At 64.4% G+C, this 57,671-nt stretch carries 49 protein-coding genes, 3 pseudogenes and 1 riboswitch; of the genes and pseudogenes, 31 read left to right on the forward strand and 21 right to left on the reverse strand.

Annotated elements, in window-relative coordinates:
* Positions 1 to 517 precede the first annotated feature (517 nt).
* From minE to ACJJVR_RS01600, 5 genes are all read right to left on the reverse strand, one after another.
* Positions 518 to 787: a cell division topological specificity factor MinE gene (minE, locus tag ACJJVR_RS01580; RefSeq protein ID WP_405401697.1), complete on the reverse strand. Its 270-nt coding sequence runs from the start codon at positions 785 to 787 to the stop codon at positions 518 to 520.
* Entirely contained in the window at positions 784 to 1,632 is an 849-nt protein-coding gene (minD, locus tag ACJJVR_RS01585) for a septum site-determining protein MinD (RefSeq protein ID WP_405401699.1), read from the reverse strand. Before minD ends, minE begins: the two co-directional genes overlap by 4 nt.
* Positions 1,629 to 2,354 (reverse strand): septum site-determining protein MinC, encoded by a 726-nt coding sequence (gene minC / locus ACJJVR_RS01590; RefSeq protein WP_405401701.1) that lies wholly within the window; start codon positions 2,352 to 2,354, stop codon positions 1,629 to 1,631. The genes minD and minC overlap by 4 nt, the downstream gene beginning before the upstream one ends.
* Before the next feature lie 271 nt (positions 2,355 to 2,625).
* The gene (locus tag ACJJVR_RS01595; protein ID WP_405401903.1) at positions 2,626 to 3,621 is read right to left on the reverse strand and encodes a peptidoglycan-binding protein; all 996 of its coding nucleotides are present in this window, start codon (positions 3,619 to 3,621) and stop codon (positions 2,626 to 2,628) included.
* Positions 3,622 to 3,860: 239 nt separating this feature from the next.
* Positions 3,861 to 4,811: a DMT family transporter gene (locus tag ACJJVR_RS01600; protein ID WP_405401905.1), complete on the reverse strand. Its 951-nt coding sequence runs from the start codon at positions 4,809 to 4,811 to the stop codon at positions 3,861 to 3,863.
* Between the two features lie 215 nt (positions 4,812 to 5,026).
* Here ACJJVR_RS01600 and ACJJVR_RS01605 point away from each other — a divergent pair, with 215 nt between their 5' ends.
* The 5 genes from ACJJVR_RS01605 (at position 5,027) to ACJJVR_RS01625 (ending at position 9,941) form a co-directional block, all read left to right on the forward strand.
* Positions 5,027 to 5,245, forward strand: coding sequence for a DUF3072 domain-containing protein (locus ACJJVR_RS01605; RefSeq protein WP_405401703.1), 219 nt, complete (start codon positions 5,027 to 5,029; stop codon positions 5,243 to 5,245).
* A 121-nt stretch (positions 5,246 to 5,366) separates the two neighbouring features.
* On the forward strand, positions 5,367 to 6,251 hold the full coding sequence (locus ACJJVR_RS01610; protein ID WP_405401705.1) for a glutamine amidotransferase-related protein: 885 nt from the start codon (positions 5,367 to 5,369) through the stop codon (positions 6,249 to 6,251).
* Positions 6,252 to 6,343: 92 nt separating this feature from the next.
* Positions 6,344 to 7,123 carry an SDR family oxidoreductase gene (locus ACJJVR_RS01615; protein ID WP_405401707.1) on the forward strand — a complete coding sequence of 260 codons (780 nt, stop codon included), beginning with the start codon at positions 6,344 to 6,346 and terminating at the stop codon, positions 7,121 to 7,123.
* Complete coding sequence (locus ACJJVR_RS01620; RefSeq protein ID WP_405401708.1) at positions 7,123 to 8,931, forward strand: glycoside hydrolase family 15 protein; 1,809 nt, start codon at positions 7,123 to 7,125, stop codon at positions 8,929 to 8,931. The genes ACJJVR_RS01615 and ACJJVR_RS01620 overlap by 1 nt, the downstream gene beginning before the upstream one ends.
* Before the next feature lie 878 nt (positions 8,932 to 9,809).
* A complete protein-coding gene (locus tag ACJJVR_RS01625; RefSeq protein ID WP_405401906.1) occupies positions 9,810 to 9,941 on the forward strand; it encodes a hypothetical protein in 132 nt (43 codons plus the stop codon).
* A gap of 153 nt (positions 9,942 to 10,094) precedes the next feature.
* On the opposite strand, the pseudogene ACJJVR_RS01630 reads toward ACJJVR_RS01625, so the two are convergent.
* The 9 genes and pseudogenes from ACJJVR_RS01630 to ACJJVR_RS01670 all read right to left on the reverse strand — a co-directional run.
* Positions 10,095 to 11,158, reverse strand: a pseudogene (locus ACJJVR_RS01630) (IS3 family transposase); the annotation flags it as partial.
* Positions 11,159 to 11,174: 16 nt separating this feature from the next.
* A pseudogene (locus tag ACJJVR_RS01635) lies at positions 11,175 to 11,932 on the reverse strand (IS5 family transposase).
* 440 nt (positions 11,933 to 12,372) lie between these two features.
* Positions 12,373 to 14,148 carry an allophanate hydrolase gene (atzF, locus tag ACJJVR_RS01640; RefSeq protein ID WP_405401710.1) on the reverse strand — a complete coding sequence of 592 codons (1,776 nt, stop codon included), beginning with the start codon at positions 14,146 to 14,148 and terminating at the stop codon, positions 12,373 to 12,375.
* Positions 14,148 to 17,654: a 5-oxoprolinase/urea amidolyase family protein gene (locus tag ACJJVR_RS01645; protein ID WP_405401712.1), complete on the reverse strand. Its 3,507-nt coding sequence runs from the start codon at positions 17,652 to 17,654 to the stop codon at positions 14,148 to 14,150. Before ACJJVR_RS01645 ends, atzF begins: the two co-directional genes overlap by 1 nt.
* Positions 17,655 to 17,657: 3 nt before the next feature.
* Positions 17,658 to 18,257 carry an urea amidolyase associated protein UAAP2 gene (locus ACJJVR_RS01650; RefSeq protein ID WP_405401714.1) on the reverse strand — a complete coding sequence of 200 codons (600 nt, stop codon included), beginning with the start codon at positions 18,255 to 18,257 and terminating at the stop codon, positions 17,658 to 17,660.
* On the reverse strand, positions 18,254 to 19,063 hold the full coding sequence (locus ACJJVR_RS01655) for an urea amidolyase associated protein UAAP1 (RefSeq protein ID WP_405401716.1): 810 nt from the start codon (positions 19,061 to 19,063) through the stop codon (positions 18,254 to 18,256). Before ACJJVR_RS01655 ends, ACJJVR_RS01650 begins: the two co-directional genes overlap by 4 nt.
* The gene (locus ACJJVR_RS01660; RefSeq protein WP_405401718.1) at positions 19,064 to 19,888 is read right to left on the reverse strand and encodes an ABC transporter ATP-binding protein; all 825 of its coding nucleotides are present in this window, start codon (positions 19,886 to 19,888) and stop codon (positions 19,064 to 19,066) included. It abuts the gene before it with no gap.
* A complete protein-coding gene (locus tag ACJJVR_RS01665) occupies positions 19,885 to 20,703 on the reverse strand; it encodes an ABC transporter permease (protein ID WP_405401720.1) in 819 nt (272 codons plus the stop codon). The genes ACJJVR_RS01660 and ACJJVR_RS01665 overlap by 4 nt, the downstream gene beginning before the upstream one ends.
* A gap of 14 nt (positions 20,704 to 20,717) precedes the next feature.
* Positions 20,718 to 21,791: a putative urea ABC transporter substrate-binding protein gene (locus tag ACJJVR_RS01670; RefSeq protein ID WP_405401721.1), complete on the reverse strand. Its 1,074-nt coding sequence runs from the start codon at positions 21,789 to 21,791 to the stop codon at positions 20,718 to 20,720.
* A 66-nt stretch (positions 21,792 to 21,857) separates the two neighbouring features.
* A riboswitch (guanidine-I (ykkC/yxkD leader) is annotated at positions 21,858 to 21,966 on the reverse strand.
* Positions 21,967 to 24,897: 2,931 nt separating this feature from the next.
* Here ACJJVR_RS01670 and ACJJVR_RS01675 point away from each other — a divergent pair.
* From ACJJVR_RS01675 to ACJJVR_RS01710, 8 genes are all read left to right on the forward strand, one after another.
* A complete protein-coding gene (locus ACJJVR_RS01675) occupies positions 24,898 to 25,977 on the forward strand; it encodes a DUF475 domain-containing protein (protein ID WP_405401722.1) in 1,080 nt (359 codons plus the stop codon).
* 237 nt (positions 25,978 to 26,214) lie between these two features.
* Positions 26,215 to 26,961, forward strand: a complete 747-nt coding sequence (locus ACJJVR_RS01680) for an ImuA family protein (protein WP_405401724.1) — start codon at positions 26,215 to 26,217, stop codon at positions 26,959 to 26,961.
* Complete coding sequence (locus ACJJVR_RS01685; RefSeq protein ID WP_405401726.1) at positions 26,882 to 28,390, forward strand: Y-family DNA polymerase; 1,509 nt, start codon at positions 26,882 to 26,884, stop codon at positions 28,388 to 28,390. The genes ACJJVR_RS01680 and ACJJVR_RS01685 overlap by 80 nt, the downstream gene beginning before the upstream one ends.
* Positions 28,387 to 31,593: an error-prone DNA polymerase gene (locus ACJJVR_RS01690; protein WP_405401727.1), complete on the forward strand. Its 3,207-nt coding sequence runs from the start codon at positions 28,387 to 28,389 to the stop codon at positions 31,591 to 31,593. Before ACJJVR_RS01685 ends, ACJJVR_RS01690 begins: the two co-directional genes overlap by 4 nt.
* A gap of 46 nt (positions 31,594 to 31,639) precedes the next feature.
* A complete protein-coding gene (locus tag ACJJVR_RS01695; RefSeq protein WP_405401729.1) occupies positions 31,640 to 32,026 on the forward strand; it encodes an ArsR/SmtB family transcription factor in 387 nt (128 codons plus the stop codon).
* Positions 32,023 to 33,111: an ACR3 family arsenite efflux transporter gene (arsB, locus tag ACJJVR_RS01700; protein WP_405401730.1), complete on the forward strand. Its 1,089-nt coding sequence runs from the start codon at positions 32,023 to 32,025 to the stop codon at positions 33,109 to 33,111. Before ACJJVR_RS01695 ends, arsB begins: the two co-directional genes overlap by 4 nt.
* Positions 33,108 to 33,821: an arsenical resistance protein ArsH gene (arsH, locus tag ACJJVR_RS01705; protein ID WP_405401732.1), complete on the forward strand. Its 714-nt coding sequence runs from the start codon at positions 33,108 to 33,110 to the stop codon at positions 33,819 to 33,821. The genes arsB and arsH overlap by 4 nt, the downstream gene beginning before the upstream one ends.
* Before the next feature lie 343 nt (positions 33,822 to 34,164).
* A complete protein-coding gene (locus ACJJVR_RS01710) occupies positions 34,165 to 34,317 on the forward strand; it encodes a hypothetical protein (RefSeq protein WP_405401733.1) in 153 nt (50 codons plus the stop codon).
* A 643-nt stretch (positions 34,318 to 34,960) separates the two neighbouring features.
* Here ACJJVR_RS01710 and ACJJVR_RS01715 read toward each other — a convergent pair.
* Positions 34,961 to 35,395 (reverse strand): annotated as a pseudogene (locus ACJJVR_RS01715) (LysR substrate-binding domain-containing protein); the annotation flags it as partial.
* Positions 35,310 to 35,495, reverse strand: a complete 186-nt coding sequence (locus ACJJVR_RS01720) for a LysR family transcriptional regulator (protein ID WP_405401734.1) — start codon at positions 35,493 to 35,495, stop codon at positions 35,310 to 35,312. The gene ACJJVR_RS01720 and the pseudogene ACJJVR_RS01715, both read right to left, overlap by 86 nt.
* A gap of 97 nt (positions 35,496 to 35,592) precedes the next feature.
* Between ACJJVR_RS01720 and ACJJVR_RS01725 the strand changes: the two genes are divergently transcribed.
* Positions 35,593 to 36,090 carry a lactoylglutathione lyase family protein gene (locus ACJJVR_RS01725; RefSeq protein WP_405401735.1) on the forward strand — a complete coding sequence of 166 codons (498 nt, stop codon included), beginning with the start codon at positions 35,593 to 35,595 and terminating at the stop codon, positions 36,088 to 36,090.
* Between the two features lie 4 nt (positions 36,091 to 36,094).
* On the opposite strand, the gene ACJJVR_RS01730 is transcribed toward ACJJVR_RS01725, so the two are convergent.
* The gene (locus tag ACJJVR_RS01730; protein WP_405401737.1) at positions 36,095 to 36,427 is read right to left on the reverse strand and encodes an ArsR/SmtB family transcription factor; all 333 of its coding nucleotides are present in this window, start codon (positions 36,425 to 36,427) and stop codon (positions 36,095 to 36,097) included.
* Positions 36,428 to 36,517: 90 nt separating this feature from the next.
* Here ACJJVR_RS01730 and ACJJVR_RS01735 point away from each other — a divergent pair, with 90 nt between their 5' ends.
* Genes ACJJVR_RS01735 through ACJJVR_RS01745 form a run of 3 tightly spaced genes read left to right on the forward strand, consistent with a single transcriptional unit; the run spans position 36,518 to position 38,297 of the window.
* On the forward strand, positions 36,518 to 36,958 hold the full coding sequence (locus tag ACJJVR_RS01735; RefSeq protein WP_405401739.1) for a YeeE/YedE family protein: 441 nt from the start codon (positions 36,518 to 36,520) through the stop codon (positions 36,956 to 36,958).
* Entirely contained in the window at positions 36,958 to 37,389 is a 432-nt protein-coding gene (locus ACJJVR_RS01740; protein WP_405401740.1) for a DUF6691 family protein, read from the forward strand. Before ACJJVR_RS01735 ends, ACJJVR_RS01740 begins: the two co-directional genes overlap by 1 nt.
* Positions 37,386 to 38,297, forward strand: a complete 912-nt coding sequence (locus ACJJVR_RS01745) for an MBL fold metallo-hydrolase (protein WP_405401742.1) — start codon at positions 37,386 to 37,388, stop codon at positions 38,295 to 38,297. The genes ACJJVR_RS01740 and ACJJVR_RS01745 overlap by 4 nt, the downstream gene beginning before the upstream one ends.
* 5 nt (positions 38,298 to 38,302) lie before the next feature.
* Here ACJJVR_RS01745 and ACJJVR_RS01750 read toward each other — a convergent pair whose 3' ends face one another.
* Both ACJJVR_RS01750 and ACJJVR_RS01755 read right to left on the reverse strand, forming a co-directional pair.
* Positions 38,303 to 40,021 (reverse strand): SulP family inorganic anion transporter, encoded by a 1,719-nt coding sequence (locus ACJJVR_RS01750; RefSeq protein WP_405401744.1) that lies wholly within the window; start codon positions 40,019 to 40,021, stop codon positions 38,303 to 38,305.
* Positions 40,022 to 40,273: 252 nt separating this feature from the next.
* Positions 40,274 to 41,710: a fused MFS/spermidine synthase gene (locus ACJJVR_RS01755; protein ID WP_405401745.1), complete on the reverse strand. Its 1,437-nt coding sequence runs from the start codon at positions 41,708 to 41,710 to the stop codon at positions 40,274 to 40,276.
* 156 nt (positions 41,711 to 41,866) lie between these two features.
* On the opposite strand from ACJJVR_RS01755, the gene chrA reads away from it, so the two are divergent.
* The 12 genes from chrA (at position 41,867) to ACJJVR_RS01815 (ending at position 54,303) form a co-directional block, all read left to right on the forward strand.
* A complete protein-coding gene (chrA, locus tag ACJJVR_RS01760) occupies positions 41,867 to 43,234 on the forward strand; it encodes a chromate efflux transporter (RefSeq protein WP_405401747.1) in 1,368 nt (455 codons plus the stop codon).
* Positions 43,235 to 43,405: 171 nt separating this feature from the next.
* On the forward strand, positions 43,406 to 44,503 hold the full coding sequence (locus ACJJVR_RS01765; RefSeq protein WP_405401749.1) for an ABC transporter ATP-binding protein: 1,098 nt from the start codon (positions 43,406 to 43,408) through the stop codon (positions 44,501 to 44,503).
* 113 nt (positions 44,504 to 44,616) lie between these two features.
* Positions 44,617 to 45,588, forward strand: a complete 972-nt coding sequence (locus tag ACJJVR_RS01770) for an ABC transporter substrate-binding protein (RefSeq protein ID WP_405401750.1) — start codon at positions 44,617 to 44,619, stop codon at positions 45,586 to 45,588.
* On the forward strand, positions 45,578 to 47,287 hold the full coding sequence (locus ACJJVR_RS01775) for an ABC transporter permease (protein WP_405401751.1): 1,710 nt from the start codon (positions 45,578 to 45,580) through the stop codon (positions 47,285 to 47,287). The genes ACJJVR_RS01770 and ACJJVR_RS01775 overlap by 11 nt, the downstream gene beginning before the upstream one ends.
* A 692-nt stretch (positions 47,288 to 47,979) precedes the next feature.
* Positions 47,980 to 48,423 carry a hypothetical protein gene (locus ACJJVR_RS01780; protein ID WP_405401753.1) on the forward strand — a complete coding sequence of 148 codons (444 nt, stop codon included), beginning with the start codon at positions 47,980 to 47,982 and terminating at the stop codon, positions 48,421 to 48,423.
* A gap of 211 nt (positions 48,424 to 48,634) precedes the next feature.
* Positions 48,635 to 48,991, forward strand: coding sequence for a DUF2946 family protein (locus ACJJVR_RS01785; protein ID WP_405401908.1), 357 nt, complete (start codon positions 48,635 to 48,637; stop codon positions 48,989 to 48,991).
* A 118-nt stretch (positions 48,992 to 49,109) separates the two neighbouring features.
* Positions 49,110 to 49,667 (forward strand): copper chaperone PCu(A)C, encoded by a 558-nt coding sequence (locus tag ACJJVR_RS01790; protein WP_405401754.1) that lies wholly within the window; start codon positions 49,110 to 49,112, stop codon positions 49,665 to 49,667.
* A gap of 2 nt (positions 49,668 to 49,669) precedes the next feature.
* Entirely contained in the window at positions 49,670 to 50,275 is a 606-nt protein-coding gene (locus ACJJVR_RS01795; protein ID WP_405401756.1) for an SCO family protein, read from the forward strand.
* A gap of 60 nt (positions 50,276 to 50,335) precedes the next feature.
* Positions 50,336 to 51,706, forward strand: coding sequence for a PepSY-associated TM helix domain-containing protein (locus ACJJVR_RS01800; RefSeq protein ID WP_405401757.1), 1,371 nt, complete (start codon positions 50,336 to 50,338; stop codon positions 51,704 to 51,706).
* 107 nt (positions 51,707 to 51,813) lie between these two features.
* Complete coding sequence (locus tag ACJJVR_RS01805) at positions 51,814 to 52,254, forward strand: DUF2231 domain-containing protein (RefSeq protein WP_405401758.1); 441 nt, start codon at positions 51,814 to 51,816, stop codon at positions 52,252 to 52,254.
* 14 nt (positions 52,255 to 52,268) lie between these two features.
* Entirely contained in the window at positions 52,269 to 53,774 is a 1,506-nt protein-coding gene (locus ACJJVR_RS01810) for a PQQ-dependent sugar dehydrogenase (protein WP_405401760.1), read from the forward strand.
* A gap of 139 nt (positions 53,775 to 53,913) precedes the next feature.
* Positions 53,914 to 54,303 carry a hypothetical protein gene (locus ACJJVR_RS01815; protein WP_405401761.1) on the forward strand — a complete coding sequence of 130 codons (390 nt, stop codon included), beginning with the start codon at positions 53,914 to 53,916 and terminating at the stop codon, positions 54,301 to 54,303.
* Here the strand turns inward: ACJJVR_RS01815 and ACJJVR_RS01820 are convergent.
* Both ACJJVR_RS01820 and ACJJVR_RS01825 read right to left on the reverse strand, forming a co-directional pair.
* On the reverse strand, positions 54,300 to 54,722 hold the full coding sequence (locus tag ACJJVR_RS01820; RefSeq protein WP_405401763.1) for a hypothetical protein: 423 nt from the start codon (positions 54,720 to 54,722) through the stop codon (positions 54,300 to 54,302). The genes ACJJVR_RS01815 and ACJJVR_RS01820 overlap by 4 nt on opposite strands.
* A 254-nt stretch (positions 54,723 to 54,976) precedes the next feature.
* Positions 54,977 to 56,440, reverse strand: a complete 1,464-nt coding sequence (locus tag ACJJVR_RS01825) for an aminotransferase class V-fold PLP-dependent enzyme (RefSeq protein ID WP_405401765.1) — start codon at positions 56,438 to 56,440, stop codon at positions 54,977 to 54,979.
* A gap of 123 nt (positions 56,441 to 56,563) precedes the next feature.
* Here ACJJVR_RS01825 and ACJJVR_RS01830 point away from each other — a divergent pair, with 123 nt between their 5' ends.
* Together ACJJVR_RS01830 and ACJJVR_RS01835 are read left to right on the forward strand one after the other, a co-directional pair.
* Positions 56,564 to 57,016, forward strand: coding sequence for an Lrp/AsnC family transcriptional regulator (locus ACJJVR_RS01830; RefSeq protein ID WP_405401767.1), 453 nt, complete (start codon positions 56,564 to 56,566; stop codon positions 57,014 to 57,016).
* Positions 57,017 to 57,031: 15 nt separating this feature from the next.
* Complete coding sequence (locus ACJJVR_RS01835; RefSeq protein ID WP_405401768.1) at positions 57,032 to 57,592, forward strand: helix-turn-helix domain-containing protein; 561 nt, start codon at positions 57,032 to 57,034, stop codon at positions 57,590 to 57,592.
* Positions 57,593 to 57,671 lie beyond the last annotated feature (79 nt).

Consider the following 57,671-nt stretch of genomic DNA (forward strand, 5'->3'; position numbering starts at 1 on the left):
GACCAGACAGTCAGCCTGTCTCTTTCGTAAGGGGTCCTGCAGTGGTGATATAAGTGGTGACCAGCCATGTCAGGCGCGCCGCGTCACCTGACAGACCAGCGGCGATTGGGTAAATGACCGGATTAGGGTCGGGGGAAATGCAGGACTCAGCACGGGCCGCAAATCGAAAACCGAACTGGGCGGCAGGTTGTGATGCGCACGACATGGCGGACGATTCGGGTGTCTAACCGCTGCCGCATGCGATCATCATACGATCTCAGAACAGTGGTTCTGCGCGTTCCGTCGCACCGCCCGCCTGGTCAATCCGGCTTTGCGCCGCAACCCGATGCCTGACCAGCCCCGCGTGGCGCAACGTGTGGGCGACCGTCTTTTCTTGCTGCGCATGACGCTGCATGGTTATGCCACAACAGGTCTTACGTACCGATGGCGGCCCGCAGCAACATCCGGAGCCGTCCTGGATCTGTTGTTCGTCTGATCGAACGCACGGGACCGGCCCCGAAACGTGGCCGGCCCTTGATCAGCCTGCCTTGACGGCAGGCAGGTCGATGTTGATTTCCAGACTGGACATGTTGTCTCCACGCTCCATGCGGACGTCGACGTCCTTGTCGCTGATCGGGACGTGCTTGCGGATCGCAGCAACAATGTCGCGTTGCAGCATGGGCAGATAATCCGCCTCGGCAGAGCCACTGCTGCTGCGTTCATGCGCCAGAAGGATCTGCAGGCGGTCCTTGGCCGTCTGCGCGGATTTGGGCGGGTGCTTTTTGCGGGCAAATCCGAACAGGTTCATGACGCCCGCCCGAACAGACGCTGAAACAGACCGGGGCGGCGTTCGCCCTGGATGCGCATTTCGACCTCTGTCCCGGTCAGGCGGGTCACTGCGTCGTCATAGGCCTGTGCGGCCGCGGACGGTCCGTCCAGCGTGACGGGCGTGCCGACGTTCGATGCCTTCAGGATCGCCTTGCTTTCCGGTACGACGCCCAGCAGGGGGACGGCCAGGATCTCCAGCACGTCGTCGACGGTCATCATCTCTCCGCGGTCGACACGCTCCTGGTCATAGCGCGTGATCAGGACCTGTGCCTTGATCGGCTCGGCGCCTTCGGTTTCGGCGCGCTTGGTCTGGCTGCTCAGCAGGCCCAGCACGCGGTCGCTGTCGCGGACCGAGGACACTTCGGGGTTGGTCACGACCACGGCCTCGTCGGCGAAATACATCGCCATCTGCGCACCATGTTCGATCCCGGCCGGGCTGTCGCAGATGATATAGTCGAAATCGGCCTTCAGCTCTGTCAGGACCTTTTCGACGCCCTCTTTGGTCAGGGCGTCCTTGTCGCGGGTCTGCGACGTCGGCAGGATCGACAGCGTGTCGACCCGTTTATCCTTGATCAGCGCCTGCTTCAGCTTGGCATCGCCCTGGATGACGTTGATGAAATCGAACACCACCCGGCGTTCGCAGCCCATCGTCATGTCCAGGTTGCGCAGACCCACGTCGAAATCGATGACGACGGTCCGAAAGCCCTGCTTGGCCAGCGCGGCAGAGATCGCCGCCGAAGACGTCGTCTTGCCCACGCCGCCCTTGCCCGACGTGATCACGATGACCCGCCCAAGGGGCGGGTTGGTCTTGGGTTCTGTCGTCATGCGATCACCTCCATGCAAAGTTTTTCATCCCTGAGATATATGTGCGTGCAGCGTTGGAGGGCCGCCGCATCCAGCGTTTCGCTGGTCTGATACAGTCCCGCGATGGCCACCAGCTCCGCGTCGAGGGTCTGGCAGAAGATATGCGCGCTCTCGTCTCCGTGGCATCCCGCCATCGCCCGCCCGCGCAGCGTGCCATAGACGTGGATGTTGCCCGCCGCCACCAGTTCCGCGCCCGATGCGACCGACCCGATAACCGTCAGGTCGCCATGTTCCGCGATCACCCGCTGTCCGGACCGGACCGGGGCCTGAATGACCTTGTTCTGTACCGGAGGCGGCACGTCCGCCGTCCGTGTGGCTCCGGGACGAGCGCTGGCACCAGCGTTTCGCGGCAATGGCGCGTCGCGTCCCGTGGTCACCGGGATCAGCCCGTGCCGGTCCAGCATCGCGTCGTCCAGGCTGTCCGCATTCTGGACGCCAAAGACCCGCAATTCGCGCTGCCGCAACTGTGCCAGAAACGCACCGATGCGGTCGGGGTCATGCAAACCCGGGGCGTTGGCCAGGTCCAACACCATCGGCGCGCCCGCAAAGAACTGCGGTGTCGTGCGCAATTGCTCGTCCAGCTGGGCAAAGAAGGCGTCGTCCGGGCTGTCACGATCGATGCGAAGCACCAGTGCGGTCAGAAATCGGCCGCGGACCTGAAAGGCGGCTACGGTCGCCGGCACGGGTTCATGCCGGTTCCGGGCGTATCGTTGGGACACCTTCAGACTTTGCTCCTGCTCCATGGCGGGTCGCGATTCGGTGCCGCGCCGTTTTTGTTGAACCTCCTCTTTCACGAACTGGCGGACAAAGGAAGAAACACCGCGCATTTTCAGCAGGAACCCGCCGTCTGGATAATCACTCCCAGCCACGGGGCGCCCGCAACCAGCAGACCGGAGGGACACCTGTTCGCGCCCCTCACCTGCGCAAAGCGTGCCCGCCGCACAGGACACGCCGTCAGATGCGTGCCTGCCGCTGCAGGGTCCGCACCTGTTCGGCGGTCAGGTATCGGCTGTTCGTCACGCCGTTATCCCCCTGCCAGCGGCCAATGGCATCGCGGGTGGCCGGTCCAAACGCCCCGTCGGCGCGTCCCTTCAGATAACCCAGACTGATCAGCTGTCGCTGAACCGCAACGCGTTCGTCGCGGGTCAGACCCAACAGTTCCTCGTCTATGGCTGCGGCGCGGTCCTGGGACGGTGCGGGATTGCGCCCTGCCGCATCGCTTTGCAGCGACCGCAGTTGGGCCGCGGTGACATAGCCCGTCACACGTTCGCCGGTGTCGCGCTGCCACGTGCGGATCGCCTCGCGCGTGCCGGTGCCGAACAGGCCGTCCGCGCCCTTGGGGTCATAGCCCAAGGCAATCAAATCACGCTGGATCTGTATCCGCCGGGTTCTGGACAGGCCAAGGTCCAGTTCGGCCTGGGCCGCGGATGTGGCGGCATCGGGCGTGGTCGAAGCCGCTGCGGCGGCCCCCTGCTGCAATGTCCGGGCCTGGTTGGCGTTCAGGTATCCGTTGCCCGGAAGCTGTCGGGCATCCTGCCACGCGGCGATCGCCCGTCGCGTGCCCGACCCGAAATCACCGTCGATCCCCGATCTGTAGAACCCAAGCGCCGCCAGCCGACGCTGAATGGCCATCCGGCTTGTGCGCGACAGTCCCAGGTTGGCCTCCGCCCGGGCGGCGTTGTTTTCGACAGCGGGCGAACCGTCCAGCTGTGAAAGCCGTTCGCGGGCGTCGCGTGCGTGGGTGCCATTGGGATAGGCCTCCAGGTATTGGCGATAGCCCGCGGCGGATCCATTCTGGACGACGCCTTGCCACAGCGACGTCTCCTGGGTGCCCTGCTGCTGTTCAAGCAGGGACCGCGCGATGGTGCCGATCATGTCCTCCAGATCGGCCTGTGCCATGGCAATATGGCCCGGCATCGCCAGTGCGCCTGCCAGCATCGTGGATATCATCAAGCGTCGCATCATGTCTGTCTTTCCCACCCGGATCAAAGCCGTGTTCTGAACGCGCATGATACCCAAAATATTCCCGAAAAAACTGTCGAACCGGCGGAATGAACCAGATGTGTCCGATCGTGTCGGTAGCAGGGCGTCATCCGCATGCGCGACGAGATGCTTGTGACGACGGCCTTTTGCCCGGCGATGCCCCAAAGTGAGGTCCGTATGATACCGAACCTGATGGATCCGCGTCGTCACGCCGGATCCTGAGCGGATTTGTCCGGGCCGGGTGACGGGCGTTGCGCGCCGGGGCGGGCGAGGATCGGGGCCGCCTGCGGTGACGGGTCCTCGATGCTGACCGCCCTGACTTTTCCACGCCACAGGATGAACAGGCCCGACAGCACGATCAGGCCCGACCCGACCAGCATCCCCGGCGTCAGCGTCTCGCCGAACAGCGCAATGCCCAATGCGGTCCCGAACAGCAGCCGCGTATAGCGGAACGGGGTGACGGCGGACACGTCGCCCGTGCGCATCGCCTTCATCAGGCTTGAATAGGCGCCGATCCCGATCAGGACCGTCCCCGACAGCAGCAGGGCCGCGCGCGCATCGGGCACTACGAATCCCTGTCCCTGCCACAGGGAAAACAGCAGTCCGGCCACGACCAGGGCCAGAAACCCGTACAATCCCAGGATGGCCGTGCTGAGGCTGCGCGGGGCCGCGCGGCTTGCCAGATCGCGCCCCGCGAACCCCAGCATTCCGACCACCGCCAAAAGCGACAGCGCCGAAAACCCGTCGGTTCCGGGTCGCAGGATGATCAGCACGCCCATCAGGCCCAGAACGATTGCAGTCCACCGACGCCAGCCGACGCGTTCGCCAAAGATCAGGGCGGCGCATGCCACCACCACCAAGGGTGTCGCCTGCAGGATCACGGTCGCGGTCGACAGCGGGATCAGTGCCAGCGCGACGACATAGAACAGCCGGCCCGTGATCTCGAACAGCACGCGGACCCGCATGGCCCGCGACAACACGTCGGGCGTCATCAGCGCATCGCCCTGTGCGCGGGCGACGGCCGCAAAGATCGTCGCACCGCCCAGACCGAACAGGACCATGACCTGACCCGCCGGCAACAGGTCGGCTACGGCTTTGACCAGCGCATCCTCGACCGCGAATGCGGCCATGGCGATGATCATCCATGCGGCGCCCATGGCATTCCGCCCTGTGGTGATGTCGGTACGCAAGATCGGGCCTCCATGGCTGCCTATCTGTTGCGCATATGCCTCCCCGGCGCGACACACAAACCCCTTACGGCGTGGCCTGGCGTTGATGACTGCGATCATTGCCGCGATGCATCGGCGGCGACGCGAACGGAACCGGAACACGCAGGCTGCGTTGTCCACGCAGATCATGAAAGGCAGCTCCAATGGATGACACCGATCCCAAATCGAACCCCGCTGACAACGCGGAAAAAGATCCCTCGTCATGGGTCAGCGGCGATGACCCGATGACCGGCGCACAGGCGTCCTATCTCAAGACACTCAGCGAGCAGGCTCATCAGCCGGACGCATATGACGAATCCATCAGCAAGGCAGAGGCATCGACCCGTATCGACGCATTGAAAGCCAAGCTGGACCTGGAATGAAATACCGCTGCGGGCAGGACGAGGGCCCGCAGCACCCCTCGGACTGTCGCATTTGTGTGTGAACAACCGCATCGCTGTCAGGTTCTGGTGACGACGCATCCGTTTTGATTGGACCTTTCACGTGCCTCTCTGCATCCTCGTTGTCGCCAGCGAGACCAAAGATCAGCGTGCAGAACGCCGGCGCTATGCCGATACCGCATCCCATGAGAGCTATATTCTGGCGCTGGAGGCGTTGCGGGACGATCTGACGATCGCTTCGACATCCTGTGTCGACGGGCGGGCGCAGATGGCGTTGGGCGATCTGGCGCAATTCGACGGCATCATCTTTGCTGGTTCGCCGATCCAGATGCACCATGCCAACACAGAGGCACGCATGGCCGCAGATTTCATGCGCCGTGTCTTTGGTTCCGGGACACCATCCTTTGGATCGTGCGCCGGGTTGCAGATCGCGGCGGTCGCTGCCGGGGGCGCGACAGGGCCGCGACGACCCGGCATAGAGGCGGCTTTTGCGCGAAATATCGTCACGACGGAACAGGGCCGGGATCATCCGATGCTGTCCGGGCGGCCGTCGGTCTGGACGGCGCCCGCCATGCACTCCAGCATCGTCACGGCTCTGCCACCTTCGGCACGTGTCCTTGCATGGAACGCCGACACCCCGGTCGAGGCCGCCGAAATCCGTCATGAAAACGGTATCTTCTGGGGCGTCCAGTACCATCCGGAGATCAGCCTTGCCGAGATTGCCGCGTCCCTGCGCCGTCAGTCGTCGGACCTTGTCAAAGAGGGGCTGGCTGTCAGCCTCAAGGACGTCGAAGATCACGCTGACAGGCTGCAGTCGCTGAGCGACGACCCGGCCCGTCGTGACCTGTCATGGCAGCTGGGCGTCGATGATCAGGTGACCGATGTCGGCAACCGCATGCGCGAGATCGGCAATTTTCTGGCGGCGCTGGATGGGGGAACACTAAGGGCGCCCACCCGACAGCATCGCCACCCGCAGCCATCTCCCTGATTGTATTGGACCATGTGACCAAACGGCACGTGATGGAACGAGGGATGGGGGCAGGCGTTGGCCCGCGAACAACGCAATTCGGACGGAACCTCATGCCAGATACCCAGCACCATCCCCTTGCCATCGTGACCGGAGCCGATTCAGGCATAGGGCGGGCGACGGCCATCGCGCTTGCCAAGGCGGGGCATGATCTGGTGATCACCTATCATTCGGACAAGGACGGTGCTGCCGAGACGGTCAGGATGATCACGGAAACCGGGCGTCAGGCACGCTATGCACGCTGTGACCAAAGCGTGGCAGAGGACATCATCGCCCTGTTTTCTGGGGTGGATGACAACGGGGTCGTTGCCAGCGTTCTGGTCAATAACGCTGGCATCGACGCCAGCGGAACCCCCGCGTCATGCATGGCCGATGATGACTGGTTGCGCACGATCGCCACCGACCTGACCGGGCCGTTCATGCTGTGCCGCGCCTTTGCCACCCGCGCCATAGCGGCGGGCAACGGCGGGCGGATCGTCAATGTCAGCTCTATCCACGAGGATACGCCGCGTATCGGCTCTGCCGCATATGATGCGGCCAAGGGTGGACTGCGCATGCTGACACGGACCCTGGCGCTGGAATTGGCCAGCGAGGCGATCACCGTCAACAATGTGGCACCCGGGATGATTCTGACGCCGATCAACCAAGCGGCCAAAGACGACGCCGACCTGCGCCGCAGGATGGAGCGCAACATCCCGTTGGGCCGTGCGGGTCAGCCCGACGAGGTCGCGGACCTGATCGCCTATCTGGCCTCGGATGCCGCAGGCTACATCACCGGTCAAAGCTTTTTCATCGATGGCGGGCTGTCGATCAATCTGGGGCAGGGCGCGTGATGCTGCGCGATGCCGAGGGCTATCTGCCCCTGTCGGATTACGCGGCCCTGGGTGACGGCCGCGGTGTGGCGTTGACGGGCGTGGACGGGGGCATCGACTGGTGGTGCGTGCCGAACATGGACAGTCCGCCGCTGTTCGATCGCCTGTTGATCGGTCACAGGCCGTTGGAGAACGGTGCGCAGGGCGGGCATTTCACGATTTCGCCGCAGGGTGCCTTTACTGCCAGCCGACAGTATCGGCGCGACAGCAATGTGCTGGAAACACGGTTTCAGACGGATGACGGTGTGGCCGTCCTGACCGAAAGCCTGAACAGTTCGACCGCCGGACGCCTGCCGTGGGCAGAACTGGCGCGGCGCGTTCAGGTTCTGGAAGGGCATATGAGTTTCGACGTCGTTCTGCAATTGGGGCACCGCGCTGGAAAGCGCAGCCCCTATATGGCAAAGCGCGGTCCGTATCAGACCTTCCAGGTCGGATCGGTGTTGGGCCTGTTTCTGCATGGCGACAGACTGCATGTCGACGATGACGGCGACGACCGGGTTGTGGCGCGCCTGTCGCTAAGCGCGGGCGAGAGCGAGGTAATGGCCATCGTCGCAGGTGCGAACGAGCCGCTTGTCGTGCCGCCTTTGTCCGATATCGATGCCCGGATCGACCTGTCGGACAAGGAATGGCGCGACTGGAGCGCGCTTATCGCACCGGACGTACCGGATCGCGACTTTCTGATGCGTCAGGCGTTGGCGCTGAAGCTTTTGCTGTACGCGCCCAGTGGGGCGATCGCCGCTGCGGCGACCACGTCGTTGCCTGAACGGATCGGCGGCGACAAGAACTATGACTATCGCTTTGCCTGGGTCCGGGATGCGGGCTATGTCATTGAATCCTTTCTGCATCTTGGCATCATGGCCGAGGCCAAGGCGGCGTTGACCTGGCTGCTGAACCAACTGTGCGCGCATGGCGCCAAGGTCTGTTTTGCCCTGGACGGCGGCGTCGAGGAGGCCATGGAGGAGATCCCCGTTCCCGGCTATCGCGGGTCGCGCCCTGTCCTGTCGGGCAACCGCGCGGCGCGACAGCATCAGCACGGCATCTATGGTGACATCTTTGAAACCGTTTCGGCCTTTGCCCGCGCTGGTGGCCTGATCGATTCCCGCAGTGCAGAGACCCTGTCGCATCTGGCCGACGAATGCGCCGACCGCTGGAAGCAGAAGGACAGCGGCATCTGGGAATTGCCCGAACTGGAACATTACACGATGTCCAAGATCAGTTGTTGGCAGGCGCTGAACCGCGCGGTCGAACTGGCCGACGCGGGCCAGCTGCCCACCACCTGCCGCGACAGATGGAGCCGCGAGCGCGCCCGCATTGCAGAGTGGATCGACGCGAACTGTTGGAACGAAGGCATCGGCGCCTATGTCATGCATCCCGGCACGACGCGGCTGGACGCGGCGCTGATACTGGCTGTCCGGTTCGATTATGACGGCCACGACCGACTGCGCAGCACGCTGGACGCCATTGATGCGCAACTGGGGGCAGGCGGACACCTGCATTACCGTTATTCGGGGATGGATGCAGAGGAGGGGTGTTTCCTGGCCTGTTCCTTCTGGATGGTCGAAGCACGCGTTCTGCTGGATCAGCGTGACAAGGCACAGACGCTGATGTCGGGGCTGCGCGGACGCATCGGCGACGCAGTCGGCGTGCTGCCCGAGATGATCGATCCTGACAGCGGGGAATGGCTGGGCAACATGCCTCAGGGCCTGAGCCATCTGGCTGCATTGCAGGCCAGTCTGGCGCTTGCACGGGAAAAAGCCGGACCGTCCTGAGGCATTCAGTCGTCCGATCGCAATGCGTTGAAGACAAGGCCCTGTGACATGTGACCGAAAGCGCTGCGAGATCCCGATCGCCTTGGACGGTATCACAGAGTTATGGTTTCCCCTGCTCTCTGGTACAGCAAGAGTCGCAGTCACGTCCACCAACGCTGCCAAAACCGCCCGTGGCGATGATGACCGAAATACCGGGACAGCGGACGCGCGGTGGTAAATTTCATCAAGTGGTCATGTTTCGAAAGGATTTCGGGTGAGTGCTGGGTGAACTGTCATGCCCCTAGGTGTTGAAAGGCTGAGTAGTCATGTCCGGCCCATGGGACCGACATCAAGAATGCAGGCACAACCGGGGTTCAGCACTGACGATGCCTGATGGTGACAAAGGCTCTGTTCCGCATATTGGTTGAGGGAGTGATCTGGTGCTTCCTGCGTGGTCGCCGGGGCGGACTGATACCCTCTTGCACACGATCAAGAACTAGCCCGCCTGTAACGATGCTGCCGAACAGTGTGGGGCGCTAACCATCCGGTGCGATCCGGTGATGACGGGGCGGGCCAAGCCAACCGGCAAACCCAGCCAACACGCCGAATGCACGCCGCCTTTCAGATCCGTCTGACCGTGAAGGGGCTGGTCGGCATGGCGCTCTCTGGCAGACAACCGGTTTCGTGAACAGCCTGCCGCCCCCGACCGGTTACTGCTGAACCTTTCCCAACGTCTGTACGTTGGCACCGCGCCAGAAGACCCGGATGGTCCAGTGACCTCTTGACCGACAGCACAAGCGTCTGGGCAAAAGAAAGTGAAGTCTGGATGAACACGCTAGCATGGGGCTACCAAGCGCCGGGTTGGACGCAACATCCACACGGGAATTGACCAGCGAACGCTGGCACTACGCGCGGCCAAGCTTACCGCCGCTGATGTCGGTGACGCACTGATACTGCCCGACCAGATCGCCACCGTCGCCGCTGATGGCGCCTTTGATATCCGCAAACGCCACGATGCCATCCGCCCATGATGTCGTCGCAGTCATACCGCCCCGCAGAAACGCACACCATGGAAGCCCGGAACAATCGACCGCGAGACGTAAGCGTATCAGTGTTGGGTCGCCGTGGGTGTGCGCCCCGAATGGTCGGATTTGATTGTTGGTGCATGGTCGGCCTGTTGGCAGGACGCTCTCGGGCATGGGCGAGCGGTATCGGAGGGAGCTATGCGGCCTTACGATGTTGTAATGGCGGCGGCATCGCTCGATCAGGATCCGGGCCTCACGCAGCGCGGAAAAGACCTCGCCGTTCAGGAACTCGTCCCGAAACCGGGAGTGAAGCTCTAGCAGTAGCCGTTCTCCCATAGTGATCCTAGCGGAAAATACGTCGTTCTGGCACCGACCGCCCCAATCCAGATCCGCACCTTTTTGGCCGTGAATTCAGCGTCGTTATTCGACCTTATGAACTCCGGACGGCCGCGGAAGATAAACAGCTCGGTCAGGGCGCCGATGACGTCGGTCGAGTTGAGCTTGCGTTCTACCCGTATTATCAGCGCCTCCGTCGTGAGCTCGTCAGTGAGTGTAAGAGTGCGGATAATCCGCCCATCCTGCGTCCGGTCCTGGACAAAATCATAGGACCGGACGTGATTGAATCGTTCCGGCCTCAGCTGGACACAGGAACCATCGTTCAACCAAAGCCGCTCTTTCCTGGCTTGCTTTTGCGGGACGTGCAGCGCTCTCCACCTCCAGACCCGTTCGACCCATTTATGGTTCAAATGCCAGCCGCCGTTGCTCAGCATTCTGGTGATCATGCGGTAGCCATAGCGCCCGAACTCTTGCGTCAGCGCGGTGATGTCCTCGGTCAGCCGCTCTTCGTCGGCCAGACCGCAGGGACCTTTGCTGCTGGCATGGATCGGTGTTGACCCAGTGTGCAACAGGCCCGACGCTTGGAAATCCGGAGAATTTGCCGCACATGATCGATGCGCTGTCGACGGCGGGAAGGGCGGGGAGGTTTCCCGGGCAGCCTCCCCCAAGATAATCTTATCCAACGTCAGGTCAGATATCGCTCGTCTGAGCCGCTGATTTTCTGTCTCAAGCTCCTTCAGCCGTTTGCACTGATCCCGGCTGATCCCAACATCCTCTTTACGCCACCGGCAATAGATCTGCACCGTCGCGCCGATCTGCCGCACAGCCTCCGATACCGACTTGCCCCGGCCCTACAGAACTGCAACGTGCCGCGACTGCAGCACAATATCCTAGGCTCTGGACTCATAACCAATAGATAACGGCTGCGGCGAGCGCGATCGCCGAGAGGAAGACCTTGGGGCACCTGTCATACCGAGTTGCGACACGCCGCCAGTCCTTGAGCCTGTCGAACATGATCTCGATGCGATTGCGGCGTTTGGAGCGACGCTTGTCGTATTTCACGGTTGTCCTGCGCTGCTTGCGCCCCGGGATGCATGCGCGTATCCCGTTGTCTTCCAACGCTTTTCGGAACCAGTCGGCATCATATCCGCGGTCCCCGAGCAGCCAGCCGACATCCGGCAGGCTGCTCTGGGACGCCCGCGCGCCGATGTAATCGCTGACCTGCCCGGCGGCAACGAAAAGGTTCAACGGCCGGCCCTGGCTGTCACAAATGGCATGCAGCTTGGTGTTCATGCCGCCCTTGGTCCGACCGATCAGGCGACCGCCCCCCCCTTTTTCACGCCCATGCTGGTCGCGGTGCGGTGTGCCTTGAGGTCGGTCGCGTCGATCATGACGGTATTCTTTTCGCGGCACTCTGCGGCCAGGCCGGCCATGATCCGGGCAAAGACGCCCTTGTCACTTTATCGCCTCCAACGGTTGTAGAGTGTCTTGTGCGGGCCGTATTTCGCAGGTGCATCACGCCAGCACAAACCATTGCGGTTGATAAAGATAATCCCGCTCAGCACCCTGAGGTCATCGACCCTTGGCCTGCCGTGGGACTTCGGAAAACAAGGCTCCAGACGCGCCATCTGCGCGTTGCTCAGCCAGAAGAGATCAGACATATCACCGCTCCGTTTCCAGAACCCTGAATCACGCAGCCAATCTGAAATCAATGGGTCCAGAGACTAGAGTGTCTCTGGCTTTCCAGCCATCTTCCGGTCCTGCTGCAAACGGGATAATCATATCCCTGTCGGTGGAACACGTCAGAGAGGGCACTCCGTCTGATCATGTCCACTCTCACCGTTCTTGGTCGCTTTCCTGTCGTCGTCGTCTCCATAACAACCGCAGCAGGTCAGATCAGGGAACAATGCCGCTGACGGCCTATCGGCGCCTGTGAAAACCGGAACGGATCGCCCGCATCGACAGCTTGGTTCACGAGCCGTGAATCAGGCTGCGCGGCTCAATCAGTGGTCGCTTGGTCCAACTGACCGAACCGACCGCCTTGGCTGATTTGACGACGTCAGGAATCCCAGAACATCAGGGCGTTTGAAATCGCGGCATGCTATTTACTTGCACAATAGGCCTTCCAGCCACCGAAACTCGTAATATCCTTTGCGTTCGTGAGGGCATATGGTTCGCAGAGGAACCCTGACACTGTACTGCCATCTGCCAATGTCAATTTGCCGATACCCAGTGGTGCCGGGATCGCGCCAACGAAACGACCGAACGCGGCATCGGGCAGCGCCCAGATTTCGACGTCGATCGCGGCACCGGTGCTGTCACGGATCAAACCCGGTTTCGATGGCACGGTACCTTCGAGCGCGTACAATCTGTAGGCCGCGTCCGTCGTGGTTTTGCGTAGCAAGCGTCCACCGGCATCCGTCAACTGATGGTTCAACGGCATGCCGCTGAGATGGGCGCCAACCACGGCGATGGCGATCATGCCGTTCGGGACGGCAGACGGTTCCAGCGCCGGCAGCATAGCCGCGGTGTCACGACCCATGCCGCAATTGGCGGCCTGATGCATCGCGGCGGCAAACGGGGCCAGACCATCATCACTGAAGGCGGGACCAATCAGAGTGACCCCTCCCGGCAGTCCGTCCGGGGTCAGACCTGCGGGGACAGCGATGGCGGCATAGCCCAACAGGTTCGCAAAATTGGTATAGCGGCCGAAATGACTGTTCTTGGTGACAGGATCAGCCAGCATATCGGCCACCGTATAGGTCGTGGGCGATGTCGGCAGCAACAACAGATCGACACTGTCCCAGACCGCGGCGACCTGGGCGCGCAACTCTTCCAGTCGATAGCGTCCGTTAAACGCATCAACGGCATCATAGCGGCCTGCGGCACCAATGATGCCGCCTACAGTCGGATCGAAATCGGCGGCATTGGTGGCTTGAAAACTCCCGACTGCGGCGAGCCGCTCGGCGACCCATGGTCCCTCATACAAAAGCGCCGCCGCTTCGCGGAATGGTGCGTAATCAAAGGGCACGATCGTCCCGCCAAGTCCTTCGGCCCGGGCGATGGCCTTGTCATAGAGCGTCTCGTAGGCCTTGTTGCCATAAAACTCACGCTCGGTCCCCGCCAGAACGCCGATGCGAGGCGCTGGCCTTATTCCGACCGGTTGTGCCACCCTTGTAAAGCCATCGCCCGCATCCACACCGTCCATCACGGCGCGAACGGCGATGCCGTCACCAACACATCCCGCAAAGACTGTGACCACATCAACGCTCCGGCAGGCGGGCACGACGCCAGTGTTGGGCACCAACCCCGGTGTGGGTTTGATGCCCACCAGATTGTTGAATGCGGCAGGCACGCGGCCTGAACCGGCGGTATCGGTCCCAAGCCCGAAGGTTGCAAGCCCCGACGCCACCGCGACAGCCGAACCCGAGGACGACCCGCCGGACACATACGCGGCGTTGAAAACCGACCGCGGTGCGCCATACGGTGACCGTGTTCCGTTGAGCCCGGTGGCGAACTGGTCAAGGTTCGTCTTGCCGACCATCAACGCCCCCGCCGCGCGTAGGCGCGAAATCACGGCAGCGTTCCGTGTCGGCTCATAAGCATAGGCAGGGCAACCTGCAGTCGTCGGCAGGCCGGCGACGTCGATATTGTCCTTGGCGACGTAAGGCACACCCCACAGCGGAAGATCGGGCGGACCGGTCATCAGATCATGCGCCGCTGCACGCAGGGCATCATCGGCAACCGGGGTGATGAAGATCGCGCGGTCCGTCGCGGCATGGCGGCGGGCGATGATCTCTTCGACAAGATCCAGGGGGGTGGCCCCTTTTGCATAGGCCTGACGTACCGCATCAAGGGTCAGAATTTCGGGAAACATCAGCAAGCCTCCAATATGGCGATGACTTGGCCCGTGCGGAGGGTCTTGCCCGGCGTCACACGGCATTCAAGCAATTTTCCGGCGGCAGGGGCCAGGACCCTGATTTCCATCTTCATGGATTCCACGATCGCGACCGTATCACCGGGGGCAACCGTATCGCCGATGGCGACGGTGTATTTCCACAGATTGCCCGGGATCGGGCTTTCGACGCCGATGCAGCCTGCCGCAATGTCGGACGTCGCTACCTCTGCGGCCCCGCTGTCGCTGATAAAACTGTCCAGGCCATTGGCTTTCCAGCGGGCGCGCTCTGCCTCGAACGCATATTGCTGACGGGTCTTGAATGCGGTGACGCTGTCGGCCTCTGCCGCCAGTTTCGCCTTGTGGTCGGCCCAACGAAAGCTTGTCTGCTCGATCTTGACGTCATAGCCGCCGTGCGGAAAGGCCGCGCGCGCCTCGGTCAGTTCTTCGTGCGAGACGGGAAAGAACCGGATCTGGTCAAAGAACTGCAACAACCATGGCTGCTGCGCAAAAGCCTCGGTGCGTCGCCACGTGTTCCAGACCTGGATCGTGCGCCCAAACAGCTGATAGCCTCCGGGCCCCTCCATTCCATAGATACACATATACGCGCCGCCGATCCCGACGGCATTTTCAGGCGTCCAGGTGCGGGCAGGGTTGTATTTGGTCGTCACCAACCGGTGGCGTGGATCGATCGGTGTGGCGACCGGCGCCCCAAGATAGACATCCCCCAGACCCAGGACCAGATAGCTGGCATCATGAACGATCTGACGGACCGCGTCCTCGCTTGGCAGGCCGTTGATCCGGCGGATGAATTCGATGTTTGATGGACACCATGGCGCATCAGGGCGCACAAGCTCCTGATACCGCTCCATGGCCAGCACCGCCTGGGGGTCGTTCCAGGAGAGCGGCAGGTGGATGATACGGGAAGGCACGGTGACTTCCTCGGCCGGAGGCAGTGTGCGTTCAATCTTGGTCAATGCGTCCAGCAACGTGCCACGGGCAAGTCTGGTGCTGTCATATTGGATCTGCAACGAACGGATACCCGGCGTCACGTCGATCAGGGGCAGGCCTGCGTCCTGTACAGCCTGCATCAGCAGATGCACCCGCAGGCGCAGTTCTATATCCAGCGCCATGTCGCCGTATTCGACCAGCACGTTGTCATCGCCCTGCCGGCGATAGACCACCGGGACGGGGCCGTCAGTGTCCCCACCCAGAACAGGCGATCCGGCACCGATGACGGCCGGTCCCGCGACAGGGTCGGCATCGCGGTTTTCCGGAATGAACCGAACCCGATCACCGGGGCGCAACTGACCCAACTTCCACAGATCGATATTGGCAATGACCGCGGGGCAGACAAAGCCGCCAAGGCTTGGGCCGTCGGGACCAAGAATGATCGGCATATCGCCCGTGAAATCAATCGCGCCCACGGCATAGGCGTTGTCGTGCAGGTTCGACGGGTGCAGACCTGCCTCGCCCCCGTCAGCGCGGGCCCATTTCGGCGCGGGTCCGGTCAGGCGCACACCGGTCCGGTCGGAATTGAAATGGACCTCATAGGCGGTGTCGAACAATGTGGCAATGTCATCGTCCTGAAAGAAATCGGGCGCGCCATGGGGGCCGTAGATGACGGCGATCTGCCAGTCCTGAGTCAGATCGGCGGGTTCGGGCGGCACCGCATCGCCGCATGGCATGCGCGCCAACCCCAGGACGTCACCCGTACGGAGCGTGCCGGTGGCGTGACCACCGAATTTCCCCAGGCCAAAGCACGCGCGCGAGCCCAGCACCTCTGGCGCGGCAAATCCCCCCGCCACGGCAAGATAGGCACGCTGTCCGGGGCCAGTGATCGCACCTATCGCAAGAATACCACCTGCAGGAACATCCACGACCGGACCCACGACCGCGCCGTCCAGTGTCATTGCCATCTGCGCACCCGTCAGCGCGACCTTTGCGGCTGTCGCAAAGCGCAGGGTGGGGCCGTTGACCGTCAGCTCCAGGGCCGCGGTGTCGGGGTGATTGCCCAGAACGCGGTTTGCATTGCGAAAGGACCGCGCATCCATGGGTCCTGAGGGCGGCACGCCCACATGCCACAGTCCCAGACGTCCCGGCAGTTCCTGAAGGCTTGATTGCGCGCCCGGTGCGATGACCTCGATGCATTGTGGATCGAACGCAAAGCTGTCCAGCGCAGTCGTGGCCACCTGACCAGAGGCCAGCAGCTCCGACCCGGCAATCGCACGCAGGTATCGCAGATTGGTTTCAACGCCGCCGATCCGGGTGTCGTTCAATGCCTGTTGCAGGGCCGTGATCGCGGCATCCCGGTCCGCACCATGAACGATGACCTTTGCCAGCATCGGATCATAGAACGGCGTGACATCGCTGCCGGTTTCGATCCAGCTGTCGATGCGGGCCGTGCCGGGAAAGCTGACTTCGGTCAAACGCCCGGCTGCCGGACGAAAGTTGGCGTGCGGGATCTCGGCATAGATGCGCGCCTCAAAGGCGGCGCCTCTGGGCGTCGGGGCGGTCCGTGGCAGGAACGTTTCACCAGCCGCCTGGCGGATCATCCACTCTACCAGATCGATGCCGCAGACGGTCTCGGTCACCGGATGCTCTACCTGCAGGCGCGTGTTGACCTCCAGAAAAAAGAAATCCTCGCGCAGCGGGTCATAGATGAATTCAACCGTCCCGGCAGACGCATAGGACACAGAGGCACATAAATCGACCGCCGCGCGATGCAATGCGCGGCGCACGGCATCCGAAAGGCCCGGCGCAGGCGTTTCCTCGATCACCTTCTGATTGCGACGTTGAAGCGAGCAGTCCCGTTCGCCCAAAGCGATGACATGGCCTCGTCCATCGCCAAAGACCTGGACCTCCACATGGCGGGCCTTGGACACATAGCGTTCCAGAAAGACACGCGCATCGCCAAAGCTGGCCGTGGCGGTCCGCTGCACGGCAGCAAAGGCGTCGCGTAATGACGCCTCGTCAGCGCAGAGCTGCATCCCGATGCCGCCACCGCCTGCAGTGCTTTTGAGCATGACCGGATAGCCGATATCCAATGCGGCAAGAACGGCGGCATCGACATCGGGCAGCAGGTCGGTGCCAGGCAACAACGGCACACCGGCACGGCGCGCCAGATCACGCGCTGTATGTTTCGCACCGAAATCGCGCAGATGGACGGGGTCAGGCCCGATAAAGACGATGCCCTCCTGTGCCAGCCTTTCGGCAAAACCGACGTTCTCGGACAGAAATCCATAGCCGGGATGGACCGCCTGCGCGCCGGTCTGCCTGCACGCAGCGATGACCGCATCCGCATCCAGATAGCTTTGCGCAGCCGGGGCAGGCCCTAACCGGACCGCCTCATCGGCCATCCGAACGTGACGCGCGAACCTGTCGGCGTCGGACCAAACCGCAACGCTCGCGATACCCATGCTGCGCAGCGTCTTGATGACGCGCACGGCGATTTCGCCACGATTGGCGACCAGAACCTTATTGAACATGGCTCAACCCTTGATGATGACGCGGCAGGGCGTCGGATCAAACCCGTTGCAGGGGTTGTTGATCTGCGGACAGTTGGAGATGACGCAAAGCACATCCATTTCCGCAACCAGTTCCAGATGATCTCCGGGTGCAGAGATGCCATCATCCACGGTCATCGCGCCATTGGGGCTGATCGGCACGTTCATGAAGAAATTGAGATTTGCGGTGATATCACGCTTGGTCATGCCGTGATTTGCAAGTTCCAGGATGAAGTTCTCGCGGCAGGAATGCTGGAACCGCGTGTGATGGCCGAAACGGACGGTGTTGCTCTCGCACGAACAACAGCCAGCTGAGGTGTCGTGCCGTCCGGCGCTGTCTGCGGTCACCCGCAGCATCACCCGGCCCAGATTCGACATGATCGCCGTGCCCGTGGTGACATAGGCCGCACCCTGCACGCGCAGGGTATCCTGCGAAGAGTAACGTTCGCCATGGTCATCAGCGCTGTAGAACAGGGTATCGATTGCCTGCTGTCCGTACGTGTCCTCGATCCGCAGGGTCTGACCCTTGCGAATGATGCCGGACCATGGCGCACGGGCGGGGATGTCAAAAATCTGGTCCATCATTGTGCCCCTTGCAGACGAGCATTGTTCTCGAATCCGCGCTGCGCTTCGGCGGTCGCTGTCCGGCACAGATCGTCGTCGGACACGGGCCGAGCCGTCAGGCACGTGACAGACAGGTCCGGCGGCGCTTTGCCTGACAGGGGGTCCAGCGGGTGGCGGCAGTTCGACAGCGCAATGAACAGATCCATTTCGGCGCGCAGGTCGACCCAATCGCCCGCTGCCAGCATCGCCGCACGCCACGTGAACCGGCCATGTGCATCGACGCGGACGGGTGCAAAGAGATTGAGGACCGGGGGGATGTCGCGTCGGCCCAACCCGATCTTGGCAGCGGCCAGCACCATGTTGTCGCGCGTATTGCGCCGCCTGCCGCTGTCATGGCCAGCAACGGATTCAGGGGTCGAGCCACCTGTCAGCACGTCATGCGCGCCGCTGCTATCCTCGACCAATGACAGCATGACCCGGCCCATGTCCGAAAAGACCACCCGGCCCTTGGTCAGGTCCGTCGTCCATTGCAGTTTCACCGTATCAGGCAGGCACAGACGTTCCGACGTATCGGCCAACGCCCATGCGGCAAGCGACACGGTGGACCCGTCACCGCCCGGCGCAAGGCGCAGTACCTCTCCTTTTTTGACATGCAGGGTGGTATACCAGTCGCCTGGCAAGGTTTCGGACAGGCGGTAGTTTTCGGCAATCGGCGCAGGACGCGGGCTGGGCTGGGGCAAGGTCTTTGCCTCCATCCCGTCGCGCTGAAACGCGATATATCTCTGGCGATCTGCGGCGATCTGATCGGGGGTGCGGTGGATATGCATCTAGGGCCTCACAAGCAATTCGGGTCGTCCCGCGATCATCTGATCCAGCACGGGGTCGTCCCGCAGCGCCGGCGTATCGTAAATCGTGCCACCACCGGCCACGCGCGGCGGCCAGATGGCAATGTCCTTTCCAATTTTCGCGCCATAGCGATCGGCCTCTTCGGGGCGTGTACTGGTACGCTCCAGCACGATGATCCTGGTCCCCAGGGTAAAAGCCTCGCGGAGGTCATGCGTCACCATCACCACCGTCATGGGCAGGCTGTTCCAGAGGCGTCGCATCAGGTCGTGGATGTCGGACCGGATGCCCGGATCAAGCGCGCCAAACGGCTCGTCCAGCAACAACACCCGCGGCTGCATCATCAACGCCTGCGCCAAGGCCAGCCGTTGCTGCATCCCGCCCGACAGTTGCGCGGGATATTTGGCTTCGGCACCCGCCAACCCCACATCGGCGATCATCTGGCGCGCCTGTTCCTGCAACAACCGTTTGCGGGGACCAGACAGACGGCCCCGAATGCGCGAACCCGCCATTTCCGGCCCCAGCATGACATTGCCGATCACCGTCAGATGCGGAAAGACCGAGTATCGCTGATAGACAACGCCGCGGTCCGGTCCCGGCTCTGACGGCAGCGGATCGCCATCCAGCAGTATCTGTCCCCGGGTCGGCTGTTCCTGGCCCAGAAGCATGCGCAACAATGTGGTCTTGCCACAGCCCGAGGCTCCGACAAGGGCAACAAACGACCGTGGCGTGATTTCCAGGTTGATGTTTTCCAGAACGATCTGGTCGCCGTATTCTTTCCAGACGTTCTTGATGCTCAGTTCGGTCATGTCGTGCCTTCCATCTGTGCCCAGGGGAACAGCCAGCGGCGCAGTCGCTCCAGCGTATAGTCGGCCATTGCGGCGATGAAGGTGATCCAGGCGACATAGGGAAAGATGATATCCATCGAGAGATAGCGCCTCACGAGGAAAATGCGGTAGCCGAGGCCGCTTTCAGATGAGATCGCCTCTGCTGCGATCAGGAACAAGAAGGCGGCCCCCAACTGCAGACGCAGGCTGCTGATCAGGCGCGGCAGGATCTGGGGCAGAACCACACGCCAGACAATCAACCAGCTGTTGGCAGAGAGTGTCTCTGCCTTGACGATCTGTTCCCGCGGCAGGTCCATCACCCGCTGCGACGTGTCGCGTATCATCAACGGCGCGATGCCGATCACGATCAGCGCCACCTTTGAAACCTCGCCCAGGCCAAGCATGATGAACAGGATGGGCAACAATGCCAGCGGTGGGACCATCGAAATGAAGCCTACGAAAGAGCCCAGCAAGGCGCGCATCGCCGGAAAGATGCCGATCGCCACGCCCATGACCAATGCCAAGGCCGTCGAAATGCCCAACCCCGCGCCCAACCGCTGCAGGCTGGCGGCGGTATCGGACCACAGCAGGTAATCGCCCGTCCGCCGATCAGGCGTGAAGGCCATCATGTCAATGGCGTTGGCCATGCTGGAGAATGCCGGCAGCAATTTATCCGCTGGATTGTCGGCCAGTCGTGCCGCCGACCCGATCACATAGGCGATGATCAGCAGCGCGAAAGGTGCAAGCTTCAGCGCCAGCAGCGCTGGCGGCGACAGTCTTTGATTGATCAGGCGCATGGTGGCAGGCCGGTTCACAGCGCGCCGTCAGCGGCCATCTGCATGAACTCGGTCGTAAAGCGAAACCTTACATTGTTCGGATCGCCCAGGATCGTGCCATCCGGCAGTTCAATTCCCACGGCATCACTGGATGTCGCGTTGGGCGTCAGCAACCCTTTGTCGAACAGGAATTCCCGGACAAGGTCCATCGTTTTGCCCAGATCAGGCGATGATGTGAAGGCCACGGCATCCGCAGGTTCGGCAAACAGCTGGGTCGCAGCCATCTGCGCCTCAAATCCTGCCTGATCGGTGCCGGAGACAGCACCCATTGCTGCCCGGGCCTCTGCGCCTTCCGGGGTATCGGACGCCATCAGGATGACTGTTTCATACCATATTCCCGCCAGTGCATTGCCGAAATCAGGGTTGGCGCTCAGAACGTCGGTATTGGCGACCATCAGGTCGATGATCTCACCGGGAACCATGGAGCTGTCAAAGACCGGGACTGCATCTGGCAACGCTGCGATTTCCGAGACCATCGGGTTCCAGGTGACCAGTGCGTCGACATCATCCGTCTGGAATGCTCCGACCATGTCGGGGTCAGCGGTGTTGACGACAGATACGTCCCGTTCGGACAGGCCCACTGAATCCAGCGCGCGGGCCAGCAAGTAATGCGATACCGAAAACTCCACCAGATTGACCCGCCGCCCCTCGATATCGGCAACGCTCTGGGCATCTTTCAGGAAAACGACATCATTTCCGGCCGAGAAATCGCCCACGATGACGGCGGTGGTGTCGATGCCGCCAGCGGCCGGTATCGACAAGGCGTCCATGTTCGTCACAGTCACCGCGTCATAAGCGCCGGCGGTATATTGGTTGATGGATTCGACATAGTCGTTGAACTGCGTAACGTTGATGGTGATGCCGTACTGTTCGGCCCAACGGTCCACGATGCCTGTGTCTTCGGCATAACCCCATGGCATCCAGCCGACATAAATCGACCACGCGACATTGAACTCGGTCTGCTCTTGTGCGGCCACGGGCGTTGCCAAAAGACCGGCGCCAAGAACAGCAAGTTTGGACAGCTTTGTGATGGTGGACAATGATTTCATGACAATCCCCTTCAGTATGAGTGGATTGGTCGCACAACTTCGACGCCAATCCCTTGGCTGTTCGAGGTCTCCCGGGCTTTTATCCCGCCGTGTGCCTGAAGGATCTGTCTGCCCTCCAAGTGCGGCTCTTGGTCCAGACGCATGTCACCATGCCGGAACCCTAGCCGCTTAACTCATCCCAAACCTTGACGAGCATGAGGCGGACGGCAATCGCCGAAAATAATGTCAAAGGCAGTATGTCCAGATATGCATACATTTTATGCATTCGTCGGTTGTATGCCGTTTAATAAGGCGTTCTTTGATCATGGCGTGCAGTGAACTATCGGATGACAGCGGTTTTCGCCGATTCCGGGACGAACCTCATGTGGTTCAGACATGTGTCGTGAACGGTGGTCATGCACTGACGATCACCGGGAAAACGGGACCAGCCAAACCGCGTTACTGAAAATGTGCGCGTCAATGCCGGTCTGATATGACAACGTGACAAGCAGGCTCCTGCCATGTGAGACGGACGTTGGCTGCCCCGAAGGGTGATCTGGGATGCACCGGTCCATTTCACACTGCAGATCAATGTCCTGTCGAGCCTCTGCCGCGGCAGAGGGACGGAATGATTGGCAGCATGCTGCAGACGGAGCGTCGGTTGGGCGGTGACCAGCTGCACCAACTTTTGTGCTGACGACCGACAACGCCAGTCGTTCAGATTTCGTATCGCCGCGACGATGGCCCTTTGATCATGCCGGTTGACCGCGCTGGCTTTTAGATCACAGGCGGTGGTCGACACGCAGGCATGACATTCAGGGCTTTGTGAATGGCGCATGGTGGATGTCGCAAGGGACACCGCCACTTCAAGCATGCGGGTTGTGAACTTCGCCCTTTGGCCGCGACCGGGATTGCCGGTCATGAACGGGGCGATCGACATGGTCACCAAAGGTGTGGTGACTGCTGATGGAGCCATGACAGCCGTTATTCTTATAGCGCTGTCATCGAACGGCAGGCCTTGGTTGTGTTCCTCATTCAAAAAAAATCGCCACGGTAGGAGGCCGATCGCCCTGCTTTACAGGCCAGAAACAAGCTCTCGCCACGCGCGGCACGACGACACTGTTTCCGAAGGCGTCAGACAGGATATTGCAGCCGAAACCGGGTCAGGCCGGGATGCACTGCCTGTTCTTTGATTCCACGGTTTGACGGTGCGTTCCTCTCTCAGGACAGGCGGTAAGCATTATTAGCCACGTTCGCCAATGGAAGCGGCACCAGCACGTGCGTTTTCAGAGCTGCAATGATGAGGGCGGGCCCGCCATCGGTTCGGGTGTCGATCCGAAGGGTTGCAAGCTTTGCTTGCGACGCTGAGCCGGGAGGCGGTGGCGAGGGAGTGGCAGCGACAGATAGTCGAGAACCTTAGGACCGGGTCGGGAGGCCCGCGCTCGACGAGCGTGACAGAGGCCGAGGAGGCGGCTTCGCGGCCTTCCGGTGGTATGCGCTGCTGCGGCTGGACGGCGCCTGGCTTGGCCCTATGCCACGCAGCCTTCCATCCCGCATCTGACACTCTTGGCGCTGCCATTGCGGCGGCATCGGTTCAAGCCCTGTGGCGAATGCATAGCCAGGCTGTCCGATGTGAAAGGCGACAGACCGAAGTGGCAGACGTTCACGCGCTGTCCCATCGGTTTCTTCCATATCGATATCGCGGAGATGCAGACCGCTGAGGGTAAGCTGTTTCCGTTCGTCGGCATTGACCGCACAAGCCGGTTTGCCGTGACCAAAGTGTCGGAAAGGCCGACAGGATGACGGCCTGGGGTTTTTTGCACCACCGGGTCTGGGCCATGCCAGGTCCACACCGTTCTCATGGATCGACCCATTGGACTGCCATCAGCCCCAAGGACAATGGCGAGGGGCATTCAGTTCGCCGAGCAGCCCGAAACCGCAACGCCATATCTTTCAGGCCTGTGCGCTTTGACATGATGTGTGACGCCAACGGGATCGAGCAACGCCTGATAAAGCCCAACCACTTATGGAGCTGCAAGGATTAGCAAACAGTCCGGGGCACTGTTTCCCCGAGCGACGGTCAGGTCGAGCGGATGAACCGCACCATCAAGGACGCAACGGCCAGACGCTCTCAGCAATGACCAGAACCCGCTCCACACCCACCTCGCCGACCTCATGGCCCCTTGCAACTTCGCGCGCCGGCTCAAGACAACCGGTGGCCTCGCACCTTGCGAATACATCTGCAAGATCTGGACAACCGAGCCAAGCAGATCCATCCAAAATCCGATCCACCAGATGTCGGGACAAAACACCGTGGACGGAGCGGGGGGCGGGCAGCGCCGCCGTCCTGATGGAAACCCGGCAGGCGCAGAGCGCCCGGAGCGCCACCTCGTTCCAGGACGGACCCGGGGGCCGACGGCCGGTGCGATCTCCCGTGGCAGATTCGACCCTTGCATTCAGGAGTTACGATGCCATTTGCCGCGACAGAACCGATGCTGCGGACGCAGGCATCCGTGGAGCAGGAACCTGCAAGGTTGGGGCGTCCTGTCCGTCTGCTGGCGCAGGATGATCCTGTCTGTCACCGTCTGATGCGCGCGCCGACCTGCCGTTCAGCGGTTGATGATCCCTTCGGGTGCACATCGTCGAGGAATGCAGGGCCATGGGTCGGCCTCACCCCTGCGCGCAACCGGTCGGGCGAGCGTGACGTATCCGGCGCGATCATCCGGGCCCGCCCGCCGACCACGGACCAAGGACCAAGGCATGCACCCGAACGATCTCGGACAAAGGCTGCGGCGCAGGGCAGAACGGCCGAAATAGCCGAAACCGCGACATGGCGGCCCGCCGCGCATCCGCAAAACCGCCCGACTGAAAAGGCCACGTTGCCAGAGGCGTAAGGCTGGAATTCGATTGTCGAATGCAATGGCTTGGACCTGGCCCTTGAGGGCTGATGTCCCCATGCGCGCTTGCGGGAAAACAGAAGGAAGGGCTTGCCAAATCCTTCTGACGGACCCACGGTCGCACGGCGTCGTGAACGCATCGAGTGGTGGCCGGGCCCCTCTGACGAAAGTGGCGGCGCTTTCGTGATGTCGGCACCCGATTTCAAATCCACCGCCTGGACTATTTCCTCATGACACAGGACACATTTTCCACCGCGCAGAAACGCCCGGTCCTTTCCTATCTGAAATGGGCGATCATCGTCACGTTCCTGGGCCTGGTTCTGGGCGCGGTGCTGGGGTGGCAGACGACCGGCACGCTTGGGGGCATGCTGTCGATTCTTTTCATCGTCACGGTGCTGGCGGTGCTGGAGATCTCGTTGTCCTTTGACAACGCCATCGTGAATGCCAACAAACTCAAGGACATGCAGCCGGTCTGGCAGCGCCGCTTTCTGACCTGGGGCATCCTGATCGCCGTCTTCGGCATGCGGATCGTGTTTCCGCTGTTGATCGTGGTGGTCGCGGCGGGCATCGGCCCGTGGCAGGCTCTGGTCCTGGCCGCCAGCCAGCCCGACGAATACGCCCGGATCATGCATGACGCGCATCTGCCCATCGCCGCCTTTGGGGGCACGTTCCTGATGATGGTCGGTCTCAGCTTTTTCTTTGACCACGAAAAGGACGTGCATTGGGTCGGATGGATCGAACAGCACATGGCCAAGTATGCCACCATCCGTGGCGTCGAAGTCGCGGTCGTATTGCTGTTCGTGTTGGGTTTTTCGCACCTGCTGGAGGGTGTGGAACGCACCACGTTCTTCAGTGCGGCGATCTGGGGCCTGATGACCTTTCTGCTGGTCGAAGTGCTGGGGGGATTGCTGGACAGCAGCCAGGAAGTCCTGCAAGGCGCCGCAAAGGGCGGTCTGGGTGCGTTCCTGTACCTGGAGGTCCTGGACGCGTCCTTCAGCTTTGACGGCGTGATCGGTGCCTTTGCGCTCAGCCAGAACCTGTTCGTCATCGCGATCGGTCTGGGCATCGGCGCGATGTATGTCCGGTCGATGACCATCATGCTGGTCGAGAACAGCACCCTGTCGGAATACCGGTATCTGGAACATGGTGCCTTTTACGCGATCATCGCGCTGTCGGTGGTCATGTTCGCACAGGCCCTGATCCACATCCCGGAGGTCATCACCGGACTGGGCGGCGCGACGTTGATCGGTATCTCGCTGTGGTCGTCGATCCGCTTCAACCGGAACAATCCGCAGGCCGCAATACACTGAAGAACACGTTTTGCGGCCGCGATCATCGCGGCCGCAGGATCGGCCAGTGTGGCTGTTTCACCACGGACAGGCATCGCGGCTTTCATCATCCGGCAACCACCGGGGCGTGGTGTTCGGCGCATCATCGCGCCGAACGTCAGAACGGGAACCTTCAGGGCGGACCATGCAGCCTGATGCGTTGACTTTTGTCGTCGAAAAGAACAAAACAGGAACTTATACCCTTGTTCCGGTCATCCCATGCCTGCCTCCTCTGCCACCCTTTCCGCGCTTCGTCGCCGTATCTGCCACCTGGAAGGCACGATGCAGGCCCATGCCGTATTGCCCTTCGGACTGGCGGATCTGGACCGCAGGCTGCCGCAGGGCGGGCTGGCCCTTGGCTGCCTGCACGAGGTTGCGGGCAGTGGCGCGGGAACCGATGACGGGGCCGCCGCCGCGTGTTTTGCTGCCGGGATCGCAGCGCGCCTGCCGGGGCAGGTCCTGTGGTGCGTGACGCGGGCAGACCTGTTCGCACCCGGCCTGGCACAGTCCGGGCTCTCTCCCGACCGGGTCATCCATGTCGATGCCGGGGACGAAACGTCCGTTCTGGCCTGCATGGAGGAAGGGTTGCGCCATGGCGGCCTTGCCGCCGTGGTGGCCGAGATCGGGCGCCTGTCTATGACCGCCTCGCGCAGGCTGCATCTGGCGGCCAAGAATACCGGCACCACGGGCATCGCGCTGCGTCGTTGGCGTTGGTTGGCCGATGCTGACGATTTCGGCCAGCCCACTGCGGCGATGACGCGTTGGCGCGTGTCGGAACGCCCCTCGGCCGCATTGCCGGTGCCGGGGCTGGGCCGCCCGCTGTGGCTGGTCGAGCTGATGCGCGCACGTGCGGGCGAAACCTTCGATCTGGAAGTGGAGGCATGCGATGGCACGGGTCATCTCGGTCTGCCTGCCGATGTGGCCGATCGACCGGCTGCGGCGGGTGGACGATACGCCTTCGGATAGCGCGCCGCTGATCCTGTCGGGCCGGGCGGGCAGCCGCCGCGTCGTCACGGCCGCGTGCGACGGCGCGTTGGCGCTTGGCCTGCGGCCGGGCATGCCGATCGGCAAGGCGCAGGCGATGGTGCCGGACCTGCGCATCGAACCAGCGGACCCGGATGCGGATATGGCTGCGCTGGAACGGCTTGCGCTGTGGCTGATGCAGCGTTTCGCGCCTATCGTCGCGGTCGATCCCCCCGACGGGGTGGTGATCGACGCGACCGGCACCGACCATCTGCATGGCGGAGAGGACGCGATGCTGCAGGCGATCATGGGTCGGTTGACCCTGTCGGGCATCGTCGCGCGGCTGGCCATGGCCGACACCTGGGGTGCGGCCCATGCGTTGGCCCGCCATGGTGCGGCGCTGTCCATTGTCGCGCCGGACGATACGCGGTCGGCGTTGGCACCGCTGTCCCTGTCTTCGCTGCGCCTGCCCCCCGCTACGGTCGGCGGGCTGCAGGATCTGGGATTGGTGACCATTGGCGATCTGGTCGCGGTTCCCCGCGCGCCGCTGACCCGCCGGTTCGGGCCGCAGGTGATGCGCCGTCTGGACCAGGCCCTGGGCACCATGGGCGAACCCATAGATCCGCTGCGCCCGGCTGACCTGGTCACTGCGCGGCGCGTCTTTGCCGAACCGATCGGCGCGGCCGAGACCATCGCCCGCCAGATCGACATGCTGGTCCGCGACCTGTGCCGCCAGTTGGAGGCACAGGGCCTGGGCGCGCGGCGGCTGGACCTGATTTGCTGGCGTGTGGACAGCCGTGCCCAACCCGTCCGCGTGGGCCTGGCTGCACCGCTGCGCGATCCGGCCCGTCTGGTTCGGCTGTTGTGCGACAGGATCCCCACCATCGACCCGGGCTTTGGGATCGAGATCATGTCCCTGACCGCCACCCTTGCCGAACCCCTGGCGCCGCGCCAGACCGCCAGCCTGCTGGAACCCGCGGCCCCCGACATGTCCAGCCTGATCGACAGCCTGACGAACCGCGTCGGCGCGCGGGCCGTCTATCGTCTGGCGCCGGTGGCCAGCGACGTTCCCGAACGCTCGGTCGTCCGCGTGGCGCCGCTGAGCGTGATTGCCGAGGGCTGGCCCGACCACTGGCCGCGCCCCGCGCGCCTGCTGGCGCGGCCCGAACCGATCGATACCATGGCTCTGCTGCCCGACCAGCCGCCCCGCTGGATCGTCTGGCGCGGCACCCGTCATGACGTCGAAGGCGCTGACGGACCGGAACGCATCTTTGGCGAATGGTGGAAACGCGACGCCGAAACCCGCGCCGTGCGCGATTATTTCCGCATAGAGGATCAGGCGGGCCGACGGTTCTGGATCTTTCGCCAAGGTGACGGAGAGGACGTGACGACGGGTTCCCACAACTGGTTCCTGCACGGGGTCTTTGGATGAGCTATGTCGAACTGCAGGTGACGTCGCATTTTTCGTTCCTGCGCGGCGCATCCTCCGCGCAGCAGCTGTTCGCCACTGCGGCACTGATGGGCATGCGGGCGCTGGCCGTCACGGATCGCAACAGCCTGGCCGGCATCGTCCGCGCGTTCGAGGCGTCCAACGATACGGGCGTCCGGCTGATCGTCGGGTGTCGTCTGGACCTGCGCTGCGGCATGTCGGTGCTGGTCTATCCGATGGACCGCGCCGGCTATGGCCGGCTGTGCCGCCTGTTGTCCCTGGGCAAGGCGCGGGCGGGCAAGGGGGCGTGCCATCTGGACTGGGCCGATGTGGCGGACCACGCCCGGGGGCTGCTGGCGGTGCTGGTCCCTGACATGGCCGATGACGACTGCGCCCTGCGCCTGCGCCGGATGCGCGACGTGTTTGGCGATCGTGCCTATCTGGGCCTGACCCTGCGGCGGCGGCCCAATGACCCGTTGCGCCTGCACCAGCTGTCCGCGATGGCCGCGCGGACGGGGGTGCCGACGGTCGTCACCAACGACGTGCTGTTCCACGCCCATGACTGTCGCATCCTTCAGGACGTGATGACGGCGATCCGCCACAATACGACCGTCGATGCCCTGGGCTTTCGCCGCGAACGCCATGCCGACCGCCACCTGAAGACCCCGGCAGAGATGGCCCGCCTGTTCGCCCGCTATCCCGATGCGCTGGCCCGCACCGCCGACATCGCCGACCGCTGTCGCTTTTCGCTGAAAGAGCTGCGCTATCAGTACCCAGAAGAACGACCCGACCCCTCGGTCAGCCCACAACAGACGCTGGAGACGCTGACCTGGCAGGGCGCGGCCAACCGCTATCCGGGGGGGACCCCGCCCACGGTCGCGGCCACCCTGCGCCACGAACTGGCCCTGATCGCCAAGCTGGAATACGCGCCCTATTTCCTGACCGTGAACAACATCGTCCGCCATGCCCGGGGGCAGGGAATCCTGTGTCAGGGGCGGGGGTCGGCAGCCAATTCCGCCGTCTGCTATGTGCTGGGCATCACCGCAATCGATCCCCAGGGCGGCAACCTGCTGTTCGAACGCTTCATCAGCGAGGAACGCCACGAGCCGCCCGACATCGACGTCGATTTCGAACATGAGCGGCGCGAAGAGGTGATCCAGTGGATCTATCGCACCTATGGCCGCGACCGTGCTGCACTGACGGCCGTGGTCGTCCGTTATCGCACCAAGGGCGCGTTGCGCGACGTGGGCAAGGCCTTGGGCCTGCCCGAGGACGTGATCCGCGCCATCTCGGGCCAGATCTGGGCCTGGTCCGAGGAGGGCGTGCCCGAAACCCTGCTGCGCGCGCTGAACCTGAACCCCGCCGACCGCCGCCTGCGGCTGACGCTGGAACTGGCGGCGCAGTTGCGCGGCACGCCCCGGCACCTGTCCCAGCATCCCGGCGGCTTTGTGCTGACCCAGGACCGCCTGGACGAACTGGTCCCGATCGAACCGGCCGCGATGCAGGATCGACAGATCATCGAATGGGACAAGGACGACATCGACGCGCTGATGTTCATGAAGCTGGATGTGCTGGCCCTGGGCATGCTGACCTGTATCGCCCGTTGTTTCGACCTGCTGGACCGGCACAAGGGCCTGCGTATGGACCTGGCCGCGATCCCCGCCGATGATACGGCGACCTTCGATATGATCTGCCGCGCGGACACGCTTGGCACCTTCCAGATCGAAAGCAGGGCGCAGATGTCGATGCTGCCACGGCTCAGGCCGCGCAGCATCGCGGACCTGACCATCCAGGTGGCTATCGTCCGACCCGGCCCGATCCAGGGCGACATGGTCCACCCCTATCTACGCCGCCGGGCGGGGCTGGAGGCGGTGGTCTATCCCAAGCCGGAACTGGAACGGGTGCTGGGCCGCACCTATGGCGTGCCATTGTTTCAGGAACAGGCGATGCGCATCGCCATCGAATGCGCGGGTTTTACCCCTGGCCAGGCGGACATGCTGCGCAAGTCGATGGCGACGTTCAAACTGACCGGCGGCGTGTCCGCCTTTCGCGACCGCGTCGTCGAGGGGATGACCGCCAACGGCTATGACCCCGAATTTTCGGAAAAGATCTTTCGCCAGCTGGAGGGATTCGGCAGCTATGGTTTCCCCGAAAGCCACGCTGCCAGCTTTGCGCTGATCGCCTATGCCTCGGCCTGGTTGAAATGCTGGCATCCCGACGTGTTCTGCGCGGCCCTGCTGAACAGCCAGCCGATGGGGTTCTATGCCACCGCCCAGATCGTGCGCGACGCCCGCGACCATGGCGTCCGGGTCCACCCCGTCTGCATCGCGGTGTCGGATTGGGACTGTACGCTGGAACCGGCGGGGCAGGGGTTCGCCGTGCGGTTGGGCCTGCGCATGGTCAAGGGGTTGGCCGAAACCCATGCCCGCGCCATTGTTGCCGCCCAGCCCGCCGCCACGGCCCAGGACCTGTGCCGCCGTGCGGGCGTACCCGCCGCCGCCCTGACCCGCATCGCCGAGGCCGACGGCTTTCGCCCGACCTATGGACTGGCGCGGCGCGAGGCGCTGTGGGTCATTCGCGGCCATCAGCCGGACCTGCCCCTGTTCGCCGCCATTCCTGCCCCCGAACCGTCCGTCACCCTGTCCCCCATGCCCGCCGGCCGCGAGGTGGTCGAGGATTACGCCCATACGGGCGTCACCCTGCGGCAACACCCGCTGTCCTTTCTGCGCGACAGCCTGACCCGCCGCCGCATCCGCCCCTGCGCCGAGGCAATGGCCAGTCCCGACCGTCGCTGGATCCATGTTGCGGGGCTGGTTCTGGTCCGCCAGCGCCCCGGATCGGCCAAGGGCGTGATGTTCATCACGCTAGAGGATGAAAGCGGCATCGCCAACCTTGTCCTGTGGCCCAAGGTCTTTGATCGGCACCGCCGCATCGTCTTGGGCGCGGGCATGATCGGGGTCGAGGGCCGTGTCCAGCGCGCCGGAGAGGTGGTCCACCTTGTCGCCCACCGCCTGACCGACATGTCGGCAGAGCTTGCATCCGTCGGCCGTCAGGGTGCGTTTCCCCTGCCGCACGGGCGCGGCGACGAATTTCACCGCGGCGCACCGCCCCCCGACCCGCGCAGCCAAACCCCAAAGGCCCGGCAGATTTATATTCGTGATCTGCCCCGTGACGGCATCAGCGTGAAAACCCGCGATTTCCGCTGACGGCAAGGCGATTGCAGGGCATCAGTATTTCTATATAACATGAAGTATGGAAAAGAATCAGACACTGGATGTCCTGTCCGCCCTTGCCCATGATATCCGATTGGACGTTTTTCGACGATTGGTGCAGGTCGGGCCCGTCGGCATGGCGGCCGGCGACATCGCCACGCACCTGAACATCCGCCCCAACACGCTGTCGAACAATCTGACCATTCTGACGGCGGCCGGTCTGATCCGCCCGGTCCGCGAGGGACGCTCTATCCGCTATTTCGCGCGGATGGACACGATGGGTGGCCTGCTGGGCTTTCTGCTGCAGGATTGCTGCGGGGGGCGGCCTGATCTGTGCCAGCCCGTGCTGGACCAAATCATCTGTGCGTGCGGGCCCGCGCCCGCCGTGACCCCCGCGCCCGCCATGGCCAAGGACACCGTTGCATGACCGATATTTCCCCCGGCCCATCCAGCCCCCTTGGGGTGTTCGAACGCTGGCTGACCCTGTGGGTCGCCCTGGCCATGATCGCGGGGCTGGCCCTTGGCGCCCTGGCGCCCGGCGCGGTGCAGGCCATCGCCGCGGCCGAGGTCGCGTCGATCAACCTGGTCGTGGCGGTGCTGATCTGGGCGATGGTCTATCCTATGATGGTCAGCGTCGATTTCGGCGCCATCGGCGGCGTCGCACGCCAGCCCAGGGGGTTGCTGATCACGCTGGTGGTGAACTGGCTGATCAAGCCGTTCAGCATGGCGCTGCTGGCGGTTCTGTTCTTCGACCACGTGTTCGCCCCCTGGATCGCGCCCGAAGATGCGCAGCAATATATCGCCGGGCTGATCCTGCTGGGTGCGGCGCCCTGCACCGCGATGGTCTTTGTCTGGTCGCAGCTGACGCGCGGGGACGCGACCTATACGCTGGTCCAGGTGTCGGTGAACGACCTGATCATGGTGGTGGCCTTTGCGCCGATCGTGGCGCTGCTGCTGGGTGTGACCGACATCGCGGTGCCGTGGCAGACGCTGGTGCTGGCGACGGTGCTGTATGTCGTGCTGCCGCTGGCGGCGGGCCTGCTGACGCGCCGCATCCTGCGTGACCCCGCGCGGATCGCGGCGTTTTCCGCGCGGGTCAAGCCGTGGTCGGTCCTGGGGCTGATCGCGACGGTGGCGATCCTGTTCGGGCTGCAGGGCCGGACCATCCTGGACCGCCCCGCCGTCATCGCGCTGATCGCCGTGCCGATCCTGATCCAAAGCTATCTGATGTTTGCCATCGGCTATGGCGCGGCATGGCTGATGCGCGTGCCGCATCGCATCGCGGCCCCTTGTGCCATGATCGGCACGTCGAACTTTTTCGAACTGGCGGTGGCGGTGGCGATCAGCCTGTTCGGCCTGAACTCGGGCGCGGCGCTGGCTACAGTCGTGGGCGTGCTGGTCGAGGTGCCGGTCATGCTGACCCTTGTGGCATTCGCCAACCGCACGCGGGGGCGGTTCCCCGACACCCCGCCGGTCAGCGACGACCATGCCCCGAAAGGACCCGTGCAATGACCCAACCCAAGAACCTGCACCCCGACGGCTTTCGTCCGGTCCGGGCCGCCGATCTGGTGCCCGCCACGCACAGCACGCATCCGCCGCGCATTCTGATGCTGTACGGTTCCCTGCGCCCGCGCAGCTTTTCCCGCCTTGTGACAGAGGAGGCCGCCCGCATCCTGACCGCCCTGGGGGCCGAACCACGGTTCTTTGATCCCCGTGGCCTGCCTTTGCCGGATGCGACAGAGGCGGACCACCCCAAGGTCGCCGAACTGCGCGACCTGGTCGGCTGGTCCGAGGGCATGTCCTGGTGTTCGCCTGAACGCCATGGCGCAATGACCGGGGTGATCAAGACCCAGCTTGACTGGATCCCGCTGTCCCTGGGCGGCGTGCGCCCGACGCAGGGCAAGACCCTGGCCGTGATGCAGGTCTGCGGCGGCAGCCAAAGCTTCAACACTGTGAATCAGTTGCGTATTCTGGGCCGCTGGATGCGGATGCTGACGATCCCGAACCAGTCGTCGGTTGCCAAGGCATGGGACGAATTCGACGACGATGACCGGATGAAGCCGTCGCCGTACTACGACCGTATCGTCGACGTGATGGAGGAGCTGGTGCGTTTCACCGTGCTGACCCGCGATATCCGCGACCATCTGGTCGACCGCTATTCGGAACGGGTCGAAAGCCATGATGCGTTGTCGCAACGCGTGAACCAACGGCAGGCCGTCTGATACCACGCATCCGTGACTGCGTTTTTCGGGCCGGGACAGGCCGACAGGCAACGGCACACAAATCATCGGTGGCCGTGGTTCCAGCCGCCCACGCACAGGGACCGCACCATTGCGCAGACTGACAGCCCGGCAGGGGACTGATCTGTCCATGAACCGCGCCGCCGTACCAGATCACAGCATCGGATCGCCACCCCGCCAGCCATGTCATCTGCTGCGCCGATCGGGCCCGTGACCAACAGCGCCGATGGCAGCAAGGCCCGATAGGTTGAACCCAAACCAATCCAGCAATCATGATATTCTACGGATCACGAAAACGGCCATTGCATTAAACGATCCGGGTTTCATGCTGCTGACCGGATTGCATGACGTCGATTTGCTGTACGCAGACCACTACCCGCAGAAGGCCGACCAGGACCATGTGCGGGCGACGGTGGATTACAGTGCACATTCATGGCCGGGGACGGGCGCGGGCCTGCCTGTGTTTGGCTTGCGATAGGAGTATAGGGGCCTCCAGGCGCATGAGTTGGCGCATACACGTGTTTTTCGCGGCGCAATCGTTGCTCTGCAGGTGCCATGTCATCTGTCGAACACCCAAGCGCGGCGAGTTAAGATCTAATCCCGGTCTGTCTTGCCCTCGGGCGCATCGGACAACGACAACCGAAGACCCTGTCGCAGGTCGCCGGACAGACCGCGCAAAACCGCTTCGGAACGATGGAAATACGGGGTGTAGGGGGCTTGGTATCGGGTGGCGAGGCTCTCGATTTTACCGGTATTGCCGCATCACGGGCACAGGCCGTCGTACGGCACAAACCACCAGCGCGTGCACAAGGTCAACAAGGTCAGATGCCTGCCGTCGACACGACCTGACGGTGCCCTCAATGATATGAACACGAGTGGCTGCGGCGACCATGCGGCACGGAGATGCTCAAAACAGTGGGGTCGCGGCTGTAGACGTGACAGCGCGCCTAAGGCCGGACGGATAGAGTTAAAAAGCATCGGCATGGTCACAGGCGCTTTTGACGATACGGATCGTTGATCCATCACTGTTCGGACTGCGCAGTCGGTAAATGCCGGAGGCGCACGCTGACCAGACAGCAGCGCATTATATTGATAATCTTGATTATGTCACTGAAAGATGTTTACGCGAGGTCGGAGGCCAGCGACCGGATCATGGCCATGATCCGGTCCAGCGCGGCGCCAGGCCGATGCCCGCGGGGCGTGATCGACCATAACTCAAGGTACCGGCGTTCCGGCAGCACGGCGATCCGCAAGCGCTCCGCGTCGGGGAAGGCGGCAAGACCGCTACGCGGCAGCAGCGTATAGCCGACGCCTTGCGCCACCGGTGCAGGGATCTGGCCGATCTGGTTCACACGGGTGCGCACGTGCAGCCTGTCTGCCCCGGTGTAATCGTCCGGAAAATTGCGCGCGATCAGGTTGTCCGCATGGCGATGACAGTCCGGGTGATCGACCAGCCCAAGCGCCTCCAGATCAGTGAAGCTGACCTTGCCGGTGCAATTTGACGGAACCACCAGGCACAGCTCTTCCTGGCCGATCCGGTCGGCGGCGATGCGCGGGTGGCGTGGGTCGCGTCATGTTCAGCCGCTGCGCTGCGCGGGTGAAATGCCCCTCCTCGGCAAGGACGGCAAAGGTTTCGATCCAGGTGGCGTTGAGCATTTATGATAACGTCATGTTTTAGTTTATATTCTACATGATAATTTAACATGTCGCCCGTGCCTCTCTAGATCGAATGGACCAGACACAGGAGATGACCATGACCCCTACCCCCCGCACCTTTTCCCATATTGGCCTGTCCGTCCCGGACGTGGACGCAGCCGTTGCCTTTTATTCCGACGTTCTTGGTTTCTACGTCCTGATGCAGCCCAGCACCGTGACCGAGGATGACAGTGCCATCGGCGTGATGTGCACCGACGTTTTCGGCCCGGGCTGGGACCGGCTGCGCATCGCCCACCTGTCCACCGGCGACGGGATCGGGATCGAGCTGTTCGAATTCGCAGGCAACCACGCGGCTGACGACAATTTCGCATTTCGCCGCCACGGGACGTTCCATTTCGCGATTCAGGATCCCGATCTGGAAGGTCTGCTGGCCCGCATCATCGCCGCGGGCGGCAAGCAGCGGATGCCGGTGCGCGAATACTTTCCCGGCGAAAAGCCGTATCGGATGGTCTATGTCGAGGATCCGTTCGGCAACGTGTTCGAACTGTACAGCCACAGCTATGAACTGACCTATTCCGCGGGCGCCTATTCCTGATCGCTCAGGCGCCCTGCTCCTCGCGCGGCTGGCAAAAGGCCGCGTACAGGGCCTGCATCAGCACCTCCAGGTCGGGGTCGCTGATGCGGTAATGAATTGTCTGCCCCTCGCGGCGGGTGGCGACCATTCCGGCGTCGCGCAGGCGGGCAAGGTGCTGGCTCAGCGCCGATTGGCCCAGCCCCACCGCTGCCTGCAGGGCCCCGACCGGACGCTCGCCCTTGGCCAGTTCGCACAGGATCAGCAGGCGTTTTGCATTGGCGACCAGCGCCAACCGCGCGGCCACGTGATCGGCCATGTCCTGCAGCGCCACGACGGATGGATCGGGAAAATCGTCCAATATATTAGCTTTGCCTTATTTAGAGGAATCGAATATACACCCTAGCAGAAGCGCTTGTGGGCGCAATCCCCGTGGACAGGACAGGTGATCATGCTGACGGACACGACCTTTACGCCCTGGGCCTCGCTTGGCGGCGGCATCCTGATCGGGATCAGCGCGGTGATGGTGATGGGCCTGTTCGGCCGCATCGCGGGCATTGCCGGCATCACACAAGGCGCGTTGGCCCTGCCCGGTGCGGCGGGCGACCGCGATTGGCGGATCGCCTTTGCCATCGGCCTGATGGCCGCGCCGCTGGCGATCCTGGCCGTCGGGGGCACGATCGTGCAGACCGTGCCGGGCAATCTGGTCCTGATGATCGTCGCGGGCCTCTTGGTCGGAACAGGGACCGCGCTTGGATCGGGCTGTACCTCAGGGCATGGGGTCTGCGGGCTGGCGCGGCTGTCGGGACGGTCGATGGCGGCGGTCGCGACCTTCATGGCGGCGGGCTTTGTGACTGTGTTTGTGCTGCGCCATCTGATCGGGGGGCTGTGATGCGGGTCTTGTGGGGGTTTCTGTCCGGGCTGGTCTTTGGCCTTGGGCTGATCGTGTCGGGCATGGCCGATCCGGCCAAGGTGCAGAACTTTCTGGACCTTGCCGGGGCGTGGGACCCCAGCCTGGCCTTCGTGATGGGCGGTGCAACCGTGACCACGTATATCGGCTATCGGCTGGTCTGGCGTCGGGCGGCGCCGGTGCTGAACCCGACCTTTGACGTACCGACCAACCGCCGGATCGACCGACCGCTGCTGACCGGTGCCACCTTGTTCGGCGCAGGATGGGGCATCGGTGGGTTCTGCCCGGGGCCGGCCCTGACCGCCCTGCCCCTACTGGCGCCGGGGACGCTGGTCTTTGTTCCCGCGATGATCCTGGGCCTGTGGGTCGGCGCCCGCCTGAAATCCGCACCCGTCATGAGGACACCCGCATGAGCCTGCTGAAAGAACCCGTCATCCGCCATTCCCCGTCCACCGGCGCGAACAGCCCGGATGTCTGGGGCATCTATGAACCCGATACCGGGTCGATCCAGTATGTCTGCGCGGACCCCGCCACGAAACAGGCGGCGTTGATCGACGTGGTCTGGAACCTGGACCCCAAGCATTACCGCTTTTCGACCGACAGCATGGACCGGGTGCTGGCGTTGGTGGCCGAACAGGGGCTGTCGGTGGCCTGGGTGCTGGACACCCACCCCCATGCCGACCACGTCATGGCGTCGGCCCAACTGGGACGACGGACGGGTGCGCCCACCGCCATCGGCGACAAGGTCGGGGACATCGCGCGCATCTGGGCAGAGCTGTACAACCTGCCCCACGCATTCGATCCCGCCCGCGATTTCGACCGTCTGCTGGCCCCCGGACAGACGATCGCCCTGGGCGATCTGTCCATCCGGGTGATGCTGTCACCGGGGCACACGCTAGGGTCGGTGACCTATGTCTGCGGCGATGCGGCCTTTACGCATGACACGCTGATGCAACCCGATGTCGGCACGGCGCGTGCCGATTTTCCGGGCGGCGACAGCGGCCAGCTGTGGACGTCGATCCAGGAGATCCTGTCCCTGCCGGACGACACGCGCCTGTTCGTGGGCCACGACTATGGCACCGACGACCGGGACGAGCCGCAATGGGAGGCGACCGTGGCCCACCACCGCGCCACCAACCGCCACGTCCGCGACGGCACCCGGCGCGAGGACTGGATCGCCCTGCGCGATGCCCGCGACGCGACGCTGCCCCTGCCCGACCGGATCATGGCGGCGCTGCAGATCAACCTGCGCGGTGGCCGCCTGCCCCCGGCAGAGGATGACGGCCACCATTACCTCAAGGTACCCGTCGACCGGTTCTGACGCCGTCAGGCGGCGCGGGTCCGCAGCGCGTCCCATGCATCATATTGCGACAGGAACACCTGACCCGTCAGTTGATGCAGGAAATCGCACGTCTTCAGGCGGTCCATCACCGGGCCCTTGACCTCGGACAGGTGCAGGGTCACGCCCATGTCCGACAGGCGATGGGCAATCGCCTCCAGGCTGTCCAGCGCGCTGAGGTCGATGTCGCTGATCGCCGAACACATCAGCACCACGTGGCGCACCACGCAATCGGGGGTGACGCGGTCGGCGACGTAATCCTCCAGAAAGCGGGCATTGGCGAAATACAGGCTTTCGTCGATGCGCAGCGTCACGATGGCGGGATCGGTCAGCACGTCGTGGCGCAGGATGTTGCGGAAATGCTGGGTTCCGGGGACCAGCCCGACCTCGGCCACGTGCGGGCGCGATGATTTGCGCAGGTGCAGGCCGATGGAGAGGATGACCCCGGCCGATATGCCGGCCTCTACCCCCACGCCCAGGGTCAGCAGGATCGTGGCGGCCACGGCCATGAAATCGGCGCGCGAAAACGCCCAGGCCCTGCGCAGGATCGTGATATCGACCAACGACAGCACCGCCACGATGATCGTCGCGGCAAGGGTGGCGATGGGTAGGTGATAAATTAGCGGTGTCAGCGCCACGGCGGCAATGCCCAGCCCGATGGCGGTAAAGGCGCCCGCCGCCGCGGTGGCCGCGCCCGCGTCGAAATTGACGACCGACCGCGCGAAACCGCCCGTCACCGGCATGCCCCCGGTAAAGGCCGCGCCAAGGTTTGCCGCGCCCAGCCCGATCAGCTCCTGGTCGGGATCGATGCGTTGGCGTTTCCGGGCCGCCAGCGTCTGCGCGACCGACACCGATTCCACGAACCCGATGACAGAGATCAGCGCCGCCGGCACCAGCAGCATGCCGATCAGGTCGCCCGACAGCGGCGGCAAGGTCAGCGGCGGCAGGCCCTGCGGCACCGCGCCCACGATGCGCACCCCCATGTCGCCCAGACCCAGCCCCCGGACCACCAGCGTGCTGACCACAACGGCCAGCACCGGCCCTGCCTTGGTCGCGATGTCGGCGGCGCGCGCGCCCAACCCCATGCCGCGCAGCAGCGGCCGCAGCCCGCGGCGCACCCAGAACAGAAAGGCCGTCGCCGTCACCCCGATGGCCAGCGTGACCGGGTTGACCTGCGGCAGCCCCCGGATCAGCGATGTGACCATCTGCGGCAGGGTATGTCCCCCGGCGGCAATACCCATCACATGGCCCAGCTGGCTGGTCGCGATCAGAATGCCCGACGCGGTGATGAACCCCGCGATCACCGGATGCGACAGGAAATTCGCCAGAAATCCCAGCCTCAGCACGCCCATCGCCAACAGGATCGCGCCCGACAGCCCGGCCAGCGTCAGCGCCGCCGCCGCATAACCCATCGTACCCTGTTCCGCGATGCTGCCGATCGCCGCCGCCGTCATCAGCGACACGACCGCGACCGGCCCCACGGCCAGCGCCCGGCTGGTCCCGAACACCGCATAGAGGATGATCGGCGCGATCGATGCGTACAGCCCCGCCTCGGGTGGCAACCCTGCCAGCAGGGCATAGGCCAGCGATTGCGGGATCAGCATGATCGTCACGATCACCGCGGCCAGCAGATCGTCCGACAGGGTCTGTTGGTCGTAACGGCGACCCCAGGTCAGGATCGGGAAATAGTCGCGGATGGGTTTCACATGCGGGTCCGTTGTCTTGTGGGCCCATGCGGGATCAGACGATGCGCCGCGTCCGTGGACCTGCGGCACGATGCATCCCTTTGGTCGCCATGCCAAGCCGTTTGGCCTGAAACGGCCGACGCGTGGTCGACAAGATTGATGCAGTCACATGACGGCCCGACGGTCATTCGCGCCGGTTCGGGCAATGGGGAATGCCGGACACAGGCCCCTGCCACCGTCCGTCGGCTGCCCCACAATGACCGCGGATGTGCCCTAGCGGTGTCCGATCCAGCCGCGGTCGTCGGTAAAGGCGCGCCCCGCCGCCAGCCGGACCGGGCCGTAATCCGCCGGATAGGCGGCCACCGGGCCAAGGGGCCTGTCCGACGCCGCCAGCAGGACGTTGGCCCGTCCGCGGGCGCTGACCGGGCCCTGGATCGCCTCGACATGGGGGTACAGGTCGCGCAGGATGGCATGGATGCCACGCGCCAGCGCCCCGTCCGGTTCGTCGATCAGGTTCACATAGACCGGGCCGTCCACGATCCGGCGCAGGTGGGCATAGGTCTCGTGCGTTGCCAGATGCGCGGGCACCGACCCCGAAGAGAACGCGTCCATCACGACCGCATCAAAGCGCTGTTCTGTCCGGTTCAGGTACACCCGGCCATCGGCATGAACGATGCCGAGGCGGCCCCCCGGCCCAGCCTCGCGGTCGATCATCGCACCGGCCCAGGGCAGCGCCTCGCGGACCACGCGGGTGATCAGGGGGTCGATCTCGACCGCGACGGCGCGGGCATCGGCGCGCGCTTCCAGCAGCATCGTGGGCAGCGTATAGCCGCCCCCGCCGATGAACAGCACCGATGGCGCGGTGCCCAGGTCGTGATCCATGCGCGACCACATCCATTGCGCATAGGGCAGCGTCAGGCGGTCGGCGCCTTGGGCCACAAGACGTTCGGCCGCCTGTTGCGTCCGGTCGGAATACAGATGCGCCGCGCCAGCGCTGCGCTGTACGTCGATGCACGACATCCCGGATTCGTACCGGCACAGCGGCCCGCTGGCGGTGATCGCCGCGACCGCAACCGCCCCTGCCGCGATTGCGATCACCGCGTCGGGGCGTGACAGGCGGCCCGTGCCCGGGGCGCCACCTGCGCGCACCAGCCCCGCACAGATTAGCGCCACCGCGCCGCATCCGGCAAAGGTCGCGACCGATCCCGCCAGCGGCAGCGCCACGAACCCGGCCAGCACCGCGCCCACGATCGCGCCAAGCGAGCCTGCCGCCAGCACCAGCCCAAGCGACGACCCCGCGCGTCCCGGTCGGGCATCGACGGCCATCTTGGCCAGAAAGGGCGACGGAAAGCTGACCAGAACCGATGCCGGAAAGAACGCCAGCACCACCGCCAGCAGCATGCCCCCCGTGTTCCGTGCGCCCAGCCCATAGATCAGCCCCAGAACCGCGGGCGACGCGGCCATCAGCGCCGCCGTCGCCACCAGTGCCAGCCTGACGCGGCCCACAGCCACTGCGGGATCACGTTCCGCCACCAACCCGCCAAGCGCGCTGCCAAGCGAAAACCCCGTCAGGATCGTCGCGATCACCGATGTCCAAGTGACCAGCGACGTGCCAAAGAACGGTGCCAGCACGCGCCCGGCGGCAATTTCATAGGTCAGGCCGACCGCCGACAACACAAGGATCAGGGTGATGGTGGTCCAGAACCGCATCGGGGTCTCCTTGGTCGGGCGTCAGGCATGCCCTGACACGGAACGCGGGCCAAGGGAATGCCCGCGCGTGTCACGGGACCGCCATCGGGTCGCGTCATCTTGACCGGTGCGGACGCCGCGGGATATCCGCGGACGACGCCTGTCAAAGGACCCGTGATGCCCGACCGTGCCTATCCGACCCTGGCCCAGGCCGCACGCATCTGGGCGCGCATCGGGGTGCTGAGCTTTGGCGGCCCCGCCGGCCAGATCGCCCTGATGCACCGCGTCCTGGTCGAGGAACAGAAATGGCTGGGCGAACGGCGGTTCCTGCATGCGCTGAACTATTGCATGCTGCTGCCCGGCCCCGAGGCGATGCAGCTGGCCGTCTATATCGGCTGGCTGATGCACCGGACCCTGGGCGGGATCATCGCAGGGCTGCTGTTCGTGGTCCCCGGCATGGTCGCGGTCATGGTCCTGTCCTGGATCTATGCGATCTGGGGCGATACCGGCGCGCTGGAGGGGCTGTTCTTCGGCCTCAAGGCCGCGGTGCTGGCCATCGTGGTGCAGGCGGTGATCCGCATCGGGTCGCGCGCGCTGAGGAACCGGGCGATGATGGCGATCGCCGGCCTGTCCTTTGTCGCGATCTTTGCGTTCGGGGTGCCGTTCCCGGTGATCATCCTGTCTGCCGCGGTCGCGGGCTATGTTGGCGCCCGGGCGGGTCTGCCCGCGTTCCGGGGCGGCGGCGGTCATGGCGCGACAGGCGGCCCGCAGGTCGCGGACGCAGACACGCTGCTGGGCGACGGCACGCCCGACCACACGCGGGTCAGCGCCGGGTGGGCCGCAAGGATATCGGCGGTGTTCCTGGGCCTGTGGCTGCTGCCGGTGGCAACGCTGTTCCTGGCGCTTGGGCCACAGAACGTGTTCTCGCAGATCGCCGGGTTCTTCAGCGTGATGGCGGTGGTGACCTTTGGCGGCGCCTATGCCGTGCTGGCCTATGTCGCCCAGCAGGCGGTAGAAACCTATGGCTGGCTGGCACCGGGAGAGATGCTGGACGGGCTAGGCATGGCGGAAACCACGCCGGGGCCGCTGATCATGGTGACCCAGTTCGTGGGCTTTATGGGCGCGCTGCGCGAGGCGGGCGGTCTGCCGCCGCTGCTGGCCGCGACTTTGGGCGGGCTGCTGACCACCTGGGTCACGTTCCTGCCCTGTTTTCTGTGGATCTTTCTGGGCGCGCCCTTCATCGAACGGCTGCGCGACAATAATGCGCTGACCGCCGCACTGACGGCGGTGACGGCGGCGGTGGTGGGCGTGATCGGCAACCTTGCGCTGTGGTTCGGGCTGCATGTGCTGTTCGACCGGCTGCGCCCCGTGACCGCGATGGGGCTGGACCTTGACCTGCCGGTGTGGGGCACACTGGACCCCGTGGCGTTGGTGCTGATCCTGGCCGCGATGGTCGCGGTGTTCCGCCTGCGCATGGGCACGGTCCCGGTGCTGGCGGTCTGCGCGCTGGCCGGGCTGGTGCTGCGTCTGGCGGGCGTCGTCTGAGAGCCAGCGTGATCACCTGCTCCCGGGCGCACAATGTATGAACGGACAGCCAAAAGGCAAACGATAGCCAGATGACCGGGCCGGGCCTGCCGCCCCATGCCATCAAATTGTTACCTTTGCGTCGTTCAAACGTCACCTGACGCGATTAGGACCGCCCCGCAAGGAGGCGTGATGCCGTCACTTACCGCCCGTGGAATCCGCAAATCGTTCGACCGCAGCGCGGTTCTGACCGATATCGACCTTGATCTGCCGCAGGGCGCCTTTCTGGCGCTGCTGGGGCCGTCAGGGTGCGGCAAGACCACGCTGCTGCGCCTGATCGCGGGGTTGGAAACCGCCGATGCCGGAGAGCTGCGGCTGGACGACCGCGTCGTGCTGTCGCCCCGCACCTTTGTCGCGCCCGAGGATCGCAACCTGGGCATGGTGTTCCAATCCTATGCCCTGTGGCCGAACATGACCGTGCGCGGCAATGTGGAATTCGCGCTCAAGGCGCGCCGCATGGCGGCATCCGACCGCCGTGCGCGCGTGGACGCGATGCTGCGCACTGTCGGACTGACCCCCCATGCCGACCGGCGCCCGCACGAATTGTCGGGCGGCCAGCGTCAGCGCGTCGCCCTGGCGCGGTCGCTGGTGCTGCGCCCCGCGATGCTGCTGCTGGACGAACCGCTGGCCAATCTGGACACGCATCTGCGCCAGCAGATGTTGGTCGAGTTCCGCCGCCTGCATGCCGAAACCGGGGCGACCTTCATCCTGGTCACCCATGATCAGGATGAGGCGATGACCGTGGCCAGCCACATCGCGGTGATGGACGGCGGCCGCATCCAGCAGATCGGCACGCCCGAGACGCTGTACCGCCGCCCCGCCACACCGATGGTCGCGCGCTTTATCGGCCATGGCGCCACGATCCCGGTTCAGGTGACCGCACGGCGCAACGACCAGTGCGACGTGCTGCTGGGATCGCTGCCGCTGACCCTGCCGGGTCGGGCCGATCCCGGCGCGGGCTGGCTGTGCCTGCACCCCGATGATCTGTGTCCCGCCACCGGTCCCGGCCATTTCGAGGCGCAGGTGATCGCCCACAGCTTTCGCAACGGGCGCCATGCCACGCTGATCCTGCCGCGCATTGCGGGGACGGACACGCTGACCCTGTCGCTGGACGAGCCCCTGCCTCCGCAATCGACGATCCGCGTCCAGATTACCGGAGGCTGGATCATCGGCCGCGACGCCGACCCCGCGCCGGTGCAGCATGCCGACAGGATGGCCATGCATGCCTGAACGGGGCACCGGATCCGGGGCATGCAGCCAAGGCTCTGCCATGATCATTGCGCATCGCGCCTGCGCGACCGCCGCAAATCGTTTTACCCCCCCCTAGAACCCATGAGGTTTCCATGACCCGCCTGATGATGCTTTCGACCGCTCTTGGCTGTATCGCCCTGCCCCTGCAGGCGCAGACGCTGACCGTCTATACCTCGCAGCCGCAGGAACAGATGACCGAGGTGATCGCCGCCTTCAACGAAACCCATCCCGACATCGAGGTCGAGCTGTTCCGGTCGGGCACGACCGAGGTGATGGCCAAGCTGCAGGCCGAATTCGCGGCCGGGGGCAGCCCCGCCGACGTGCTGCTGATCGCGGACGCGGTGGCGATGACCGAGCTGAAGCAGGACGACCGCCTGATGGCCTATCCCGAGGCCGCCGTGGACGGGATCGACCCCGCCCTGCTGGATGCGGACATGACGTTCTTTCCGACCAAGCTGATCACCACCGGCATCGTCTACAACACCGACCTGGTGCAGACCGCGCCGACATCCTGGGCGGACCTGTCGGCACCCGATGCCGCGGCACAGACGATCATGCCGTCGCCATTGTATTCGGGCGCCGCGGCAATCCATGTCGGCACGATGGTCCAGCAGCCGGGCTTTGACTGGCCGTGGTTCGAGGCGCTGGCCGACAACGGCGCGGTGGCGGGCCAAGGCAACGGCACCGTGCTGGAGGCCGTCGCGCGCGGCGAAAAGGCCTATGGCGTGCTGGTCGAATACATGGCGATGAACGCCAAGGCCCAAGGCTCGCCCGTCGATTTCGTCTTTCCAAGCGAAGGCGTGACCGCGGTGACGCAGCCGGTGGCGATTCTGGCGGGCACCGATGCGGCTGACGCGGCGCGCGCCTTTGTCGACTGGCAGATGGGTCAGGCGGCACAGGAACAGTCGGTGGCCCAGGGCTATTTCCCGCTGAAGGCCGGGATGGCCGCGCCCGCAGGTTATCCCGACCCGGCCAGCCTGACCCTGATCGAGGCCGACAACGCGCGGCTGCTGTCGGATGGCGATGCGGTCAAGCAGGACTTTGCGGACCTTTATGGCGGCTGAGCTGCACCTGTTCGGAGACCGCAGGACCGGCAGCGCCGAACGCGCGCTGGCGGTCATTCTATGCCTGTATCTGGCCGCGATCACGGTCTGGCCGCTTGGCCAGCTGCTGATCGCGGCCTTTCGGCCCGATGCGGATGGTCATCCCTTGGGCGTGCTGCGCGACACGCTGTCGGCGCGGGCAACGGGGCGGGCGTTTCGCAACACGCTGATGCTGTCGCTGATCTCGGTCGGCGTATCGGTCGGGCTGGGCGCGGTGCTGGCGCTGGCGGTCGGGCTGATGCGCATGCGTTTGCGGGGGGTGCTGTCGTTTCTGATCCTGATGCCGCTGATCATCCCGTCGCAGACGCTGGCCCTGTCCTGGATCGAACTGCTGGGCACCAACTCCCCGATCCTGCGTCCCCTGGGTCTGGCACCGCCGCCCGGGCAGGGAAACCCGCTCTATTCCCCCACGGGCATCGCGCTGGTCATGGGGATCGAACACATGCCCCTGGTCTTCATCGCCATTCGCGCGGCACTGCGGTCCGTGCCCGCCGACCTGGTCGAGGCCGCACGCCTGGCCGCCATTCCGCCGCGGCGGGTGCTGACGCGGGTGATCCTGCCACTGACCTATCCTTCGGCGCTGGCGGGCGCGCTTTTGGCGTTTACGGCCGCGGTGGGCAATTTCGGCATCCCCGCGCTGCTGGGCATTCCGGGAAGGGTGCCGATGCTGACCACGCTGATCTATCAGCGGCTGAACAGCTTTGGCCCCGCGGCGGCGGGACAGGTGGCGGTGCTGGCCCTGATCCTGACGCTGATGGCGGTCGCGGCGCTGGCCCTGCGCGCGCTGATGCTGCGCCACCTGCATCTGCGGATCGAGGCGGGACCCCCGCACACCCCCACCCGCGCCGCCCCCGTATGGGCACAGGCGCTGATCTGGGCGGTGGTCGTCGTTATCGCGATCCTGCCGTTGACGGCACTGGCCCTGACCTCTTTGACGCCCGCGATCGGGGTACCGTTTTCGGTCGATGTGGCCAGCCTGGAGCAATACCGCCGCGTGCTGGCCAACCCGGCGGTGATCCGTGGGTTCGCCAATTCGCTGATGCTGTCGGTCGCGGCGGCGGCGATCTGCGCGCTGATCGCGCTGCCTATGGCCTATCTGGCCACGCGCCGCCCTAGCCCCGCCATCGCCCTGGCCGACCTGCTGGCCGAGGGGCCGTGGGTCGTGCCGGGCACGGTGGTCGCGCTGGCGATGATCCTGGCATTCCTGCCGCCGCTGCCGGTGATTGGCGTGTCGCTGTACGGCAGCATGGCAATCATCCTGATCGCCTATCTGGCGCGCTTTCTGCCGCTGATCCTGCGCCCGGTCGTGGCGGGCGCGCGCAGTGGCGACCCGATGCAGGATCAGGCGTCCCGCATCGCCGGGATCGGCCTTGCGGGACGCATCACCCATGTCTTTGCGCCCTCCGTCCGGGCCGCGACGCTGGCCGGGGCGATCCTGATCGTGATGTCGGCCATGAACGAGCTGACCCTGTCGGCGCTGCTGTGGTCGTCGGGCCACGAGACGATCGGCGTCATGGTCTTTGCCCTGCAATACGAGGGCAGTTCGACCGCGGCGGCGGCGGTGTCGGTTCTGTCGACGTTGCTGCTGCTGTCGCTGTGTGCGTTGGCGGAACTGGCCCTTGGGCGCCAGGCGGCAGGGTCGCTGCCGTGGCGCGGTTAAACTTATCGGTCTTCCGGCAGGCCGGTCCGCTCTGACAGGGCGGTGACCGGGGTGGGTCCGATCAAAAGAGATCACATCCCCAAGGCGCACAAGACCGGCGACGGCAATGATCTGTTGGTGGACCCTCCGGGGCGGCGATGCGCTTGACAGTGGTCACTTTGGGATTAGGCAAACGCGCCCGATCCTGAGGCACCACGTCACCAAAGCATCCGATGCGATGCCGCGCCGCGCCGATTGCCAGACGGGGAATGCACGCTGCCATCGTTGGGGTTGCAACGCAATTGGGCTACGCGACGGCGATACTGGGTCAGGTCGTCGAACATCTCGTGCGGTCAGGCATTGATTACACACGGTCCAAGCTGTTGGTCAGAGCATGCGCAGCCACTCCGGGTCCACGGTTCCCTTGTCATAGGTCACATGCCCTCTCCCACGCCGTTGCCCTTACAGTGTCCGACGGGCTGTTGATCAGCCCGATTGACCGTCCGGGGGGACAGATAACAATCGTGGTCCGCATGAGCGACCATCGCTGACATGCGGCGCCTGATCAGGGCGGGGCCGGCCACTATTGCCCAGCACCATGCCTGATGCCGGACCAAATCGTCGCGCGGCCCCGCGCCCATGTCGCCGACGCTGCATAGTGGCAGGGCGCGGTGCAGGTGAAACCGGTGGCATGATCATCTGATGCGTGCGCCGTGACCCGCTGTACCGCATGGACGGTGCCCCGGTTCCCGACGCGGTCGGGTTTCACCGCGCCGCGATATGGTGATGCTGACAGTCCGACCGCGATGCCGGGGGCGAAACGCAGGGGCGGCATCCTGATCGACCGGCTGCGCAACGAACGCGGAACGATGGCCGCCGCACTGCTTTTTGTCCGCGCCGTCTCAGGCACGTCAGGGGGCATGCGCGAAAATGGACAGGCAGAAGCCTTTTCAACCTCGCGGGGACCGGAACGGGGGTGGGGAACCACCACGCAGGCACCCGGGGTGGGGGCGACCAAGGCCTTGGGCACAGCGCCGACCGACTGGCGGACGATCCTTGGTGCGGTGGCTTATGCGCCTGACGGGTATGGCATCACCCAGAGTGCAACATTCGTGACGATGCCATGTCCCCGACGATTGGCATCGGCAGACATTTGACGCCTGTCATGTCGAACCGATGTGTTACGTGGGCTTTGGCGGCAGCGTGACGCACGCTGGCCCGAGGCAGCGGGCATTCATGACGTCTTCACTTTGGCACCGGGCTGCGCTATCGATGCCGCGCAAGCAGGAGTAGGCGTTGATCCGTCGTGGTTCCCAGATCAGCCGACCGCCAAGGGCACGCCTGACACCGGGCCGTGCCTTGTGCTGGATGTTGCTGGTGCCGTTCCTGATGCTTGCCACGATCAGTCAGGGCACGATGATAGAGGCTGCCCCCATGGGCGGCATGCGCATCGTGCTGTGCACCGGGGATGGCATGGTCGACGCGATCATGACCGCCGACGGGCAGGTGCATCGCGATGACGAACCGGGGCGTCACGACCATTCCGGCAATCCGCCCTGCGATTGGGCGCTGCATGGCCAATCGGCCGTTGCGGCCCCTGCGGTCGATCTGGCCCCGCTGCGGACCCAGGAACTGGATGCCGACCACGGGGTCGATATCCCCTTGCATGTCCGCCGGGCCGAGGTTCTGACCCCCGCCGCACGCGGACCCCCAACCCTTATCTGAGACCGACGCGACGCGTTTGCCGCACAGGCAGGCGTCACAACCGTCCGGCTTCCGCATTCCGGCAGTCGCGGACACGACCGTTCACAGATGAGACACAGACATGACCAGATCCCGATTTATGGCGACGATTGTCGCCGCAACCCTGCTGTCCCCCGCCGCATGGGCCCATGGGTCCGATGACGGGGCGGCCCATGCCGACCACGGCGCCGAAACCCACGACGCAGGGCTGTCTTTGCCCGACGCTGATGCCGCGTGGCAGGCAGGAGACATGACCGTTACGGCGCCCTATTCCCGCGCGACCCTGCCCAATGCCCCCGTCGCAGGCGGGTTTCTGACGATCACCAATGACGGGGCGACGGACGACCGTCTTGTTGCTGCATCAACTGATATCGCCGGCCGAACCGAAATTCACCAGATGACCATGGACGGCGACGTCATGACGATGGGCGCGCTGGAGGACGGCCTGCCGATCGCAGCGGGCCAGGCCGTGACGCTGGAGCCTGGCGGGTATCACCTGATGTTCATGCAGCTGGACGGCCCGCTGGTCGAAGGCGACACCGTCGAGGTCACCCTGACGTTCGAGACGGCGGGCGATCTGACCGTGCCGCTGTCGATCCAGGCGTTCAACGCCCGTGCCGCCGCGCCGCATGGCACCGATCCGCACGCGGGGCACTGATCATGACGCGCAATAACCTTCGCATGGTCCGCGTTCTGTCGTGGGCCGCGGTCGTGGTGGCCGGTGCCGCCCTGCTGTGGGCCACGGTCCTGCGGCCCGCCCCGACCGATCACCAGATCGCGATGCAGGAGCTGGGCAAGGGGGACTATTCCCTGATCACCGCGGACGGGCAGACCTTTACCCAAGATGACATGGCGGGCCAGCCGACGGCGGTCTTTTTCGGGTTCACCCATTGCCCCGACGTGTGCCCCACCACATTGGGAGAGGTGACCGCCTGGCAGGACGAACTGGCACAGGACGGCCAGGAACTGCGCACGCTGTTCATCACCGTGGACCCCGAACGCGACACGCCCGAGGTTCTGGGCGAGTACGTGTCATGGGTGCCGGGCGTCACCGGCATCACCGGAGAGCGCGCGCAGATCGACAAGGCCGTGGCCGCCTTTCGCGCCTTTGCGCAGCGGGTGCCGCTGGAGGGGGGCGACTATACGGTCAACCACTCGACCCAGGTGCTGCTGTTCGACGATCGCGGCGATTTCTTTGGCCTGGTCTCCTATCAGGAAGACCACGACCGCGCGATGGGCACCGTCCGCCGCCTGATGGCCAGCTGACCCCTTGGGCGGCGCGGGGGTCGCGCCGCCACACCGACATCGAATTCGACAGGGAAACCCATGTCCGACACGACCCTGGACGCCATGACCCGCCCTCGCGCGGCAGCGTCCGACCTGTACCGCGCCGTCTGGCGATGGCATTTCTATGCGGGGCTGTTCGTCCTGCCGTTTCTGATCACGCTGGCCATCACCGGTGCGGCCTATCTGTTCCGTGACGAGATCGACATGATCGTGCATGCCGACATCAAGCGGGTCGAGGTTGCCCAGACCGACACGCTTGCCGCCGAGGCGCTGGTGGCATCGGCGGTGACCGCGGTCCCCGGACGCGCGGTCAAATACACCGACCCGCCCGCCCCCCATGTGTCTGCCGAGGTGACGGTGGCCACCGAAGACGGCCGGCGCATGGCCGTTTATGTGAACCCCTACGAAGGTTATGTGCTGGGCGCGCGCCCCGACCGCAGCACCGTGATGTGGACGGTCCGTTATCTGCACAGCCTGCGCTATTTCGGGCCGGTCGCCCGCGGCGTGATAGAAATCGTTGGTGGCTGGACGATCCTGCTGGTCGCCACGGGCATCTTTCTGTGGTGGCCGCGCGGACAGGCGGGCGGCGTGGTGACGGTCCGCGGCACCGCCCGCAAACGCGTGTTCTGGCGCGACACGCATGCCGTCACCGGAATCGCGGTCGGCGGTTTCATCGTGTTTCTGGCGGTGACGGGCATGCCATGGTCGCAGGTCTGGGGCGGCAAGGTCAACGAATGGGCCAACGGCAACAACTTTGGCTATCCGTCGGGCGTGCGGGTCGACGTGCCCATGTCGGACCAGCGCCTGACCGACACCGCGCAGACGTCGTGGTCGCTGGAACAGGCACGCATTCCCGAAACCTCGCCCCCGATGGATGGCGCCATGCCGATCGGCCTGAACGCCGCGGTGGCGGAGTTCGAGCGGCTTGGCCTGCATCAGGGCTATGCCGTATCGCTGCCGTCAACGCCGACGGGGGTCTATAGCGGGTCGGTCTATCCCGATGACGTCGCGCAAGAGCGCGTGATCCATCTGGACCAATACAGCGGCCAGGCCCTGGTCGACATGAGCTATGCCGATTACGGTCCGTTGGGTCGCTGGCTGGAATTCGGGATCAACACCCATATGGGTCAGCAGTTCGGACTGGCCAACCAGATCGTGCTGCTGGTGGTCTGCGCGGGGGTGATCCTGCTGGCCGTGTCGGCAGGCGTGATGTGGTGGAAGCGTCGCCCGTCGCGGTCGATGGGTGTGCCGCCGATGCCCGCCGACCGACGGGTGTTCCGCGGCCTGCTGGGCATTCTGGCGGTGGGGGGCATCCTGTTTCCGCTGACAGGGGCATCGCTGCTGGTGATGCTGGGACTGGACGTCGCGATGCGCCGTCTGCGCGGGTCACGGTCGCGGGCCATGGCATAGCTGATCACGGGCCGCGCCCGCTCAGGGCGCGGTTCCCACACGGTCATGGAACATCATGCGTGTTTGTCCGTTCTATTGAACATAACGCATTACACGAAAGTGATCCCATGGCCGCAACCGCCTATTCCCCGCGCTCTCTTGAGGTGCGGCGCCCTGTTCCGGGACTGTCGGTCCTGACCCATATGTCGGCAGGTCTTCTGGCGCTGCCGGTGGTGACGGACGTGGCCTATCTGCAGACCACGATCCTGATGTGGAAAGATTTTTCATCCTGGCTGCTGTTCTTTGGCCTGATCGTGGCCGGGGTCGCATCTGTGCTGTGGCTGATCGGTCTGGTGACACGTCGTCCCGGTCCGACCTGGGGTTCCGTGGGCCTGTACGTGCTGGTCATGGCGGCCGCGTTTTTCAACAGTCTGTTGCACGCGGGTGATGGCTGGACCGCCATCCTGCCTTGGGGCGTCACACTGTCGGCCGTAACCTGCGTGCTGATGTTTCTTGCTGCCCTGCTGAACCGCCGTGCCGCCGCTCCCCTGACCCTGCGCACCGCCTGAAAAGGACACCCATCATGATGACCCATACCTCTCTGCTGCGGCGCAGGCTGATGCTGTCCGGTTCCACCATTCTGGCGCTTGGCCTTGCATTGCCAATGGCCGCTGCCGCACAGGAAACCGACGGTTTCGACATCAACAGCCAGATCGGCCCGGACCCCACCCTGCCAGAACCGCAGTTCGTCAATCCGCTGCCAAGCGTCAACGTCGGCGAAGTCGTCGGCTGGTCCGACGGCCAGACGCCTGCTGTCCCCGAGGGCTTGGTAATCAGCGCCTATGCCACCGATCTGGTCAACCCGCGCACTGTCCACACGCTGCCCAACGGCGATGTGCTGGTGGTCCAGTCCCGCGCACCGTCGGGCAAGCCAAAATATCGGCCCAAGGATTACGTGCGCGGATGGATCATGTCATTCGCTGCCGGCGGCAGCGACGGTCCCCCCGCCGAAACCAATCTGATCACGCTGCTGCGTGACACCGACCGTGACGGCACGGTGGATGAACGCCACGACTTGCTGAGCGGACTGCATTCGCCGTTCGGCGTGGCGTGGATCGACGACACCCTGTATGTCGCCGCTGCGGACGAGGTGGTGTCGTATCCCTATGCCCTTGGCGACACGGTGATCGACGCGGAACCCACGACGGTCACCCCGCTGCCGGGCGGTCCGCTGAACCACCACTGGACCAAGGATCTGGCGCTCAGCCCGGACGGGACGATGCTGTACGCGTCGGTCGGGTCGAACTCTAACGCCGCTGAAAACGGCATGGAGGCCGAAAAGGGCCGGGCGGCTATCTGGCAGATCGACCGTGAAACCGGGGCGTCCCGGATCTATGCCTCGGGTCTGCGCAACCCGAACGGCCTGACCTTCAACCCAGACAGCGGCGCGCTGTGGGCGGTCATCAACGAACGCGATGAACTGGGCCCGAACCTGGTCCCCGATTACATGACCTCGGTTCAGGAAGACGCATTCTATGGCTGGCCCTACAGCTATTATGGCGACCACGTGGACGAACGCGTCCGTCCGGCACGGCCCGATCTGGTCGAAACGGCAATCGCGCCCGATTACGCGCTGTCCAGCCACGTTGCGGCTTTGGGACTGGTGTTCACCAATGGCGCGGCAATGCCCGACGCGTTCGCGAATGGCGCATTCGTCGGTCAGCGCGGCAGCTGGAACCGGGATGAATTCAACGGCTATAAGGTGTCCTATGTGCCCTTTGCCGATGGGAAACCGGACGGGATGATGCAGGATGTCGTGACCGGGTTCCTGGTCGATGGCAAGGTGCATGGGCGCCCGGTGGGCCTGGGCATTGACGGGACCGGCGCGCTGCTGGTGGCCGATGATGCGGGCAACACGGTCTGGCGCGTCGCCACGTCTGACGGAACGGTAATCCCCGACCCGATCGACACCGACCGGATAGAGGCACCCGCCCCGACGCCCGCGTCCGCGGAACCCGCAGAGGCACCCCCGCCTGCAGATGCCGCAGTGGCCCCTGAAACCGCGACGCCGGCCGTTCCTGCAAACTGATCGCCCTTGCGATCCGATGCCGTCATGTGATCATGACGGCATCTTTCCTTTCAATGGGGGTGCCATGTCGTTCAGCAGCTGGAAAGAGGACAAGGCCAAGACCGCCCTCATCCAAGAAGCCCAATCGCTTGCGGACAAAATGGCCGATTCCAAACCGCATTTCATAGAGAGCTATGCCGCCGCTGCATGGTTCTGGCAGGCGTATCATCTGGCCGAAGGTCAGGACCTGAACAGTCTTTCCGACTGGCCCCCTGCAGCGCGCAAGCGTTTCGCATCGGCGGCGGTGACCCGGATCGCCGCCCTGCGCAAGGCTCGCGAATACGACAGCAGCGACGGGCTGGCCATCTGGATGCACACCGCCCGTGCTCTGTCCGAACCCCAGATGGTTCCCGCGGTCCGCACCATCTGGCAGTATGTCCAGCATGCTCCGCTGAACGCCGATACGATGGCACAGGACCTGATCGACAGTGCCGGGCTGACCTATGTTCCCGGCCGCCGCATTCCTGATGGGTTCGGCCCGGACGATTAGGGCTTGTTGGTCGTCAGACTGGCGAACCACGCGGCATAGGGGGTGTTGTGCACCATGTGCCGACCCAGATCGGGGGCGCCGTCGGTCCACCAGACGGCACCGCGTTCCCCCAACAGGACCTTGGCCGCATCCACTGCGCGGCGCGCCTCGGCCAGCGCCGCTGCATCACCGGACGCCTTGGCCGACTTGACCATCCGCCGCGCATCCATCAGTGCCGCGACATGGCGCGCGCGGTTTTCAGGCTCGAGGCCGGGATCGGATGCCCGCCACAGCCGACCTCGCACCACGATATAGCGGCCGTCCGGTGTGTGCAGAACCGCGCCGCGATCAGCCACGCGACGCACCGGCCCGCCACCAAGACCCGCGACCGGAAACACCGGACATACCGGCCAGAACAGCGTGGTTGCCCCAGCCCGCACCCGACATCACAGCGCGATGCGACCCGCCCAGCAGTGGTCGCGCCGGCAACGTGCGGTGGCAAAACCGGACCCCTGCCGGTCCGAACGGCCACAATAGCGTCCGACAGGTGCTGGTGCCGCGTGCCACGGAAAACCCGCCCGAAGCGGCATCACCACGGCAGGGGAGTATGGCGAGTTTCAGACGGGTCATGGTGGGCCTTTGGTTGCGCTGGCCCGCACCAAAGCACGTAAACTACCGGGGTGCACGCTGCATATCATGCTGTCCGTGCCAGGTCCCCCCCGGCCCGCACCGTGAACCGTGATGTCGCGGCGTCGCCCTCGTACAGCGCGGCGCACCGTGCGGCGTTCCGGGCCAGGTCATCGACCGCATGGATGATCCGGTCCGCCTTGGCATCATCCAGCAGCACGGAAAAATTCAGCCGTACCCAGCCCGGCTTTGCCGTGTCCTGCCCCCGTGCGATGCGATCGGACAAATTATCCGATTGCGCGCGGTCTATGCCCAGCAGCCGATGGGCATAGCTGCCCGCGCAGGCGCAACCGCCCCGCGCCTGCACGCCGTGAATATCGGACAGCATGCGCGTGAACAGCTGATGATGGACCAACCCGCCCTGACCGTCACGGATGCGAAAGGACAGGATCGGCAGGCTGTCCGTCGGCGCGTCCGGCGCCAACAGCTCAATCGCGGGATTGTCGCGCCACGCGGCCATCGCCCGGTCGCGCAGCACCTGACCGCGTGCGGTGATGAATTCCTGGCCCACCGCCTGTTTCGCGATCATGGCCAGCGCCACGCGAATGTCGCCGATGACATTGGGGGTGCCGCCTTCTTCGCGCGCGGACAGCGATGTTGCATAGGCATGGCCCCAGGGCGACACGAAACTGACCGTGCCGCCACCCGGCAGGGTCGGCGTCGCGCGGCGCGCGATGGCGTCGCGGATGATCAGCACGCCGGACGCCCCCGGTCCGCCCGGAAACTTGTGGGGCGAAAAGACGATGGCGTCCTTGGCCGCATCCGTTCCGGCCTGCATCCGCATCGGGACATAGGGGGCAGCCGCGCCGAAATCCCAGATGGCCACCGCACCATGCGCGCGCAGGATGCGCGTCACCGCATCCGTGTCGGTCAGGATCCCGGTCACGTTGGAGGCCGCCGAAAAGCTGCCTGCCAGCAGATCGACCCCCGCATGCTGTGCCAGCACGGCGTCCAGCACGGCCAGGTCGGGACCTCCGGTCAGGCCTTCGGGGATCTCGATCACCTCGGCGCCGCTTTCGCGCCACGGCAGGATGTTGGAATGATGTTCATAGGGTCCGATGACCACCACAGCGCGGCCGCCCCCGGCGATGATACCCGCGATGTCCAATAGGCCCACCAACCGGTTCAGGCCCGCAGTCGATCCCGACCCCGCAAAGATCGTGCTGTATTCCGGCCCCGCACCCACCATGTCCGCAACGCAGGACCGCGCATCGTCCCGCAGGCGGGAACAATAGGCGCCGACAAAGGATGCCTGCGTGTGCGTGTTGGCGTAATAGGGCAGCACGCGGGTCATCACGAACTCTTCGACCTGTCGCAGCGCACGACCCGAGGCGACATAGTCGGCATAGATCATCGGCACCGGACCGAACGGCCCGTCGATGACCAGATCGTCGCCGATCAGCCCCGCGCGAAGACCCGCGATGGCATCCCCCGCACCGACCGTCGCCCGAAATTCGTCAAGAAGTGTCATGGGGATCCCGATCCAACCTGCGTTTCCCCTTGAATACTTGCACGCGGGCGCGGATTCATTCGTTATCTATTGCATTTCAGGACTGATATTGGGTCATATGACCCAAGAACCAGGGGGAACGGCATGGACCGCATCGACAGGCGCATTCTGGAGGAGCTGCAACGCGACGGCGCGGTCTCTCAGCGGGTGGTGGCGGAACGGGTGGGGCTGTCGCAGAACGCCTGCTGGCGGCGGATGCAGGCGCTGGACAAGGCGGGCGTGATCCGCAACCGCACCGTGACGCTGGATCGGGACAAGCTGGGCATGGGGCTGGTCGTGTTCGTGATGATCAAGACCCGCCACCATTCCGCCGACTGGCTGGCTATGTTCCGCAAGCACGTGTCGGCCATTCCCGAGGTGATCGATTTCTTCCGCATCGGCGGCGAATACGACTATATGCTCAAGGTGGTGACGCAGGACATGGGACGCTATGACCTGTTCTATCAGCGCCTGATCTCGGGCATCGAGCTGCACACCGTCACGTCGCATTTCGCGATGGAGGCGATCGAGGAACAGCGACCCATCGCGCTTGCCTGACGGAACGAAAGCCCCATGAACCAGAACACCGACATCGTCCAGCGCCTTGCCGCCCGCCTCAAGGAGGCGCGCCGCGCCAAGGGCCTCAGCCTGGATGCGGTGGCGCGGCTGTCGGGCGTCAGCCGGTCGATGGTCAGCCAGATCGAGCGCGCCGAATCCAGCCCCACCGTCGCCACCCTGTGGAACCTGACGCAGGCCCTGCAGGTCGATTTTGCAGGCCTGTGGGAGGCGCGGGTCGAACGCGACATCCGCGTGGTGCAGGCCGGCGCCGCGCCGGTCATCGCCGACCGGGGCCGCGACGTGGTGATCCGCATCCTCAGCGCGCCGCAGACGGTGGGCGAACACGAGATCTATGAGATCCGGCTTGGCCCCGGCGCGTCGCTGGACAGCGCGCCCCACCGTGCCGGCTGTCGCGAGGATGTCGTGGTGCTGGAGGGGACCGTCACGATCACTTCGGGTGATGAACAGGCAGCGTTATCACAGAACGACGCCGCCAACTATGCCGCCGACCGCCCGCACAGCGTCACTGCAGGCGATGTGGCCGCCCGCGTGATGATGATCGTTCGGGACAGTTGATCCGTCATCACGGACAGAATTCTTTTATCTTGCCCGACGGCGGCAAAGGCCCTAGCGTCCGTTAAAACGGAGGTAACAG

The sequence above is a fragment of the Paracoccus sp. Ld10 genome (assembly GCF_045064235.1).
GTDB lineage: Bacteria > Pseudomonadota > Alphaproteobacteria > Rhodobacterales > Rhodobacteraceae > Paracoccus.

Bases quoted from the DNA above. Each gene is read 5' to 3' on its own strand.
- ACJJVR_RS01740 (WP_405401740.1), top strand. From the start codon at position 36,958: ATGCGGGTCTTGTGGGGGTTTCTGTCCGGGCTGGTCTTTGGCCTTGGG.
- ACJJVR_RS01655 (WP_405401716.1), bottom strand. From the start codon at position 19,063: ATGCATATCCACCGCACCCCCGATCAGATCGCCGCAGATCGCCAGAGA.
- ACJJVR_RS01770 (WP_405401750.1), top strand. From the start codon at position 44,617: ATGACCCGCCTGATGATGCTTTCGACCGCTCTTGGCTGTATCGCCCTG.
- ACJJVR_RS01595 (WP_405401903.1), bottom strand. From the start codon at position 3,621: ATGATATCCACGATGCTGGCAGGCGCACTGGCGATGCCGGGCCATATT.
- chrA (WP_405401747.1), top strand. From the start codon at position 41,867: ATGCCCGACCGTGCCTATCCGACCCTGGCCCAGGCCGCACGCATCTGG.
- ACJJVR_RS01600 (WP_405401905.1), bottom strand. From the start codon at position 4,811: ATGGGCGCCGCATGGATGATCATCGCCATGGCCGCATTCGCGGTCGAG.
- ACJJVR_RS01670 (WP_405401721.1), bottom strand. From the start codon at position 21,791: ATGAAATCATTGTCCACCATCACAAAGCTGTCCAAACTTGCTGTTCTT.
- ACJJVR_RS01805 (WP_405401758.1), top strand. From the start codon at position 51,814: ATGGCCGCAACCGCCTATTCCCCGCGCTCTCTTGAGGTGCGGCGCCCT.
- arsH (WP_405401732.1), top strand. From the start codon at position 33,108: ATGACCCAACCCAAGAACCTGCACCCCGACGGCTTTCGTCCGGTCCGG.
- ACJJVR_RS01680 (WP_405401724.1), top strand. From the start codon at position 26,215: ATGCCTGCCTCCTCTGCCACCCTTTCCGCGCTTCGTCGCCGTATCTGC.
- ACJJVR_RS01745 (WP_405401742.1), top strand. From the start codon at position 37,386: ATGAGCCTGCTGAAAGAACCCGTCATCCGCCATTCCCCGTCCACCGGC.
- ACJJVR_RS01665 (WP_405401720.1), bottom strand. From the start codon at position 20,703: ATGCGCCTGATCAATCAAAGACTGTCGCCGCCAGCGCTGCTGGCGCTG.
- ACJJVR_RS01825 (WP_405401765.1), bottom strand. From the start codon at position 56,440: ATGACACTTCTTGACGAATTTCGGGCGACGGTCGGTGCGGGGGATGCC.
- ACJJVR_RS01675 (WP_405401722.1), top strand. From the start codon at position 24,898: ATGACACAGGACACATTTTCCACCGCGCAGAAACGCCCGGTCCTTTCC.
- ACJJVR_RS01720 (WP_405401734.1), bottom strand. From the start codon at position 35,495: ATGCTCAACGCCACCTGGATCGAAACCTTTGCCGTCCTTGCCGAGGAG.
- arsB (WP_405401730.1), top strand. From the start codon at position 32,023: ATGACCGATATTTCCCCCGGCCCATCCAGCCCCCTTGGGGTGTTCGAA.
- ACJJVR_RS01650 (WP_405401714.1), bottom strand. From the start codon at position 18,257: ATGATGGACCAGATTTTTGACATCCCCGCCCGTGCGCCATGGTCCGGC.
- ACJJVR_RS01800 (WP_405401757.1), top strand. From the start codon at position 50,336: ATGTCCGACACGACCCTGGACGCCATGACCCGCCCTCGCGCGGCAGCG.
- ACJJVR_RS01685 (WP_405401726.1), top strand. From the start codon at position 26,882: ATGGCACGGGTCATCTCGGTCTGCCTGCCGATGTGGCCGATCGACCGG.
- ACJJVR_RS01795 (WP_405401756.1), top strand. From the start codon at position 49,670: ATGACGCGCAATAACCTTCGCATGGTCCGCGTTCTGTCGTGGGCCGCG.
- ACJJVR_RS01605 (WP_405401703.1), top strand. From the start codon at position 5,027: ATGGATGACACCGATCCCAAATCGAACCCCGCTGACAACGCGGAAAAA.
- ACJJVR_RS01725 (WP_405401735.1), top strand. From the start codon at position 35,593: ATGACCCCTACCCCCCGCACCTTTTCCCATATTGGCCTGTCCGTCCCG.
- ACJJVR_RS01775 (WP_405401751.1), top strand. From the start codon at position 45,578: ATGGCGGCTGAGCTGCACCTGTTCGGAGACCGCAGGACCGGCAGCGCC.
- ACJJVR_RS01790 (WP_405401754.1), top strand. From the start codon at position 49,110: ATGGCGACGATTGTCGCCGCAACCCTGCTGTCCCCCGCCGCATGGGCC.
- ACJJVR_RS01615 (WP_405401707.1), top strand. From the start codon at position 6,344: ATGCCAGATACCCAGCACCATCCCCTTGCCATCGTGACCGGAGCCGAT.
- ACJJVR_RS01785 (WP_405401908.1), top strand. From the start codon at position 48,635: ATGTTGCTGGTGCCGTTCCTGATGCTTGCCACGATCAGTCAGGGCACG.
- ACJJVR_RS01765 (WP_405401749.1), top strand. From the start codon at position 43,406: ATGCCGTCACTTACCGCCCGTGGAATCCGCAAATCGTTCGACCGCAGC.
- minD (WP_405401699.1), bottom strand. From the start codon at position 1,632: ATGACGACAGAACCCAAGACCAACCCGCCCCTTGGGCGGGTCATCGTG.
- ACJJVR_RS01620 (WP_405401708.1), top strand. From the start codon at position 7,123: ATGCTGCGCGATGCCGAGGGCTATCTGCCCCTGTCGGATTACGCGGCC.
- ACJJVR_RS01830 (WP_405401767.1), top strand. From the start codon at position 56,564: ATGGACCGCATCGACAGGCGCATTCTGGAGGAGCTGCAACGCGACGGC.
- ACJJVR_RS01645 (WP_405401712.1), bottom strand. From the start codon at position 17,654: ATGTTCAATAAGGTTCTGGTCGCCAATCGTGGCGAAATCGCCGTGCGC.
- ACJJVR_RS01710 (WP_405401733.1), top strand. From the start codon at position 34,165: ATGCTGCTGACCGGATTGCATGACGTCGATTTGCTGTACGCAGACCAC.
- ACJJVR_RS01660 (WP_405401718.1), bottom strand. From the start codon at position 19,888: ATGACCGAACTGAGCATCAAGAACGTCTGGAAAGAATACGGCGACCAG.
- ACJJVR_RS01690 (WP_405401727.1), top strand. From the start codon at position 28,387: ATGAGCTATGTCGAACTGCAGGTGACGTCGCATTTTTCGTTCCTGCGC.
- ACJJVR_RS01835 (WP_405401768.1), top strand. From the start codon at position 57,032: ATGAACCAGAACACCGACATCGTCCAGCGCCTTGCCGCCCGCCTCAAG.
- ACJJVR_RS01695 (WP_405401729.1), top strand. From the start codon at position 31,640: ATGGAAAAGAATCAGACACTGGATGTCCTGTCCGCCCTTGCCCATGAT.
- ACJJVR_RS01815 (WP_405401761.1), top strand. From the start codon at position 53,914: ATGGCCGATTCCAAACCGCATTTCATAGAGAGCTATGCCGCCGCTGCA.
- minE (WP_405401697.1), bottom strand. From the start codon at position 787: ATGAACCTGTTCGGATTTGCCCGCAAAAAGCACCCGCCCAAATCCGCG.
- ACJJVR_RS01755 (WP_405401745.1), bottom strand. From the start codon at position 41,710: ATGCGGTTCTGGACCACCATCACCCTGATCCTTGTGTTGTCGGCGGTC.
- ACJJVR_RS01735 (WP_405401739.1), top strand. From the start codon at position 36,518: ATGCTGACGGACACGACCTTTACGCCCTGGGCCTCGCTTGGCGGCGGC.
- atzF (WP_405401710.1), bottom strand. From the start codon at position 14,148: ATGTTTCCCGAAATTCTGACCCTTGATGCGGTACGTCAGGCCTATGCA.
- ACJJVR_RS01810 (WP_405401760.1), top strand. From the start codon at position 52,269: ATGATGACCCATACCTCTCTGCTGCGGCGCAGGCTGATGCTGTCCGGT.